The organism is Collinsella aerofaciens (assembly GCF_902501475.1).
GTDB classification, from domain to species: domain Bacteria; phylum Actinomycetota; class Coriobacteriia; order Coriobacteriales; family Coriobacteriaceae; genus Collinsella; species Collinsella aerofaciens_AL.
In genome coordinates this window covers 1-57,671 of the sequence record NZ_CABWIF010000005.1, presented here as the reverse complement: position 1 = coordinate 57,671, position 57,671 = coordinate 1, and the positions used below count along the sequence as shown (strand labels likewise).

Below are 57,671 nucleotides of genomic sequence, written 5' to 3'. Positions count from 1 at the left end.
CTTGGCGATCGACATCTCGATGTTGTCGATAAAGGTGCGGAAGAACGGCCACTCCTGGTAGGCAGCCTTAAGCTGGTCCAGATCGCCAAACTGCTCGCAGGCGGTGCCCAGGCCGTACCAAGCGGCCAGATTGATGCGCGCCTGGCTCCAGCTGAAGATCCACGGAATGGTACGCAGGTCGTCGAGCGACTTGGCGCCCAGGCCGCGCTTGGCGGGACGCGAGCCGATCGGCAGCAAGCCGACCTCGGTCAGCGGCGTCACGGTCGAGAACCACGGTGTAAAGTCCTCGGTGTTCAGCAGGTCCAGATAGCGCTCGTGGCTTGCGGCGTTGAGCTTCTCGGCCATATCCCAGAACTTCTGCGTGGTCTCGGTGTTGGTCTTCTCGACACTCGGGGCCGACTGCAAAAGCGTTGCAGCGGCAACGGACTCAACATGGCGCTGAGCCAGCGTGCGGTTGCCGTAACGGGCAAAGATGACCTCGCCCTGCTCGGTGAGCTTAAAGAAGCAGTTGACCGAACCCTTGGGCTGCGCCAGCACGGCCTTGTTGGCCGGGCCGCCGCCACGGCCCACGGCACCGCCGCGACCGTGCATGAGCACCAGATCGATATCGTTCTTCTCGGCCCACTTGGCAATGCGCTCCTGTGCGGAGTGCAGCGCGAGCATGGCCGTGGTAGGACCGGCGTCCTTGGAGGAGTCGGAGTAGCCCAGCATGACCTCCATGCGACGGTTGGTCTGGGCAAGGCGCTTTTGCACCACGGGCAGCGTGAGCATCTGGTCGAGCACGTCAACGCAGCCCTCGAGGTCCTCGAGCTGCTCGAACAGCGGGATCACGTCGAGCTCGGGGACATCCTCCTCGTGTGCAAAGGACAGGTGGGCAAGCTCAAAGACGTCGGCCACATGCTGGGCGCTCTTGGTGAACGAGATGATGTAGCGGTGCGCCATCTTCTTGCCGTAGCGCTTTTGGATGGAACCGATGGCGCGGAAGGTATCGATGACCTCGCGCGTCATGGGCTGCAGGTCGCCATGGATACCGTTCTCGTGGATATCCTTGAGGGCGCGGGCATGCACCACGGAGTGCTGACGGAACTCCATCTCGACCATATGGAAGCCGAAGGACTCGACCTGCCAGATGATGGTTTGGACCGGGCCGTAGGCAGCACGGACGGCACCGCAGGCAGCCAGCGAACGCTGGACGACGCGCAAGTCCTCCAGGAACTCATCGGCGCTGTGGTACATGGTGTCGGTGATACGACGGACGGTGGCGTTCAGGCGGTCGGCCATGACGAGCATGACGGCGCGATGCGGCTCGTGCTCGGAGATCAGCTCGGCGCGGGCCGTGTACCGAGGGCTCATCTCGACCTGATGGTTCCACAGGTTAATGAGCTCGGCCGACGGCTTGCTGTAGGTAGCCTCGAGCGTGAGGTTGCGGCCGATGTGGCGGCACTTGTCCTCGAGCTTGAGCACCATGTGCGTAAAGTACTTGGCGGCGACCTCACGGCTCACCTTGGCGGTGACGTTGGGGTTACCGTCGCGGTCGGAACCGATCCAGCTGCCGGGATGGAAGAACGCCGGGCACAGCGGCGGCACAGTACCGGCCTTGTCGCCCAGCACCCAATCGTCAAAACGACGATAGATAACGGGGATAACGTCGAACAGCGTGTTATCGAAGATGTCGATGATGGTATCGGCTTCCTCGACCGGCGTGGGCTTCTTGAGCGCGATGGGGCTCGTACGCACCAGGGCGTCGATCTCCTGCAGCATATGGCGCTCGTTCTCCACCAGGTCGGAGCCGCCCAGACGCGGACGCTCCTCCAGCAGGTTGGAGATACGGCGGATCTTGCCCTCGACGGCCTTACGACGGGCCTCGGTGGGATGTGCGGTAAAGACAGGGTGGAACTCGAGCTTGTCGAGCAGCTCGTTGGCACCCTCGACACCCAGCTCATTCACCAGCTGGTGATAGGCAACGGTAAGCTCGTTGGCAGGATCGACCTCGGTATCGGTCGACGCACCGGCCTCGCGCTCGCGCAGCTGCGCCACACGGTAGTTCTCCTCCGACAAGTTTGCCAGATGGAAAAAGCTCGTAAAGGCGCGGACAATGACCTGCTGCTTATCGAGCGGCAGGCTGTCGATCAAATCGACGACCTCACGAAATGCCACGGCAGTGGGCTCGTCGGCGGTGGGCACGCCCTGCTCGTCAACGGCTTCGTCGGCAGCGCAGGTACCGGGGTTGCCGGCATTGACCACAATCTCGGCTGTCAAAATCTTGTCGAACAGGTCCGCGATCTCGGGATCATACTCGCTAAGCACACGGCGCTCCAGGCGCAAGAACAGCGCCAGATTGTCGCGCAGCTCCTCGGGGATCTCGATCTCGGCGAGACGCTCCCTGGACTCGGCATTCGAGCCGATTCGGTTAACGAGGCGGTTGACCACGGCAGCGACGCGCGCCGCGGCTTCGGGTACAGACTGGTTGCTTAGGTTCTCAGCCACGTTTCCTCCCATTCCTCCTTCTATGCACGTAACATGCGGTATTCATTATAGGCGCTTGAGAAATACTTTCGACACTGATTGCGCTTTACCACACAAAAGTATTTTCTGCATTGCAAAGGTTTTTGCCCTAAATGGTCGTATTTCTCGGTGGGCGGCATACGTAAACGGGGGCATTCCGCATAAAAGCGAAACACCCCCGTAACAATCGCCCGCAATGAGCTGAACTTTTTAGTGAGTCCACAGCTCAAAAATCATGCGCTACAGGCGCTCGCGAACCGCCTCGACCACGTTGGCCAGATCGACGAGGACCTCGTCATGGCTCTGCATGTCGCGTACCTTGACCTTGCCGGCGGCGAGCTCGTCGCCGCCCAGGACTAGGATGAGCTTAGCGCCCACCTTGTCGGCCTGCTTAAACTGAGCCTTGAGCGAACGACCCTGGTAGTCGGCCTCGGTCACGATACCTGCAGCGCGAAGCTCCTGCGTAATGGCAAAAACGTTCTGGCGCAACTCCTTGCCGGCGTTGGCGACGTAGACACACGGGGTCTCATCGGCGCCCAGGTCACTGCCAAAAGCCTGCAGGGCCAGCAGGGCGCGCTCAAAGCCGACAGCAAAGCCGACGCCGGCCGTAGGCTTGCCACCCTCGAGCTCGACCAGGCCGTCGTAGCGACCGCCGCCACCGATGGAGCCGACACCGGCGCCGGGGGCCTCGACCTCAAAAACGGTGCGGGTGTAGTAGTCCAGGCCGCGCACCAAGGTGGGATCCTCGACATACTCGATGCCGGCGGCATCCAGATAACGCTTGACCTGCTCGTAGTGCTCGCGGCACTCGTCGCACAGGTTGTCGCCCATCAGCGGGGCCTCGGCCATGATCTCGCGGCAGTGGTCGTTCTTGCAGTCGAAGGCGCGCAGCGGGTTAAGTTCGGCGCGCTCGCGGCACTCGTCGCACATCTCGTCGGCGTGATCGAGAATGAACTGCTTGACCTGCTCGCGATAGGCCGGACGGCACTGGGCATCGCCCATCGAGTTAATGAGCAGACGAAGCTTGGAAAGATCGAAGCCCAGGCGCTTGTAGAACTCCATGAGCATAATGATGCACTCGGCGTCTGCCGCCGGATCGGGAGCACCGAGCCACTCGATGCCCACCTGGTGGAACTGACGCAGACGACCCTTCTGGGGACGCTCGCCGCGGAACATGGCCTCGGCGTAGTAAGCCTTAAACGGCGTGGAGCCCTGGGGCACCAGATTGTTCTCGACGACGGCGCGCACCACGCCGGCCGTGCCCTCGGGGCGAAGTGCCAGGCGCTGCTTGGGCTTGAGTTTGGTGTCGGTGCCCTCGGTAAAGACGCGCTCCAGGTTGGCACCGCTGAACACGCGGAACATTTCCTTGCGCACGACGTCGGTCGACTGGCCGATACCGTGGACAAACACGTCCACCTGCTCGATTGCGGGCGTCTCGATGGGTTTAAAACCAAACGGCTCGAACACGCCGGCCGCAATCTGCTGCATCTTTTGCCAGGCGCGCATCTCGGCGCCGATAAGGTCGCGGGTTCCCTCCGCCTTCTGTGCCTGCATGGGCAAACACCTTTCTTTTGTATCGCGTCATAGGTAACGGTCATTATACGGCACAAACACAAACAGCGGCGGCGCGTCTGACCGAACGAGGGTATGGGGACTCGTTCGGCCAGACGCGCCGCCGCTGTTTGTGATCCCTTTTCCTCCGTCCCCTTCGGATCACGTGATCCCTTGGGGACGGAGGAATAGGGATCATTTCGTAGGCCCGTGGCCGCCTTGGAAACCGAATGATGGTACGAGCATCCATTCGGCTTCCAAGGCGGCCACGGACAGAACGGGACGAACAGAAAAGAGCGACGGACGCCTACTCCCCCGCCACGCTCGCGCGCAGCTTGGCGGCGATGGGCTCGGATACCAGCAGGAACACGAGCATGACCACGGAGCACGCCAAGCACACGATCCAGGTGCTCGCAAAGGAGCCCGTGGCATCGAACAGCACGCCCGAGACGATGGCGCCCACGGTGCCCAAGATTGCCTTGAAAGACAAGGGCATAGGCCTTACGGCCATGCCCGCAGGCTTGAAAGGCAAGGTTGGATGCTACCGGTGGTCGGCGATATAGCCCAAAGCGACGGCGGTATAAGCCGCAGCACCGAGCGGCAGCTCGGCATCGTTAAAACGTGCCTTGGGATGGTGCTGGGCAAAGTGTTCGTCCGTGTCGGTTACGGCCGCGCCCACGGTAAAGTACGCACTCGGAATCTCGCTCGAGATAAGCGCGAAGTCCTCACTCGCCATGGTATGGAAAAGCGGCAAGAAAGCCGACTTGGGCAGCACTGCGCCCACGTAGCCAAGCGACGCCTGAGTCATATCGCTGTCGAGTGCAAGCGGCGGAACATCCGAAAGCGTCTCGATGGTCGCCGGCGTACGATATGTTGTGGCAACGCCGTTAACGACCTCCGCGATGCGGGTCTTGAGGTGCTCCATGAGCTCAACATCGAAGCCGCGCAGCGTTCCCTCGAGCACGCAGGTGTCGGGGATGACGTTGGCCGCCAAGCCGCCAGCAAACTTACCAACGGTAAGTGCGACTTCCTTGGCCGCCGGCACCTCGCGGGCGATAAGCTCCTGGAGCGCCAGGTGCACATGGACGCCGGCCGCGATGGGGTCGATGCAGATCTCGGGGCTCGAGCCATGGCCACCCTTGCCCTGAAGCGTGATGCGAAAACCGTACACGCCCGAGAGCGCCGGGCTGCCGTAGAGCACCAGGCCAAGCGGCGACTGGCTATTGACATGCATGGCAAAAGCCGCCTGAGGACGCGGGTCCTCGAGCAAGCCGTCGGCGATGGCGGCGCGGGCACCCTCAAAGGTTTCCTCGCCCGGCTGGAACAGCAACTTAACCGTGGCGTTGGCGTCGACAAGCTCGGACTCGCGGGCCTTGAGCAGGCGCGCCGCACCAAGCAGCGCCGTCGCGTGCATATCGTGTCCGCATGCGTGCATGCAGCCGTTCGTAGAGGCGAAAGGCTCGCCTGACTCTTCGGCAACGGGCAGGGCATCCATGTCGCCACGCAGCATAACGACCGTACCGGCCTGTTCGTCCGTGCAGACGCCATTGCCCTGGGCCGCGGCGGCACCGGCGCCGACAAGGCCCACAACACAGGAACCATCGACGAGCGTGGCAAATGGGATATCCATCTCGGTCAGGCGCGCTTGAATATACGCAGAGGTCTGCGGGAGGCTATTACCCAGCTCGGGCATCTGGTGTAGATCGTGTCGCCACGCAGCGAGCTCGTCTGCAAAAGCCTGAGCTTCTGCAACAAGACCGTCACCGATAGCGGCCTGCGCCGCCGCGGTGGCCTTGGGCGCTGATTGCGGTTGAAGATCGGACAGTGCTGGTGCCATAGATGCCCCCCAGTAACGTTTTTGCAGCAAGCACTTTGATAGCGTAAAGTGCAAGGTATTACTTTAAGGGTGACGCATAAAAAATGCCGCCCCAGGAGGGCGGCGCAACAAGTTGTTTACAATTGCGGGCGCGGCTTTTTGCGCAAAAAATCGAAGTGAGTCTCGCTCAAGATAATCGACAGGAAGATAAGCACGAAGCCGGCGAGCAGGCGCGAGGTGAGCGCCTCCCCCATCAGCAGCACCGAGAACAGCACGCCCGAAGGCGACTCCATCGAAAGGAGCAGTGAGCCCGTCGAGGCCGAGACATGCGCCAGGCCGACGTTTTGGATGAGCAGAGCCGCGCATGTGCAACCAACCGAGAGAAACGCCATCGCGCTGATAAAGCTCGGCGTCCACACGGACAGAGGCGCTTGGGTCTCGAATAGCAGCGACGTTGCCAGGCTCAGCACGCCGTTGCCCACAAACATCCAAAACGTGATGACGTTGATGTCCATTTTGCGACCGTACTTGGCAGTCACCGCCATCTGGATGGCGAAAAAGACCGCACCCGCCAGCGTAATGACATCACCGATGTTGAATTCAACGCTATCGAGCGCCACCAAGCCAATGCCCGCCAAGCACAGCAGCGCCGCGCCCAGGTTATAGCGGGTGAGTTTTTCGCCGCTCAGAAAATAGCTCGCGAACGGCACAACGATGCAATACGTGCCCGTCAAAAAAGCATTCTTGCCCGCCGTGGTGTGCGCCAGACCGACTGTCTGCAGGGCGTAGGCGGCCCACATAAGTGCGCCCATGCCAAGTCCGACGATAAGGTTGCGGGCGTTGAGGTGCGCGATGATGCGCTTGTGGAAGATGAAAAACATGACCAACGCCGCAGGCAGAAAGCGCACGTAGAGCAGTTCGAACACCGGAATGGTGTCGAGCGCGTCCTTCATGGTCGTAAAGGAGTAGCCCCAGACGACTGCCACCGAAAGCAGCAGGACTTTCCAGAACAGCGGCGAGCGAGCGCCGGCGCCGCGGGAGGTGCCGCCCGCGCCCAGGTCCTCGCGAGCAACAGGGCTATCGGGCATCATTTCGATATTGTCAGTGGCATGCTGGGCCATAGGGCATCCTCGCGCTCAATCTGGGCGTGGTGTCCGCACGCGCATGGCTGCGTGCCGCCTCATGGTCAAATAAAAGCAGGGCGCACCGGACCCCCGGCACGCCCCGCTACTGTAGCAACAACCAAGCAGCCCACGCAATCCAGCCCACTAAAGCGTTTTGTTCCGCCGTTCTACCGAACGGCGGACCGGCCGACGCTGCGCGAGCCGCATTCACGCCAATCTGACGTTCAATTTCAAGGGCGCGACCAGAAGGTCAGCGCCCTTTCATTTCACGTCACCTTGGCGCAAATGCGGCTCGCTCGCTGGCATTAGTGCTACATCAGCGTTAACGTTGCCGCACTAAATTAGCTTTGTCGATTCCAGCTTTTCGATGACCCAGTCGTTGGCTTTGATGACTGGGCGGCGGAAGACGACGCCCAGGGCCAGCGACGGAATCAGATAGCTCGCCAGAATGCCCAGCTCAACCCAGTACTCCATATGGTAGGCGCCAGCCATGGCGGCATGCATGGCGTTAATGCCATGGGTAAACGGCAGGAACGGATAGATCGCCTGGAACACAGGGCCGGTCATCTCGATGGGGAACGTACCGCCCGAACCGCCGACCTGCATGACCAGCAGCACAACGGCCAAAGCCTTGCCGATATCGCCAAACGAAACCGTAAGCGTGTAGACGATATTGGAGAACACGAGACTCGCGACCCAGCCCGCCAGCACAAACTGCAGCGGGTTGTCGCACTGAATGCCAAAGAACAGGATGTCGCCCGCGCACACGAGCGTTGCCTGCAGCAGGGCCAGACCGCCAAAGAACAGGTAGCGGCCCAGGTAGATCTCGTGCAAGCGCACGGGGATTAACTCATTGATGAGTTCGTCGTCAACCGACACCTTCATCATGGCCGCCAGCACGATCGAGCCGACCCAGAGCGACAGAATCGTGTAGAACGGCGCCATGGCCGAGCCGTAGTTGCGGATCGGATAGACCGGCTTGCGATCGAGCGCGACGGGACCGGAAAGCGACACGGCCAAACCCTCGGGATCATTGCCAATCATCGTCTTGATCGTGGCCAGATCGTCCGACATAAGGGCGCCGTCGAGCTCATCCTTAAAGGCACTGATCTTATCGGACGCTTCACCCAGCTGATCGGAAGCCTTGTTGACCAGCTTTGCAGCCTTGGAGAGGCCCTTTGCCAGCGAACCGGATGCGTCGGTCAGGCCGTCTACGGCGCTATCCAGATCGCCCGAGATGCCATCCAGCGAGTCCAGGATGCCTGAAACCGTCTTCTTGAGCTCCTTTGCCTTGACCGAGAACGTGGAGTCGTAGTCGGACTTGGCGCCCGAAATGCCCGCCTTGGCATCGGCGATGGCCTGGTCGACTTCGGCACGCAAGTTGTTGACCTCGGCCATGCTATCGGAGAGAGACTTCGCGGTAGCCGCCAGATCCTTGGCATTGTTGCGGTACTCAACGGCGATTCTGCCCAGCGACGTCGCGGCGGACTTGAGGCCGTCCTTCAAATTCTCATCGCTCACCTGGTCGGCAAGGCTGCGGAGCTGATCGGCCATCGCATCGATATCCTTGGCGCGCGCATTGAGGGCCGCAGCGGCATCGTTGAGTTGGGACACCGTAAGGTCGACATGCTGGTTTGCGGTGTCGAACGCCTTCGCGAGCTCGGCAGACACATTGTCGAACGAACCCGCACTTCCATCGATTGCGGCATCGATGGCATCGTTTGCCGCCTTAAGCGCTTCTTTGGAATCATCGATGCCGCTTTTGGCATGTTCCATGAGCTGCTTTGTCGACTCATCGACGGCACCGGTCTGCTTGAGCATGCCGCTCGCCGACGTCAGCGAATCGGACGTGGAGCTCAAAATGCCCGCCAGCGACGAAGCATTTGCCTGAACGTCTCGCAGGTCCTCAATCGAATCGCCAAGCGTCGAGGACAGGTTGGCGATAAAGTTGCTGACCTGGTCGGTGCTCATGTAATCGAGCAGGCTGGACACCGTCTTAAGACCGATGCTCGTAATGGTCTCGGTAAAAGATTCGTTAACCTGGTTCTGAACGGCGCTCGAACCCTTCTCGGTCACGATCTGCGCGATGGCGTTGGCCTTCTGGTTCTCGTAAAACTCGATATCGGCGTGTTTCACGTCGGTCGAGAAAAGCGTCATCATGTCAGCGCTAAACGTTTTGGGGATAACGACGGCAGCATAGTACGCGCCCGACTTAACGCCCTCGATAGCCTTTTCGCGATTGTTGAGCACAACCCAATCGAAGCTCTCGTTGCCGCGTAGGGTGGCGGTCACGTTTTCGCCCACGTTAACCTCGACGGGGATCAAATCGCTCTCGTAACCCTCATCGGTGTTGACCACGGCGATCTTAAGATTGCCGGTGTTGCCGTACGGATCCCAGCTGCCGGCGATGTTAAACCACGCGTACAGACACGGTACGATAATGAGGCCCATCACGACAACCAAGCCGATCACGGAGCGAGACACGTTTTGGACATCGCGCTTAAACAGATGCAGGATGTTCTTCATTTATGCCTCACCTCCTTTGGAGTGCTTGCCAAGCGCGGTGGTATCTCCATCATTTGTGGCTGTGCTGTCGCTGCCCTGAGATTTATGGTGCGAGCCGATATGCGGCAAGCGGCCCGTGGACTGATCGCCGCCCTTGGCACCACGCTCGCTGGCGTTGAGGCCAAACATGTGGCGGGCGGCAGGAATGGCGGCCGTGTGTTCGCGCATCTCGCGACGCAGGTCCTCATCCGAAAGCGCCGAGATGCGCATCTGGGTATTGAGGCTCGCTCGGATATATTCGATATTGATAAGCCAGCCGCAGATGGCAATAACCGAGATGATCCAAATGACAAGCAGGATGATCTTGCCGTTATTGTCGATATCGAGAACCGTCGACAGGACAAAGAGCAGGACCTGAACGCCCACCACGGCGGCAAAACCGCCCTTGATGTAGTACGGGTAGCGATGTTCAAAGGCGACCGCATGATCGAGCAGTTCGCGACGGTACGAATCGGAATCGAGCATGACGCGCATGGCCGTGCGCAGCGAGTAGCGCTGGCGCGGCAGGTCGTTGGACTCGCAAATCATCATACCGGTCGTGGAGAGCTGTTTATCAAAGAGCAGGTTAAGGTTGAGCAGCAGCGGACGCAGCTGCAGGCCGATAAAGAGCGCCACGATCAAGAACACGCCCAGAATGCACAGGTTAAACAGGTAGTTGAACGAATACATGCCGCCGACCGTCTCGCGCAGCAGATTGATGCCGTAGGTAAAGGGCAGCAGCGGGTGCAGCCACTGGAAGAAGCCGGGCATCATCTCGATGGGGTACATGCCCGACGAACCCGGGATCTGCACGATGACGAGAATGACGCCGATAGCCTTGCCGATATGCTTAAACGTGGTGGACAGCGCATAGATGATATTGACGTAGGTGAACGAAATGGCGATGCCGCCCAGCACGAACAGCAGCGGGCTGACGCACTGCACGCCAATCACCAGATCGCCTACCGTAACGATGATGGCCTGCAACGCGCCCAGGATCACCATGAGCAACCAGCGGCCAAAGTAGCCTTGGCGCGCCGTAAAGCTGCCAACACCTTCACGGTCGACCTCGAGCTTGTAAATGGCGATGAGCACATAGCCGCCCACCCAAAGCGCCAGATTGGTGTAGAAGGGAGCGATGCCCGAGCCAAAGCTCTTGACCGGATAGATCGACTTGGACGTCAGCTCGACCGGAGAGGCCATGAAATCTGCCACGTCATTGACATCGACGCCCATCAGATCGGCCAGCTCGCCCATGGACTCGGAGGTCTGCAGCGCCGCGATGTCATTGGCGGCGGTTGCAAACTTGTCCTGGACCTTGGCAAGCGAGGAATCGGTCTGGGACAGCGTGGTCTTGGCCTGGCCGAGCGTAGCGCTAAGCTGCGCCAACGTGCCGCGCGCATTTGCAAGTGTAGGTGTCATACCCGAGACGATACCGGTCAGGTCGCCCGAAACGGCAGCAAAAGAGTCGAGCGCGCTCGAGGCCTTCGGCAGCGCGTTTTGGCCCAAGTCCGTCTGGGCTTGGCCAAGGTTGGTCGCACCGGTATGAATTGCGTTATTGATAGCGTCACTGGCACCCGAAACAGCCGCTGCGTCATTCGCCATGGCGCTCGACTGCGCGGACAGACCGTCCTTGATGCTCTGAAGCTTTTCATTCTGCTCTCGAAGCAAATCGATGGTCGATACAATGCGCGCGTCAATTTCCTCGGAACCTGTCGACGTGTCATTGGCGAGAATCTCCAAGTGCCCGATAACGGCCTTATTGTGGTCGATCGTCGCTTGAAGAGACTCGAGCGAGTTGTCGATACGGGTGGTCGTAGATGTGACCGCGCCCGTCAGCTTGCCGATGGCAGCGTTCGCAGAGGCCGACGTCTTGGTGAGCGCAAGGCTGCCTTCCGAGAGCGCCTTGGAGAGCGAGGTGATGGAGTTGCCCGCCGTGGTGCGAGCTTCGCTCAGCAGGTCGTTGCCCTGGGAGATCGCCTGCGTCAGCGACGGTGCCTGGCCTTGCAAGCCGGCAAGTGCCGCATCAGCCGAGGCGATAGCGCCACTCGTCTTATCGATGGCGGCATTCATATCGCCAATCGAATCGCGCACCTCGCCCAAGGTATCGGATGCCTCGGAGACAGAACTTGCCAGCGAGTCCTGAGTCTGGGTTGCCTTGTCCCTTAAATCGACACCGGCATCCTTGGCGATACCGGCAACAGTCTTGCCTACCGTAGAGACAAATTCCGAGTTGATCTGCTCCTCGATGGTGTTTGCACCGGTATCGGTAACCTTGGGCGCAATGGCGCTCTTCTTCTCATTGACGTAGTACGTGAGCTTGGGCTGATGGTAGTTGCCGTCGAGCATCGAAACCAGGTTATCCGAGAAGTTCTTGGGAATCACGATAGCGGCATAGTACTCGCCGCTCTCGACGCCCTCCTTGGCATCGGCCGTCGAGTCGACGAACGTCCAGCCCAACTGATGATTCTCCTTGAGCTGGTCGACCACTTTGTCGCCAGCGTTGAGCTCACCCACCAAGTCGTTTTGGGTGCCTCGATCGTTGTTGGCGATAGCAATCTTGATGCCTTGGGTGTTTCCATACGGATCCCAGTTTGCCACGATGTTATACCAGGCATACAGCGAGGGAATAACGCACACGCCTAGGGTAACCACCAGGGCGACGGGGTTCACAAGCAGTCGCTTAATGTCGCGCTTAAATATCGCAAAGGACACCTTTGCATTGGATAGTTTGCTGCCGAGACTCACGCTTGGACCATCCATCCTGTCGTTAAATCGAATCGTACTATCGACAACCATTGTACGTAGGCGCTTTAGCATCTCAGAGCACAATGGTATTGAGTTTTGCGGGTAGCAATATACTACGAAGATGAGTTAACGTACAGATGTACAGTATCCTAAATTTCAGCAGGTCACAAAACCACAACCCGCACAAATTAGCAATTCAAATAGTCATCGGGGACGTTCTTAAATGACTAGTCAAACAAGAACGTCCCCAATGACTACTTAGGACCACGGCAACGTCGATGTTTTGGCAATGCCAGCGAGCGGGCGCCAGAGCGAACAAATTGGCATGAAAAGAGGACGGCATAGACCTTCTGGTCATGCCGTCCTCTTTGAATGACAAGTTGTCGCTCTGGCGCCCGCGCAGCGTCGACTGGTCCGCCGTTCGTTAGAACGGCGGAACTGAGGGCAGCGTCGAGCCGCTACGCGGTTCGTAGAACCGCGTAACTACCTAACTACATCAAGTTGCAAACAGATGCCGCGAAGGCAACGGGGTCCTCGGGGAGGATGCCCTCGACCAGCAGAGCCTGGTCATAGAGCAGACCGGAGTATTGCTTGATCTTGTCGGTGTCGCCTGCCTTCTGAGCAGCGACGAGCTTGGCAAAGACCGGGTGCTTGGCGTTGAGCTCGAGCACGCGCTGACTCTTGGGCATGCCGTCGGGCGCGCCCTCGGGTCCCTTCTGGAGCACCTTCTCCATCTCGAGCGAAAGTGGGCCCTCGGTGGTGATGCAAGCGGGGGCATCGGTCAGGCGCGCGGAGACGGCAACTTTCTCGACCTTGTCACCGAGCGCCTCCTTCATAGCGCTGAAGAGGTCCTCGTTTTCCTTGGTGGCGTCCTCGGCCTCCTTTTTCTCGTCCTCGGTCGCCAGGTCAAGATCACCGGTCGCGACGTTCTTGAGCTCCAGATGACGATCCTCGACCTCGGGCTCGGCACCGTCGGCCACAGCCTTCTCGGCAGCCTCGCGGGCAGCATCGTCCTCGTAGATCTTGGGCATATCGGCGGCAACGTACTCACGCATAGCCTGGAACGTGAACTCATCCACATCCTGCGTCAGCAGCAGCACGTCATAGCCGCGGTCGAGCACGCCCTTTACCACGGGCATCTTGGCCAAGCGCTCGCGCGAGTCGCCGGCGGCGTAGTAGATGGCCTTCTGATCCTCGGGCATGCCCTTGGCATACTCGGCCAGGGTAATCATCTTCTGTTCCTTGGCAGACCAGAACAGCAACAGGTCGGCGAGCTCATCGGCCTTCATGCCATAGCTCGAGTAGATGCCGTACTTAAGACCGCGGCCAAAGTTCTCAAAGAACTTCTCGTAGGCCTCGCGGTCGTTGTCACGCATATCCTCAAGGTCGGCGGTAATCTTCTTCTCCACGCGCTTGGCGATGGCCTTGAGCTGACGGTTCTGCTGCAGCGTCTCACGCGAGATGTTGAGCGACACGTCGGCGGAATCCACGACGCCGCGGACAAAGTTGTAGTAGTCGGGCAGCAGGTCGTCGCACTTCTCCATGATCAGGACATTGGAGCTGTAGAGCGCCAGACCCTTCTCGTAATCCTTGCTGTACAGATCGAACGGCGCGCGGCCCGGCACAAACAGCAGGGCGTCATACTCGAGCGTGCCCTCGGCATGGAAGCTGATGGTGCGCGCAGGATCGTCAAAGTCGTGGAACGTGGACTTGTAGAACTCGTCGTAGTCCTTCTGCTCGACATCGGAGCTGCGCTTCTTCCAGATCGGTGTCATGGAATTGACGGTCTCGAGCTCCTGGTAGTCCTCGTACTCGGGCTTGTAATCGTCGCCGGCGTCCTCGGGCTTGGGTTTCTGGCGGCTCTTGGACACCATCATCTGAATCGGGTAGCGCACATAGTTGCTGTACTGCTGAATCAGGCTCTTGAGACCCCACTCGGTCAGGAAGCGATCGTAGGTCTCGGCCTCGCCGTCGGCATCGAGCTTCTCGTTCTCGCGCAGCGTCAGGATGACATCGGTACCGTGCTCGGCGCGCTCGCCGTCCTCGATGGTGTAGCCCTCAAGACCGTCGGATTCCCACACATGGGCGACATCCTCGCCGTAGGCGCGGCTGACGACCTTCACATGGCTGGCGACCATAAAAGCCGAGTAGAAGCCCACGCCAAACTGACCGATGATGTCGACATCGGAGCCCTGCTGCTCGGCGTTCTCGGTCTTAAACTCCTCGGAGCCGGAATGGGCGATGGTGCCCAGATTGCGCTCCAGCTCCTCGGCGGTCATGCCAATGCCGTTATCCGAGATGGTAATGGTGCGGGCGTCTTTATCAAAGGAGACGCGAATGGCCAGGTCGCCCTGGTCGATCTTGACGCTCGGGTCCTGCAGGCTCTTAAAGTTGAGCTTGTCGACGGCGTCGCTCGCGTTAGAGATAAGCTCGCGCAGGAAGATTTCTTTATTGGTGTAGATGGAGTTGATCATGAGGTCGAGCAGTTTTTTGCTCTCGGTCTTAAATTGACGCATGTGCAGTCCTTTCGCGCTACCCCTGTCCGCAAAAACGGCCCGGTCGCCCGAGCCGCATCGCAGACCTGCTATGTTCAGACTTAGATTTTATAACCCATTAACGCGCATATATACATACGGAATCGAAAAACTGTATGTCCGAGCGCTCCAATGCGTCAATTGCCAAGGAGTGTCCCCAACTGCCGGCAGAAAAGGAACGTCCCTATCTGCCATCTACGCGCTTGGCCATCCAGACATGGGGCTGGCCCTCGTCTTCGTAATCTACCGGGGCAATTTGCGTGTAGCCCGCCTTTACATAGAGCGGCAGCACGTATTCCTGCGCATGCAGCTTAATAAGCTTGGCGCCGGCATCACGCGCGGCGGCATCACTGGCCTCGACAATCTTGCTCGCCAAACCGCGACGGCGCATGCTCGGCAGCACAGCCACGCGCCCCATAATGTAGGTCTCCCCCGCCGCAACGCCTTCGTCCATGTCGCATGCCGGCAACACCGGGGCCTCTGCGTCAGCCACGCGCTCAAGCTCTTCGGGAAACACGCGCGAGCAACCGGCAAGCTCGCCGTCTACATAGAGCGTCACATGAATGCAGTTCGGATCCTCGTCGATAGCGTCGAACTCATTCTCGTAGCCCTGCTCGTCCATAAAAACGACGCGGCGCACCAACGCCGCGTCATCAAAGCATCCCGTCTTAAGTTGGATATCCATGGCTGCCCTTTCATTCAATGCGAACGTTAGGGACAGATATTAGCGAAAATGAGCTCCGCGCACGCTAAACTTCGCACGAGCCTTCGCCAAGCAGTCGTAATGACCCACGTTATGGGCATCGCTCGCGATGAAGCTGTACAGGTTCTGATCGAACAGGCGCTGTGCCGGCTTTTTCTCGCGACCAAAGCGACCGCCGGCAATAAAGTCCGCCGAAGCCTGCAGCTTGCAGCCCATATCGACCAGGCGCTCCGCCACGCTTACATCCTTTTGAACCGCACGATAGCGCTCAGGATGAGCGATGATCACCTGGTAGCCACGGCACTGCAAATCGTAAATCGTGTTCTCGTACTCTCTAAACGCATACGCATCGGCATGCGTCGAAAGCTCGAGCAGAAACTCGTTGGTTCCATCGAAATGCAAGTGCTCCGCGGCATCGATACCAAGCTCAACGAGCTTTCGATGGTTGACCTCGAAGCCCATCTGGAGCGGAAAACCGTCAGCGTTATCACGCAGCAGCTCAAAGGCATCCCACATCTTGTCGTAATCAAAATAGGGATCACGGCAGTGAGGAGTGCAAACGATCCTGGTTACACCGGCCCGCTTGGCAGCCTCGAGCATCGCCAAGCTCTCATCGAGATCGGCGGCGCCGTCGTCTACACCCGGCAAGATATGGCAATGAATGTCACGCATAGGTCAGCCTTAATCAACTAAACGTTTGCTCGGTTGGTGAAGATGCCCTTTTTGGAAGTCCCCTGATCGTCGGAGCCCTTCTTCACCTTCTTACCGTCCTTGGTGTAGTAGGAGTAGTAGTACTCGCTGGTCTCGGTCTCGCAGTAGTTCATGACGGTACCGATGAGCTTGACCTTTTCGGACTTCTTAAGCTGGCCGATAGCGTTGAGTGCCTCCTCGCGCTTGGTGAAGTCCTCGCGCACCACGAACAGCGTACCGTCGGTCAGGCTGGCAATCTCGGCAGCATCGATGAAGGTGCCGACCGGGGGAGCATCGAAGATGACGTACTGGAACTTGGCGGACAGTGCCTTTACCAACTTGGCAAAGCGGTGAGAGACGATGATGTCGGCAGGATTGGGAATATGCGGCTCGGCATCGAGGAAGTAGAAGTTCTTCTGACCCGTCTCGACAATTGCCTGGTCAATGGAGATCTGCTCGGAAAGGACCGCATAGAGTCCGCCGCGCGAACGAACGCCGAGCATATCGGAAAGAGACCTGCGGCGCATATCGGAAAGAGACCTGCGGCGCATATCGGCCTCGACCAGGAGCACGGACTTGCCGCTCGTGGCGATTGCCTGAGCAAGGTTAATGGAAACCGTAGACTTGCCCTCGTTGGGAATCGAGGACGTGACGGTAATGGTACGAATGGGGTCGTCCACGCTCGCAAAGCGGATGTTGGCCAGAAGGGTCTTGGCGGCATTCTGTACAACGAGCTTATCGGTGTTCTTTGCCTTAGCCATGCCTATTTACCACCTTTCATAGCCGGAATTCGGCCAACAACGGGAATGCCCAGGAGCTCTTCTGCCTCTTCGGCACCGCGGATGCGGGTATTGAGCATGTCTGCCAAAACGACATAGGCAACTGCGATAAAGATACCGGCGAGGAACGCGACAGCAACGTACAGCGTGCGCTTGGGGCCGCTGGGGACTTCGGGAGTCTTAGCCTCGTCGATAACGTTGATGCTCTGGGCAGCGCCGACGTTCTGAGCGACCGTGCTCACCGAGCTGGCCATGGCCTTTGCGACCTTAGCCGTCTCCTTGGCATCGGTGCCGGTAACCGAAAGCGTAATGACACGCGTGGTGGTCTCGGAGGAAACAGACACCTTGTAGTCATCCAGATCGGTGAGGCCCAGTTCCTTGGCGGCGCCGCTCTTAACGCTATCGCTATCCAGCAGCGTGGCGATATCGTTGGAAAGCATCTGGCTCGCCGAGAGATCGTTGTAGCTCATCTGACCGCTATCGTCGGTCTTGGCGAGAATGTACATGCTCGTCGTCGCGGTATAGGTGTTGTCCATCGCAACGAAGGACACGATGCCCATGGCGATCGCGCAGACCACCGGAAGGGTGATGACCAGCTTGAGGTGCTTCTTCAGCAGCTGGAACAGTTCGAGAAGGGTCATGCAGCTTGCCTTTCATTTCCCCAGTTCGGATTGACAAAACTGTCCGTATGTTATCGCATCTTTTTACCGAGACCAAACTCTATACATAAGAAACAGGCTCTCCTGTAAAAATGTCGGAAGCAATCGTAAAATTGCACAACAACGCCGCACCCGAAAGTCAAATGCGGCGTCTACATCAATATCTATGTTGTATCGCTATGCGAATGGCTCGTCCTGCTGTATGGGAAACGTCACCGTAATGGTGGTTCCCACGCCCAACTCGCTCGACAGATCGAGCATGGCGTGATGATACAGGGCCGCATGCTTGACAATGGCAAGCCCCAGACCGGTTCCGCCGCGCGCCTTGGACCTACTCTTGTCCACGCGATAGAACCGCTCAAATACCTTGCCCTGTTCTTCAGGCGCGATACCGATTCCCGTGTCGGCGACCGCGAGGAACGGATGGCCTTCGTCGTTGGTGCCGCACTGCAGCGTAACCGTACCGCCGGGTCGATTGTAGCGGATGGCGTTGCTTGCCAGATTATAGATGAGCTCGTCAATCAAGCGCGACACGCCCTCGATGACCACAGGCTTGGTCTCATGACTTATCGTCACATTCGCCTGACGGGCGACCTGTTCAAGACGTTGCTCAACCGCGTAGATGGCACGCGAGAGCTCAATAGGCTCCGTGGACCCAATGGGCACCGCCTCGCCCTCAGTTGCACGCTCGGCCTCGTCCAAGTTAGACAGCGTAAGGATGTCGTTGACAAGCGCCGCCAAACGGCCCGCCTCACGATAGATGCGACCGCCAAAGTTGCGCAGGTCGTCCTCGCCCTCGACCATGCCGTTTGCAATGAGCTCGGCATAGCCCGAAATCGCCGTAAGCGGCGTCTTGAGCTCATGGGTGATATTCGCCGTGAACTCGCGGCGCATACGGTCGTTGTCCGCCAGCACCGCCATTTGGCGCTTGAGTTCCTGGCGCTGCGACTCGATACGCTCAAGCATGGGGACCATCTCGGCATAGGCGTGCTCATAGCTACGGCGTGGGTGGTCCAAATCCACCTCTTGCAACGGCGCGATGATGGCACGGGACTCGCGGCGCGCCATAAAAAACGAGAGTACTGCGCCCGCTGCTGCGATAAGCAGCATCGGCGCCACCATCGACAGCAAAATCGCCGCAACGCCAGGCTGGGCCTGCGCCAAGCGGACAACCTGGCCGTTATCAAGGGCGACGGCGCGATACAGCATAATCTCGTCGAGCGTAGAGCTTGCGCGCTCCGCGGAACCCGAACCATTCTCAAAGGCCTCGATGACCTCGGGGCGATCGCAGTGGTTGGGCAGTGTGGAAGGCGACGCCTCGTTGTCGTAGGCAACCGATCCATCCTTGTTAATCAGCGTGATGCGCAAGTCCTCGCGATCGAGGCTACGCAAGAACGGGATGGGCTCCTGCTGCTCGTCGAGGGCGGCAGCAATGAGCTCGGTTTCCTGCGCCAGGTTGGCACTCGTGGCATCCGCCAAGGTGTTTTGCACAAAGAACGCACCCAGCACCGTAAACGCCACGATAACCGCCATGGCGCAGACAAAGATCGTCACAAAAACGCGGTGGGACAGCGTATGTTTTCCCTGGGGGGCGAAGACCACGGGTTACTCCTCCGATGCGGTGGCCGCGGTGTCGTCACCTTCGGCACCATCACCGGCAGAAGGCTCGGCCAAGCGGTAGCCCACGCCGCGCACGGTCTCGATGGCGCTGGCATGCTCGCCCAGTTTTTGGCGAAGCGTCTGCACGTGCACGTCAACGGTGCGCGAACCGCCGTCGAAGTCCCAGCCCCACACGCTCTGCAGCAACGACTCGCGGGTAAAGACCACGCCGGGCTTGCGCATGAGGTACTCGAGCAGGTCGAACTCGCGCAGGGTGAGCTTAAGCGACTCGCCGGCAACGGTCACCTCGCGATGGCTGGGCGAGAGCACGATGTCGCCCACGCTGAGCACATCGCTCGCCTGCTTGACCATGCCGCCGCGACGCAGCAGTGCGCGGCAGCGGCTCGCAAGCTCCATGAGCGAGAAGGGTTTAGTCAGGTAATCGTCGGCACCGCCATCGAGCGCCATCACCTTGTCGAGCTCGGTGTCCTTGGCGGTAAGCATCATGATGGGCACCGTCGCCGTCAGGCGGTCGGCGCGCAGGCGGCGCATAATCGCCAAACCATCGGTATCGGGCAGCATGATATCGAGCAGCACAGCATCGGGCACCCGTCGCGCCACGGCGGCCTTAAACTCGCCGTCGCACGAAAAGCCCTCGGCCTCGATTCCCTGCTTGCGCAGCGCATAGACCGTCAGATCCCTGATGTTGTCATCGTCCTCGACGTAATAGATCATGTTGAACCCCTTTGCGGCCGACATGACCGCATCTTAATCCTAAAGGCGCCTGTACTAGATGGTATCAGCCAAAACGGCCCGTCAAATAATCCGCCGTGCGCGGATCGATCGGGTTTTTGAAGAGCTGGGCAGTGGGCGCATGCTCCACCAGCTCGCCCAGCAAAAAGAACGCGACCGAGTCGGAGATGCGCGCAGCCTGCTGCATGTTGTGCGTAACGACCACCAGCGTGCAGGTCTCCCTGAGCTCGCAGGCCAGCTGCTCCACCACCAGCGTCGATACGGGATCGAGCGCCGAGGTCGGTTCGTCCATCAGCAGAATGTCGGGCTGCACGGCAAGTGCGCGGGCGATGCACAGGCGCTGCTGTTGTCCACCCGAAAGACCCAGGCCCGACTCTTTGAGCTTGTCCTTGACCTCGTCCCACAGGGCAGCACGACGCAGGGCGTCTTCGACCAGCTCGTCGAGCACGGCGCGATCGCGCACACCCATACCGCGCGGCCCATAGGCGACGTTGTCGTAGATGCTCATGGGAAACGGGTTGGGGCGCTGAAACACCATGCCCACGCGCTGGCGCAAACGGCAGATGTCGTAATCGCCCAGGATATCTTGACCATCAAGCGCAATCTTGCCCTCGATGCGGCAATCCTTGATGCCGTCGTTCATGCGGTTAAAGCAGCGCAGCAACGTGGACTTGCCGCAGCCCGAAGGCCCGATAAACGAGGTGATCTGCTTGTCGCGGATCTTGATATTCACGTCCTTGAGCGCATGATGGTCGCCATAGAACAGGTCGAGGCCCTCGACGTCGATGCGCGTCGGCGAGGCGGCAAAATCCTCTGCCGTGGGGCGAGTCGCATCCCCAACCTCGCGCTCGTGCGCGGCCTCGGCCTGCGCTTTCATGAGTTCTTCAAGCTCCGTGGGCTCCACAGCCGCAGCAGCCGTCATACCGCATACCTCCACATCAATATCAATTCAGCAGTATCGATAGTAGAAATCGCGGCTCATATGCACGTGAGCGCATTGTCAAGTGTTTGTAAGGGCACGCTGGCTATGCGGCGGGCAGCTCGATGGTGAATATCGTGTGTTCGGGCGTCGATTCACATGCAACGGTACCGCCGTGTGCCGCGATGATCTCCTTGGCGATGGCAAGCCCCAGTCCAGCGCCGCCGCGATTGGTCGCACGCGCCACATCCAGGCGATAGAACTTCTCAAAGATCACCTTGAGCCTTGCTTCAGGGATGGGATCGCCCTGATTGATAAAGCGCACGCGCACGCCGCCATCGTCTTGGCGTCTGGCCTCGATCGTGATGGTCGAGCCCTCATAGCTATAGGCAATAGCGTTTTTCATGATGTTGTTGAACACGCGAGCCATTTTGTCGCCATCCACGAGCACCGTCAGGTCCTCGCGAATATCAACTTGGGCTTCCTTATGCTGCTCGTTGAGGATGGGATAGAACTCGTCAGCCACCTGAGCCAGCAGCAACCCCAGATCAACATAGCCGCGCGTGAGCACGATATCGTGGAAGTCAAAGCGCGTGATATCGAAGAACTCTTCGATGAGCGCATCGAGCCGGTGCGCCTTGTCGAGCGCCACGCCCGTAAAGTACGCACGTTGCTCAACCGGCAGCTCAGGAGCCTCTTGCAGCAGCGAAAGATAGCCCACTACGCTCGCAAGCGGGGTGCGTAGGTCATGTGCCAAGTACGTAACCAGATCGTCCTTGCGATGCGACTCGTCACGCAGAGCTTGCTGCACCTTGCGATCACGGTCACGCACGCGGTTAAGGGCGCCCTCGACCTCCAAGAAGTCGCCGTCGATGTTGTCCCAGGTGTCGGGGTGATCGATCAGGCGATCTTGAATACGAGCGGCCAGCACACAATCGGCATGCTGCTCGCCCTGTTCGTAGCCCTGGTAGTACAGGGCACGGCCGCACAAGAACAGCACGCACGCGGCAAGCGCCAGCACAAAGCCAAGCATGTTGAATACAAAGCCGGCATCGAACAGCACCGGCCCTTCAATGCCGCCGAGCGCCATGGCGCCAATCGCCAACGTCATGGCCCACGCGGCGCCGCCAATCACCACGCAGCGGCGCACGATCTCAAATCGATCGATCAGCAAAAAGCCAACAAGCAGCACCGCCAAGATTCCGACGATGTTGTCGATGCCAATCAGCAGCAGGCTCAGCAAAAAGAGCAGCACCGTTGCAAGCGCACGGTTGTCGACGACCGACCTCACGTAATCAAAGAGCCGATCGGGTACCTCGAATGCCTGCCTATCGTCTTTTGTCATATCAAGATCCTCACAAGCGAAAAGCGTTATTCGATGATGTAGCCGACGCCCCAGACGTTTTTGATAAAGCGCGGCTTTTGTGCGTCGTCGCCAATCTTTTCGCGCAAGTGGCGAATGTGCACCATCACCGTATTGTTGGAGCCGGGCATAAAGTCCTCGTTCCATACCGCGCGGAACAGGTCCTCCACGCCCACCACGCTGCCGCGATGCTCGACCAGATACAGCAAGATTGAATACTCGGTGGGTGTGAGGCGTACCGGTGCACCGTCCACCGTTACGGAACGAGCATCGCGGTTGATCTCCAAGCCGTCGAGCTGGAGGGTCGGCGACTCGGCCGCCTGTGCGCGGCTACCGTAGCTGGTGTAGCGGCGAAGCTGAGCGTGCACGCGCGCGATGAGCTCCAGAGGACGAAACGGCTTAACCACGTAATCGTCCGCGCCAAGCGAAAGGCCCTCGATCTTGTCTTGCTGGGCATCGCGCGCCGTCAGCATGATCACAGGATAGGTATGGCTGGAACGGATCGTACGCAGCAGCTCAAACCCATCGATATCGGGCAGCATGACATCCAGCAGCGCCAGATCGAACTCCTGCTCCAAGATTGCCTTGGCAGCATCGGCCCCGCTATAGGCAATCTGGACATCAAAGCCCTCTTTTGTAAGGTAGATACCAACCAAGTCGGCGATGGCCTTTTCGTCATCAACTACCAAAATGCGCTCGTTCATGCGTGCTCCTCTCGCGCTCCATTATGCCCGAGGGGGCGCCCGTCACACACAACAAGCGTGGGTGATTAAGTCGGCCTTAAGCACCCTTGTGCCCGTTCGGGCGCGGATGTGGGCCACGCACGCACGCGATGATCGCCGACGCCGGCAAACGATATACTCTTGTTCCAGAAGAGACCATCCCGTCGAAAGCGAAATCCGTGAAGTCCCTCACCTCTTTTGCAAAGCGCTCAGCCCAGCTTGCCGCCGGCTTTGTCTGCGCTATCGCCCTTGCCGCTGGCGTGCCCACCGTCGCCGGCGCCCAAGTGCTTACGACCGACAATGTTTGCGGCAAAACCGCCGATGCGCGCGGCATCACGGCCGAAAACCTGCCCGATATCGATGCGACCAATGCCCTCGTCATGGGCAAAGACGGCACCGTCTACTATGGGCGCGGCGCCGATGAGCAGGTCAAAATCGCCTCGATCACCAAGGTCATGACCGCAATCCTAACCGTCGAGAATTGCAAAATGGACGAGAGGGTCACGGTGAGCAACGCCGCAGCCACCGTGGGTAATTCGACCGCCGGCTTGCTCGAAGGCGACGAGCTTACCGTTGAGCAGGCACTGCGTGGCCTGATGATTCCCTCGGGCAACGACGCCGCCATCGTGCTCGCCGAATATGTGGGCAAGAAGATCGACCCTAAGACCAAAGACGCCGAGGCCACATTTGTGAAGGCCATGAACGAGCGCGCTAAGAAGCTCGGCTGCACCGGCACGGTCTTTGAGAACCCACACGGTCTGGACTTTGATGAGTGGGCTGGCGATATGCACTCAACCGCACACGACGTAGCGCTGATGATGCAGGAGGCCATGAAAAACGACACGATCCGCGAGGTCGTAGCGAGCGAGGATTCCTGGATCGAGGTCACGGGCGCCGACGGCGCCGACCATTCGCATTCCATGGACACGCATAACTATTTGCTGGGCCAAGATGGCAACATCGGCGGCAAGACCGGCACCACCGACGACGCGGGCTATTGCTTTACGAGCGCCTACAACCGCGACGGCGACGAGATCTACACCGTCGTTTTGAACTCCACCACCACCGACCAGCGCTTTACCGATACCGCAACCCTTGCCAATTGGTACTACGGCCACAAGGTCACGGTCGTGATCGCCAACACGCAGGAAAAGACCGCCAACGGCAACCCGCTCATGGCACGCATTAGCCAGACAGATTGGACGGACAAGACGATCGACGCCACGCTCGCCGACCCCACGGCGCAAGCGACCGTGTTTTCCCTTGCTGGCGAGGTGACCGAAAAGGTTAGCTACGACGATCTTTCGGGCACGGTGCATGTGGGCGACAAGGTGGGCAGCGTTACGCTCAAGCAGGACGGCACCAAGATCGCCGTCATGGACCTAGTTGCCGACGAGGAAGGTGCAGGGCCGAATCCCATTGAATGGCTGCTCGTGAAGCTCGATCGCTTGGGCCGCCGCATCGACAACCGCCCGCTCACAGCCGAGAGCGAGACCGTAGCCAAGGCGCCCGAGATGTAAGATCGAAGAACAATACACTCGCTGAAAGGAGGTGTCCGAAAGGATGCCTCCTTTTTTTGAGGGTTCGAATCCCCAGCGCCCTTTCTCGATAATAAAAAAGGGCCCCCGATGGGACCCTTCTTTAAAGTTAAACTGGCGGAGAGCTGGGGATTCGAACCCCAGATGCCCTTTTGGGGCATACTCGCTTAGCAGGCGAGCACCTTCGGCCTCTCGGTCAGCTCTCCGTAACAGCCGTTCTATAGTAACCAAACAGCCAAGGATGGGCAAGAGGAAATTTTCTAATTGCTTAGCATCCTTTCCTCCTTGGAGGCTTCGCCTACCCCAGCGAGCGGTTGAGGGAGCCGAGCTCGTCGTTGCCCATGGTGCGCCACATTTGGAAGATGCAACCGCGTGCCAGGAAAAAGAAGCCGTTGTCGACCAGTTGCACAGCGGCATCTGCCAGCTGATTCGTCACGGCGGACACTGGCGGCAGCTCGAGTCCAGCCTTGCGGATGGTCTCGACCGCCTCCTCGAACGTCGGAGGCTCGCTGACGCCCATCTCATTCATAAGGCCCTGCATTTCTTCCAGCGCGCTACTGCCCGACTCCTCGCCGCGCGGCACCAGACGGTAACAAGCCAGCGCCAGGTCGAGCTGATCGCAATTCCAATAGGCAAACGCCAAGCGATAGAACAGGTAGCCGATTGCAGAACGATCGCTGGCAATACGTAGGCCGTGGCGCGCCACCTCGATAATCTCGTCAAAGCGCTCCAGACGCGCAAGCACGTTGATGAGCGCAAAGTGCGATTGCATGGACGAGCGTGCCAGATCGTAAAGATGGCGCACCTCGGGCAGTGCTCGTTCAAAGTCCTCTTGCTCGGCGTAAAAGCTGCAGATCTCGTGCTGGGCAAAGTACAGCGCATCGGGCGCACGAAGGATTCGCACAGAGCGGTCTTCTTCCAACACCGGTAGCACCATGCGTACCAGCTGGTTATCGCAAAACTGCGTTTGAACCGGACCTGTCGCCAAAAGCTCGGCGACGGCGCACTTAGCCTCCAACTCCTCGACAAGACGGGAAAAGCCTTCAAAGGCACCTGTACGGTCGACTTTTGCCTGCTCGCGCAATTCAACAACACGGGCCACGTATGGGTCGTCGTCCTCTTCCATGACCTCCAACTCATCAGCCGTATCGGCAAGCAGCAGATCGCGCAGCGCCGGCGGCAGCGTGCGATGGTCATCACGCGGACGAGCATGAACCTCCGCAGGCTCAATCGTCTCCGGAGCGGTTGACTCATACGCCTCAAGCACACGCTTGCACGGTATATCGTCCATGTCCATGCTCTCAAGATCCTTGGCGACAGGCACGCAATCGGCCAGATAGGCCGCGCGCCCAAAGAAATACGTTGCGACAACGCGCTCGCCCTGCTCACTGTCGGGAGCAGCAATCTGCACATAGCAGCGCGTGATGCAGGTGCCCGCGGCAAAACACGCTGCCGCAAGCGTAAGTGCCACGCGCGCATCGTGCTCCGCGGCCCAGATCGCGCGCACGTCCTCGTCCAGCTCGCGCCAGGCGTCATCCTGAGCGTCGTATTCACGTTGTGGCATGGCATCCACGACAGACCGCCCAAACCGAACGAGCATAATCCCCTCGGCAACGTTTGCCCGATAGGTATAGTCGAGCCGTGTGACCACGTTGAGCGCCTCAACGATTCGCGCAAAACGGGTGCGCACGTCCCACTCGCCGCCCGGCTGGCAAGCCACCGTACCCGGTTTGCCCCACGGGTTATCGCTCGAGGCCGTATCGAACAGTCGGGGAACATCGTTGGTCGTCTTGGCGATATGCCACGAATCAAAGAGCGCGCAGCCCTCAAGGCTCGGCGAGGATGCCGCAGGGGCCAATCCAGCCCCGATGCGCTCAAGGATGCCGGAGAGGCGGTTGAGACGGCACTCGATGGCGAGCAGCGTGTCAATCTCGTCCTGGTCTAGCAGACTACGATCAAAATTGAGATAGAACAGCTTTGAGCGATCGATGCGAGCCAGGCTCATCTCGGACTTGGCGGCGATGGTGCGCAGGCGGGGCAAGTCAATTTCGCTCATAAGGGCGGCGGCATAACGCTCGATACCACTCGGATTCTCGGCATGGTCAACGCGGTAAAGCAGCGTCTCGATAGCATCGGGGAGCGGTGCCGTGTTAAAGCCCAAAAACACCTCGACCGGCTCGGGCAGCTTTACGAGCTTTATTTTGTCGACAACGTTTTGCATGTCCGCATCGAGACCGTCGACGCCCGCCGTGTTCGCAATAGCGCTTTCGGAGTTGGCAAATATCACGTAGCGCAGGAACATCGACGCCATGAACTCGCCGTAAGGAAGGGAGCGGGCCGAATTCCATGTCTCGTGATCGGACTGCTCGCGCATGGGGCCTTCGGGAGAGCCGACGGTTCGCGCCCGGGAGCGCATCGTCCCATCGGTACCCCTGACTGCAATCTCACCGATGTTGGAATCGGACTCGTCAAGAATCAGCTGCATGTCGGGATCGTCGGGCAGCGATACTTCGTTAACGGGACGGTCCACCTTATAGACCTCACCCGAAACGCTCACGTAGCCCAAAAGCGACACATGGCTTTTGCCGACGAATTCGACGACATAGCATGATTCATGCGGGTCCTCGCCAAAGAGCTTCCAAACCACGCCATACGAGCGTCCCGCAGGCTGCTCGGGCATGGCCGGAAAGCGCTTTTTGGGATCAAGAAACCGGAGCTTGTATGTCGGACGCTCTGCCACGAAATATCACCCTGATCGGTCGTCTAGAGAAGGAGCGGTCGCGGATGGGCCGCGACACCTACTCGAAATCTTACACGAGTCGACAGGAAATAGTCCGCTTTACGCCCGCGCCTCGACCGAGGTTCGAATCCATGCAGTGTTTACGTAAAAGAAAAGCCCCCGTTGCCGGGAGCTTTAATCTCAAATGGTGCGGCGTATAGGATTCCGCGCATCCGCTTCGCGGATCCGCACCGGCTTCGCCCGCCTGCCGGCGGACTCGCCCGCGGGCTAAAAACGCTCCGCGTTTTCTTTACGCCCGCGCCTCGACCGAGGTTCGAATCCATGCATTGCTTACGTAAAAGAAAAGCCCCCGTTGCCGGGAGCTTTAATCTCAAATGGTGCGGCGTATAGGATTCCGCGCATCCGCTTCGCGGATCCGCACCGGCTTCGCCCGCCTGCCGGCGCGCTCGCCCGCGGGCTAAAAACGCTCCGCGTTTTCTTTACGCCCGCGCCTCGACCGAGGTTCGAATCCATGCATTGCTTACGTAAAAGAAAAGCCCCCGTTGCCGGGAGCTTTAATCTCAAATGGTGCGGCGTATAGGATTCGAACCTATGACGTTCTGATTCGTAGTCAGACCCTCTATCCAGCTGAGGTAACGCCGCGACTTGTTGATTATTATGCACATGGACTGAATAAAGGTCAAGCGTTTTTCAAAAAAGTTATTGAATTTGATTTTTACTCATTTAGACCACTTGATGCGATCTTCGACGCATCGCGATATAAGAAAAGCTCCCGTTGCCGAGAGCTTTAAAATCAATTGGTGCGGCGTATAGGATTCGAACCTATGACGTTCTGATTCGTAGTCAGACCCTCTATCCAGCTGAGGTAACGCCGCAGCGCAAGACATATAAAACCACTTTAGCTTATTGGAGTCAAGCACAATCTCAAACTTTTTTGTGGAACGCAGTTTTGTCACGCTGCTCCGCATATACCGCCGTTCCCCGTACGATCGATTGGCTTTTCGATCACGTCGAACTTAGCATCAAGTTCCCTCAGGAGCGATCTCACCCGCTGGGCACAATCATAATCGGCAAACGAGATGCTCAGCATGCGCGCGACCTGGTTGGAAGTCCCAACTCCATAGAAGTGCTCCAGCGCCACAAGTCCCTCGTGCGTCACAAAGGTCTCGACCACATGCGGCGACTCCTCAAAGCACCATTGTGTCAACGGACCCTCACTCGTCTGCCGAACCACCAGGCCGCCCATGCCAGACGGCTCGCACGTTACAAGCAGGTACTCCCCGCCCTCGTCGCTCTCAAACAAAACCACCCGATCATCAAACAGCTCCATCGCGTCCCCTTTCTCTCGCTCTTATTTAGCAAAAGCATAGCAGGTAGATGGCTGTATACAGAACAGTTGTTCGTGTGTTTTCTATTGAGCTGTCCGCACGGCATGGTATGGACCTGCGTACGAAATAGGGCGCCCCCGAAGGAGCGCCCTTGCATATCCCCTATGCAGCCAAGTTACGCGACCGGCTCAATCTTCTCGAGGCCGCCCATGTAAGGACGCAGAACCTCGGGAATCGTGATGGTGCCGTCGGCGTTCTGGTAGTTCTCCAGAATGGCGGCCATGGTGCGGCCGGCCGGCAGGCCGGAACCGTTAAGAGTGTGCAGGTAACGCGAACCCTTGAAGTTCTCGGGGTCGCGATACTTGATGTTGGCGCGGCGAGCCTGGAAGTCACCGCAGTTGGAGCAGGAGCTGATCTCCTTGTAGGCGTTGTAGCTCGGCAGCCAGACCTCGACGTCGTAGGTCTGACGGGCAGAGAAGCCCAAGTCGCCGGTGCACAGGCTAATCACGCGATACGGAAGGCCCAGCTGCTGCAGCAGGTACTCGGCCTCGGCGGTCATGCTCTCGAGCTCCTCGTCGGACTCCTCCGGCTTAGCGAACTTGACCATCTCGACCTTGTCGAACTCGTGCTGACGGATGATGCCGCGGGTGTCGCGACCGGCGGAACCGGCCTCCTCGCGGAAGCAGGGGGTGAAGGCGGTGTAGCGGCGCGGCAGGGTGTCGGCGTCAAGGACTTCGCCGGCGTGCAGGTTGGTGAGCACGACCTCGGCGGTGGGGATCAGGAAGTTGTCGCCCGAGACGTGATAGGCGTCGTCCTCGAACTTGGGCAGCTGGCCCGTGCCGAACATGGTCTGACGCTTGACGACGATGGGCGGCCACCACTCCTTAAAGCCACGGCTGGTATGCGTATCGAGGAAGAAGTTGATGAGGGCGCGCTCAAGACGGGCGCCGGCGCCACCGAGAACGGTGAAGCGGCTGCCGGAGAGCTTGTTGCCGCGCTCGAAGTCGAGGATGTCCAGATCGGTGCCCAGATCCCAGTGCGGCTTAAAGTCGAAGTCGAACTCGCGCGGGGTGCCCCAACGACGGCGCTCGATGTTCTCGTCCTCGTCCTTACCGTACGGGGTGGCATCGCACGGAATGTTGGGCAGGTGAGCCATGAAGTCGTACTGCTCCTGCTCAAGAGCAGTGCGGCGCTCGGCCAGACCGTCAATCTTCTCGTTGACGGCGCGCACGGCCTCCTTGGCGGCCTCGGCCTCGTCCTTCTTGCCCTCCTTCATCAGAGCGCCGATCTTCTTGGACTCGGCATTACGCGTGGCCTGGAGCTCCTCGACCTCGGTGATGACGGCACGGCGCTCGTCGTCGAGCTCAAAGAACTTCTCGCGATCCCAAGACGTCTGGCGATTTGCCATGGCGGTATCGATGGCATCGGGATTCTCGCGAACAAACTTGATATCAAGCATTAGATCCTCCGGCGATATACATTCCATTTAGGTTGCAACCTTGTACATGTATGGGCAAGTATATACTTATGAGCGTTTACGACCCAACTCAACTACGCAAGAAGGCACCCAATGGACGCAGTTTTTTCCTTTTTGTTTGGCACCCGCACCGGTTTTGCCATCCTTTTCGCCGGCGGCATCCTGTTATTTGCGATTCTTGCCTTTGTAATGGAGAAGCGTACCCATAAGATGTACGTCGACCGCGGACCCAAGTCCGAGGATGAGGAAGACAGCTTCTGGGACTAACCTGCCAAAAAGGGACAGGTTTATTTTGGTCGGTTTTATCTGAGCAAACGCAAGCGCCCCGCAACTGAAATTGAGCCAGTTGCGGGGCGCTTTTCGCACATGCGACAAAACCGCAGGAAAAACCTGCCAAAATAAACCTGTCCCTAAATGGCAGGTTTTACTGGAGAGTTGCGTCAATTGCCTTGACCAGGGCGCTGCGCATGCCGGCGTCCTCGAGTGCAACGACGCCTTTGATGGTGGCACCACCGGGCGAGCATACGGCATCCTTCATCGCCGCAGGATGCTGGCCAGTTGCAAGCTGCAGCTTTGCCGTACCCAGTACCATCTGGCTCACAATGCGATAGGCATCAGCACGCGGGATACCGTGCTTGACCGCCGCATCGCCCAAGGCCTCGATTGCCATGGCGACAAATGCCGGAGCGCAACCACCCACCGTGCCGCCCACAAACAGCAGGCTCGTATCGAGCTCGACCACCGCACCGAGCTTGCCAAGCAGATCAAGCACCACTGCGCTCTGCTCATCACTAAGCGTGGAAGCCTTCTCGCAAGCGATGACGCCCTCGCCCACCGAAACCGGCGTGTTGGGCACCGTCGAGATGTGCGCGACACCCGGCAGGAACTGCTCCCACTTGGCGCTATCCCAAGTCCAGGCGACCGAAAGGACAACTTTGTCGGCTAGAGCGTCCTTGAGCGGAGCGAAGACCTTCTCGATCATGTACGGCTTGACCGCAGCAACCACGATATCGGATGCGGTGACAACCTCTGCCGCATCACGACAGGCAACCATCCCACGTGCCTCACAACGCTCAACCAAGGCGTCGTAGTGGCCCGCGCAGGCACACATATCGCTCGCAGCCACACCGGCGACGATCCAGCCATCGGCCATAGCGCTCGCCATATTGCCAAAACCGACAAATCCAATCTTCATATCTCATAGTCCTCTCAGACACGCTCTTCAAAACGAAGGCTATTGTCCCACGGCATTGTTTCGTATTGCCGACCTATTTGTGATACGGCTCGCCACGGCTGATCTTGCAGGCGCGGTAAATTTGCTCCAGCAGCACCACGCGCGCCAAGTTATGCGGCAAGGTAATGCGTCCAAAGCTGAGCATCTCGTCGGCTCGTGCGCGCACGTCATCGCTCACGCCGTCCGATCCGCCAATCACAAAGGCGATGTCGCTGTTACCACGCAGCATAAGATCATCGAGCCGCGCCGAGAGTTCCTCGCTCGAGCGCTCTTTGCCCTCAATGGCCAGCAAGATCACATGCGCTCGAGGCGGCAGGGTTGCAAGAATCGCCGCCCCCTCCTTGTCGCGCGCGGCATCCACGCCGCCCGCCTTAGCCGGGTCGATATCGGCCACCTCGCGGATATCCACCTTGGCATAGGCACCTAGGCGCTTGGTGTACTCGGCGCACGCGTCCTTCCAAAAGCGCTCCTTGAGCTTACCGACGCAAACGACGGTGTATTTCACGCGCGTCTACTCCTTCGAATCGTTTTGAACTTTGCCGGCGGTCAGCATCTGCTCGAGCATCGAGGCCGACTGCGAGAAATCGCTCGGCAGCACGACCGTCGAGGTTTTACCCGTGCGAGCGAACTCTGTCATCATCTCGGACCACTGCGTAAACATGAACAGCTGGTTGGCCTCGTCGTTGCCGACGCCCGTCTCCTGGATAATCTCGAGCGAATCCTTGATGCCCAGCGCGATGGCCTTGCGCTGGTTGGCGATGCCCTCGCCCGCCTTTTCCATCGCCTCGGCCTCAGCGGTCGCCTCGGTGACACGTTTGATGCGGTCAGCCTCGGCGAGCTCCTGCGCAGCAGCGCGCTTGCGCTGGGCAGCGTTGATGTCGTTCATGGAGTTCTCGACCTCGGTCGGCAGCGCGATCTTGGTAATGAGTGTCGACACGAGAGTGAAGCCGTAGGCGGCCATCTGCTCGGATACGGTGGCGTTGACGTCCTTGGCGATGTCATCCTTCTTGGCAAAGACCTCATCGAGCGTGTAGACGGGAATGGAAGAGCGTAGGGCATCGGTGATAAAATCGCGCATCTGGTCGACGGGCTCCTGCAGCATGTAGTAGCTCTTGTAGATGCCCGAATCCGCCGGGCCAGCACCCATGTCATAGCTCACGTGATATTGAGCCGAGACCTCGAGGCCGATGGTCACGTTGTCCTGGGTTTTAACGTCGATGCCAAATCCGTTTTTCATGGTGCGCAGACTCACCGTGGCGGCTTTGCGGTCAATCACGGGTACCTTCATGTGGAAGCCCGCGTTGACGATGCGGTTGAACTTGCCCAGGCGCTCGATGATCACGGCGTGCTGCTGCTCAACGACATAGCAGGCGTTGGGGAGCAGCAGCAACAGGATGATGATGGGAAGCAGAAGACTCGTAAGGGCGGCAATGATTCCGGACAACAGCATGGTCTCTCCTCTGATAGGCACACGTTGGCATTAGGATACCCGTCCAAGGAGATCGTGCATAACAAAAAAGCTCCCATTGCTGGGAGCTCTTTCATTCAATGGTGCGGGCGAAAGGACGTCCGCGTATCCGCTTCGCGGATCCGCACCGGCTTCGGCCGCCTGCCGGCGTCCTCGCCAGCTCGCTAAAAACGCTCCGCGTTTTCTTTACGCTCGCTCCTTCGCAGGTTCAAGTCCCTGCGATGGGCCCATAACAAAAAAGCTCCCATTACTGGGAGCTCTTCCATTTAATGGTGCGGGCGAAAGGACTTGAACCTTCATGGGGTTGCCCCCATACGGACCTGAACCGTACGCGTCTGCCAATTCCGCCACGCCCGCGTGCAGGAATTAGAATAACGGAGCGTCACCGCGAACGCAAGAACTATTTTTGAAAAAGTTTGCAGGCATTTTCCCAGGCGGCCTGCGCGATTGTTTCGGCGTCCTCACCTGTGCGATCGACACGGTCGTTAACCAGCGCGTTTGCCGTAATGGAGATCATTGCGGGCTCACATTCAAGACCGCGGATGGGCTCCGGAGCCATATACGGGCAATCCGTCTCGAACAAAATTCGATCGAGTGGGGTTGCCGCAAATGCCTCGCGCACGTCGTCGTTGCGCTTAAAGGTGGCCGCGCCACCATAGGCGATATAGCAGCCCAGCTCCACAAAGCGCTCCATCGTGGCGCGGTCCTCGCCAAAGCAGTGCAGCACACAACCGGCCTGGGGCACGCCCACCTCACGAAGCACGTTGTAGGCGTCCACGTGCGAGGTACGCTCATAGTCCGTGTCCTCGTGGCGCAGATGCAGCTCCACCGGCACGTTACGGCACACGGCAAGCTCGAGTTGGCGCGCCATGCAGTCAATCTGCACGTTATGGGGTGCCGGCGCGATATCGTCGTCATAGTCCATGTGGTAGTCCAGGCCGATTTCGCCAATACCGGCGCATAAGGGGTCATCGAGTGCGGCAACGACCTGTGCGTGAACGTCGTCGGTATAGTCCGGCGCGCCATACGGATGCACGCCGGCAAGATACTTGATCTGCGGAATATCCCGCATCGGCAGAATTTCGCGCACGAGCCAGTCGCTATAGTCCGCCACGCTGCGTTTGTCAGCGATGGGATCGAACATCGTCACCAACAGGTCGACGCCCGCGGCTTTGGCGCGCACGAGCGTCTCGGGCACTTCTTTGCCCCAAAACGAAAGCAGATGCGCATGCGTGTCGGCAAGCGGTGCCAAGGGCACGGGGCAGGCAACCGTCTTCTTTTTCTTGGTAAACGTCACGCGTGCGGCATTAGGCATCATGGATTAGCTCCTGGGCCAGGCGGACAAAGTCGGCAACATCAAGCGTCTCGGCGCGCGTGGTGGGTGCGATACCGCAAGCCTCAAAAGCGGCATCGAGCACGTCCTTGGCAAAGCCGTTGGCGCTCATAGAATTGCGGATGGTCTTGCGACGCTGAGCAAATGCAGCATCAATCACGCGGGCCACAAATTCGCGATCGAGTCCTTCGGGCACCACGCCGTCAACACGGTCGATACGCACGACGGCCGAGTCCACGTGCGGCGCCGGCATAAAGCAGCGCGGCGGCACTTCAAAGCGACCCGTCACCTGCGCATACAGGCCGAGCTTTGCCGTGTAGCCGCCATAGGTCTTGTTGCCCGGCGTTGCGCCAATACGATCGGCAACTTCCTTTTGCACCATGACGACGGCACGCTTGAGCGCCGGCATCGTCTGGAAAAATTGCAAAATGATCGTCGCCGCCACGTTATAGGGCAAGTTCGCGACAAATACCGTGGGATCGCCGCCGGCGGCCTGCTCAATCTGCTCCGGACCCACCTTGAGTGCATCGCCCATGATAAAGCGGAAGTTGGCGTAGTCGGCGGCGTGAGCATCGAGCACCGGCTCGAGCTCGGGATCCGCCTCGATCGACGTGACGCACGCCACTTCCTGCAGCAATGCTAGTGTCAACGTACCGCAACCCGGACCCACCTCGAGCACGCGCTCGTCACCCGTAAGCTCAGAAAGCTCGCAAATGCGCTCGATCACATGGTTGTCGATTAGAAAGTTCTGGCCCAGGCGATGCTTGGTCGCAAGGCCAAACTCCTCCAGCAGCTCCCTGGTGGCCGTGGGGTTTGCCAAAGGCGAAGTTGTCATGGTTGCCTCCTTAGCATGATGGCGGCGTCTTGAAACAAAAGGGCATGGACCGTGGCGGCCATGCCCTTACAGCTAAACAGCAAATTGCCGATATGGCGCGCGGCGTCTTAGCCCAGACGCGGGAACAGCGGATCGCCCTTCTCAACGGGCTGACCACCGGCAAGCAGGCCCCAAGCGCAAATGCCCTTGAGGTCGTCGCTCGCGGCCTCGTCCTCACAGGACAGACGGCGCAGGGCTTCGGCAGAAGTCTGGGGCATGAGCGGCATCAGCAGGTGGGCGGCGATGCGGATGGCCTCGAGCAGGTTGTAGATCACAAATGCCAGCTCGTCGGCCTTGGCCTCGTCCTTGGCAAGCGCCCAAGGCTCGGAGTCCTCGATGTAGTGGTTAGCGGCGTGGATGAGCTCCATGACCTCGTCCTTGGCTCCGCCGTAATCGAGCACGTCCATCTTGGCCATGTAGCGCTCGACCAGACCATCGGCGATCTTTGCCAGCGGGTTGTCGAACGCACCGAACGATGCGGGCTTGGCGGGCGCGCAGCCGTCAAAGTACTTGCCGCTCATGTTGAGCGAACGCGAGATCAGATTGCCCCAGCTGTTGGCCAGGTCGGCGTTGTAGACCTGCTCCATGCGATCGAAGCTGATGGCGCCGTCGGTGCCGGGAACGACGTCGGTCATGAAGTAGTAGCGATAGCCCTCGACGCCCAGCATGTCGATAACGTCCTGCGGAGCGATGGCGTTGCCGCGGCTCTTGGACATCTTCTCGGCCTTGCCAGTCTCGGCATTGCGCACGGTCAGGAAGCCGTGGGCAAAGACGTGCTCGGGCAGGGCCTCGCCGATGGCCATGAGCATGGCGGGCCAAATGACGCAGTGGAAGCGGATGATGTCCTTACCCACGATGTGGAACTGCGCAGGCCAGCGATAGGCCAGCTCGGCACGTGCCTCGTCGGTGTCGACACCGTAGCCGACGGCCGTCATGTAGTTGAGCAGCGCATCGAACCACACGTACGTCACGTGGCCCTCGTCAAACGGGACCTGAATGCCCCAGTCAAAGCTCGTACGGCTCACGGAAAGGTCATTAAGGCCGCCCTCGACAAAGCTGCGAACCTCGTTCATACGGAACGCAGGCTCGACAAAGTCGGGGTGCTCGTCATAGAGCTTGAGCAGCTTGTCCTGGAAGGAGGAAAGCTTAAAGAAGTAGGACTCCTCCTGCACGCGCTCGAGCGGACGGTGGCAGTCGGGGCACAGGTGCTGGCCGACGCTGCCGTACTCCTCATCGCCCTTCTGGACCTGCGTATCGGTGAAGTAGGTCTCGTCAGGCACGCAATACCAACCGTCGTAGCTGCCCTTATACAGGTAGCCAGACTCCTTCATGCGCTCCCACAGGTACTGCACGGCATGATGCTGGCGCGGCTCAGTGGTGCGGATGAAGTCGTCGTTGGAGATCTCGAGCTTGCTCCAAAGCTCCTTGAAGTGCGGAGCCTGGCTATCGGTCCACTCCTGCGGCGTCATGTTGTGCTTGGCTGCGGCCTCGGCGACCTTCTCGCCGTGCTCGTCCATGCCGGTCAGGAACTTGACGTTATAGCCGGCGGAACGGCGATAGCGAGCCTGAACGTCGGCGATGATGGTGGAATAAGCCGTGCCTAGGTGCGGATCGGCGTTGACGTAGTAGATGGGCGTCGTGATAAAGAACGAAGGCTTGCTTTGATCCATGGGGTTTGTCCTCCAGAAAAACGTTGCATACAGAGGATGATTCTAGCGCAAGGGCTGGATATCCTCCATCTATTGCATATCGAGCACCATGGCATAGACATCGCGCTTGCGGCGCGAATACTTCTGAGACAGGCGCTTGGCCACCGCAGAGGCGGGCTCCCCCTCCTCGAGCGCGGCGCGGATATCCTCGCGCAGGGCCTCGTCGGGATCCGCTGCCGCGGCGCCAACCGGCACGATACCGGCCTCCTCATCCTCGCTCGGCGGCGCGATGACCAGCGCAATCTCGCCCTTTACCTCGCCGCGAGCACGCAGCTCCTCGACAAGCTGGACAGCGGGCGCGCGCAAGACCTCCTCGTGCAACTTGGTGAGCTCGCGGCAGACGGCAACCTCACGCTGGGGAAAAACCTCGGCCGCGGCTTCGAGTGTCGCCACGATGCGATGTGGAGACTCGTAGAAGATGAGCGCGCCGGGCACCACGGCAAGGCGCTGCAAACGGCGCACGCGGTCACCGTGCTTTCGGCCCAAAAAGCCCTCGAAGAAAAAATGCTCGCAGGAAATGCCGGACGAAACAAGCGCCGTGACGCAAGCAGAGGGCCCGGGAATAACTTCGACGGGCACATCGGCCTCACGCGCCGCCTCGACCAGCGCCTGGCCGGGATCGGACACGCTCGGCATGCCGGCGTCCGAGGCAAAGGCGAGGGTCTCCCCCGCCAGCAGACGGTCGACCAGGCCGGCGGCGCGGCTGGCGATCACATTCTCGTCGCAACGGACAAGCGGTTTGGAAATACCCAGGTGCATCAGCAGCTTTGACGTCACACGCGTGTCTTCGCAGCAGATGGCATCGGCAGCGGCAAAGGCCTCGCCAACGCGCGGGGACAGATCACCCAAGTTGCCGATGGGCGTGCCGACCACATAGAGTTTGCCCGTATGGGCGCTGTTTTGCGTCATATCAACCTATTCAATCATGCCACGCTCGAGCGTACCGAGCGCCGCGCGGGCGTCCCATGCTGCAATGCGCTTCTCGGTCTTCCACGTTTGGAAGAACCAACCGGCAGCCGGCGCAAACGAAGCCAGCTGGTTGGCGATAAACACGCGCTCGTAGGCATTGCGGCCCTCGGGCGTAACCGACGAGTTGGCAAAGATCGCCGCGCCCGACCATTCGCCCACCAGCACGGGGAACCCAGTCGAAATCGCCTCTTTAAGCTCGCGCTTGTTGCGCGAAATCGCCGTCGTCAGCCCACGGGGGCTCGTAATGTCGAGCGCATGTTCGTCGCGGTAATGGTACAGGTGAAGGTCCATGTAGACGTTCTTGTACTTAGCGCCGCGCATAAAATGCTTCCACTCGCTGGGATGCCCCGACGACGAGAAGACGACGATCTTATCCTCGGGCATATACGAACGGACGAGCTCGTAGGCATCGCGATAGAAATTGCGCAGGTAGTGAGCAGGAATGCCATCCGTCATGGTGAAGAGGCTCTTGCGGACACTCATCTGCGGCGTGTCAAGCAGCTCAATACCCAGCAAGCTCTCAGCCTCGCCGTAGCGATCGGCCAAGCGCTCGAGCACGTCGAGTGCGACATGACGGCCGTTAGTGGACGAATGCCACTCGGCGACAGCCTCCGGCGTGGTGGGCGAATCGTTGGAATCGCCCTGGCCACCGGGCACAGTTGCTAGATCAAGCAGCACGCGGATGTCGTACTTGGCAGCCCACCCAATTGCACGGTCGATGTAGTCGACAACCGAGATGTAGGACGCATCGGACTCCTGTGAGCCAAAGGCATACCAAGGCACCGGCAGGCGCACGGCGTTGAGACCGATCTGCGCCATACGGCGAAAATCATCCTCGCTCATAAACGTCTCGTAATGACGACGCATGCGCTCGTTATAGGCAGCGGTGCCCATTGCCTCCTGCAGCTCGGCTGCGTTGGATGCACCGGTCGCCGCGTACAGCGACGGGGTCACCCAAGGCTCGGGAATAAACCAGCCAGAGAGATTAACGCCGAGTATCCTCTCCATCACTGCCCCCTTCGGATCGTGCAGGCCGAGCCTGCATCGTATTGCATAGGAAAAGTATCGTTTTGAGTATACCCGCGCGTGCGGACAGACGACCGAACGGTCTGTAAAGTGGCGCAAAAGCGAGAGGAATGTCTGAGCGGGCGGGCCCGAGATGTGCACGCACGTCGGAAGTAAGCGCCGGAAAGCGCATCCCGTTTTTCGCAAAAGACTGGGATGCATTTTCCGTTCGAGGCCTCAATCGGAAAATGCATCCCGTTCTGAGCGCGAGATCTGGGACGCAGTTTCCGCCAAAGGCCGCAAAAGGAAAGCACGTCCCATTCTGACGCCGGATTCCGGGTCGCGCTTTCCCAAGCGACATCAAAGCGGAAAACGCATCCCACTCTGAAGCCAAATTCCGGGACGCAATTTCCGCAGAGCCCTCGATAAAAGAAAAGGACCCCTTTGCAGAGGTCCTAGTCAATTCAAGGTGGCGGGGAAGGGAATCGCGTCCGCGCGCTGCGCGGACGGACCGCTGCGGCGCTTACGCGCCTTGCGAGCTGCGCTGGCAAACGCTTACGCGTTTACTCAGCTCCGCGCCCTCACGGGGTTCGATTCCATGTGGGGGCTGCATAAAAGAAAAGGACCCCTTTACAGAGGTCCTAGTCAATTCAAGGTGGCGGGGAAGGGAATCGAACCCCTGACACGAGGATTTTCAGTCCTCTGCTCTACCAACTGAGCTACCCAGCCATTTGAGGTGTGCCTTGTTTCAAGGCTTGATTAGTATAACCAAGGACGCGTTCCGGTCAACCGAGAATTTTAAAAAAGTTTTTGAGCACAGCCTCGGTTCTATAAATCGGCACGTCAGAGGCATCAGCCGGCAGCAAGAAGTTTTTCACTCAGAGCCGCACGGGCAAACTCACTTGGCGTCATCCCCTCGGCAGCCGCCCGTCGACGAATGGCCTCCTTCATTCCCAGAGGAATCTTGACCGACAGCGTTGCCGTCCCCTCACCTGAGAGCGGGGGCCGTCCACGCACGATCCCACCAACGGTGTGTTCGCCATCCGGAAACTCTCCGCGCTCGTACGACTCGCACCACGCGTCAATCATTTCATCCGTTACAACCTGACCATTAGCGGCCGTATACGTCTTGCCCATCATCAACCCCTCTGCCGAGCTCGCTCGATCTCTTGCCAGAATTTCTTCTGAACCGGAGACAGGGCATGAATAATGAGCCATCCACGAATTAGTTCGACCGCAACAAGCTCCACACTTCGACCATCTGGAAGCCATCCAATGGCAAGCCATCTCGGCGGCTCGTCCTCCGACTCGCGGCGAATGCACTCAGTAACCGCGAACCAGGCACCAAGCACCTGCTTTTCCGTCAAGTGTTTTTTGGCGTTCGGATGGATCTCAACATCCATGCATCTTCTCCTCCATCTTACCAAATTTCGTATGACGAAAGTCCGCCGTCGCCAATCTCTTACGCCGGCACTTGTTGGAGGGCGGGAGGTGTAGCGAGGATTGAAGGGCGTTCCAATACCGCCCAGGCGCCGGGGCAGGAGCACATGCGCCAAGGACGAACGTTTTCGTAGCGCGCGAGGATATTGCCATCGTGATCAATGAAGGCGATGTCGATGGGATAGGCCATAAAACACGTATGGACCGAAGAGCAGCGTGGAAACGCCATGACGAGCGGCAGGCCGTTGGCGGCAACCGGACGCCGTCCCAGCATGCCGCGCAGGCGCACGACAAACGACTCCGCCACCGCAAACTCGGCCGGCGTCCAACCCAGCCTGTTGAGTGCCCGCGCGTAGGCGATGTAGGACGAGACCGCGGTCACATGACCACCCCCGGACGCCATGGATCGACCGTCACCGCACGCTCGTGCGACAACGTTGTCGGCGCCCCCAGCGAAACGCCAGCGATGCTGAGAGAAGTCGGCCACGGCTCATAGTGCATGGTGCAGGTGTAGGTCCTAAACGTACCGGATAGGGAGAGCAGGCCACCATCCGATGCCTCCGCGCCTTGCTCGCTCGACACTTCGATCTGCAAGTCATAGTCTTCCATGGCATTCAGAATTTGAGTCTGAACCGTCGCCGAGGCATCGGCAGAGTTTTCGTCGCCCTCCCCCTCCGACGCCACGGCGTGCGCCAACACGATGTCGGGCACCACGCGGTCGAAGCGCGCGACAGCGCTGGCAAAGATCATGACGTTGTACACGATGAGTGCCAGCACCAGTAAAACGGGCGTAACCACTGCCATCTCCACCGTCGCTTGGGCGCGCTCCTCGCGCAGACGTATGCGGATACTCATTACGACCCACCGCCCAGAGCGCCAACCAGCGTGGCGACATCGACGGTGAGTGGAATGGAGCCGCCGCCGGGCATAGGAATCTCCGCAAGCGTGAACACCGTACCGCTAATGGTGCGTTCGACTTGATATTCCAATGCCTCGCAAAGCGCCTTGGGATCGGTCACGCCCAACGGAATACCTCGCAGCTTGTCTTGCGCTTGAGAGAAACCAGCAATGTCAGACCCCGGACTCTTAATGACGTTGGCGGAATCGGTCAGCACTGGCTTTCGCAGGCGCAAGTCGCACGGCTCCAGACCCAACGCCGCCACGGACGCCGAAACGGTATCGCCGAGCCACGATGCGATGGAGCCCAACGCGCCGCTGCCCCCTCCTAGGCCTTTAATCATCTCGTCCATAAGTTCGTCGGCCGAACCTTGGATGTCTCCGTATCCCACAAGCAGCCGTCCCCAGACATCCATGACGCCATCGAGTACGCCGACAACGCCGCCCGAGCGTTCCTTCAATGTCGAGAAAAATCGCGTAAGCACGTTGTTTTGCGCCGTCGCCTCATCGGGCGCCAGCACCGCGGCAGAGATAGCACCGCGATCGCCAAGCCTGACTGCCGTGTTAAACGAAGAGTTGAGCTCATCGGGGCTCGAGATGGCACCCGAAACCGCAAAGGCGACCACGCCGTTGCGGCCAGGTGGGGCGATACGCGGGCGCTCGCCGGAAAGCTCCTTGATGGCCTGGTCAAACGCATTGCCCGCACGGTCGGCCTCATCCTCGGTCTGACGCTCAAGTTCGAGTTCTTTGTTGCGGCATTTAACGTAGTCTTCCAGGGCGTCTTTGAACTTGTCAAAGTGGTATTCGAAGCCCCTTTCGACAGAAGTCGTTGCAATCGCAACGTACCCTAAAGACGACACACCGAAATGGCATTCGCTACACGTTTCGTGACCGTCAAAATCTGCGACGGATGCCAGCCCGCCCGGCTTTCCTTTTTTGTAATTTGGACAGTCAGTCCCATAATGCAAATAGGTAACTTTATCTACTTCACTCGCGGGCCAACGTGCATCGGTATAGAGTTCAGTCGTCCGCGCCTCATCTGGATTTCGCGGAAGGAAAGGGATGTGGGCGGAAACTTTGCCGTCCTTTTCAGTTATATATGCCCGCTCGACTTCTTCGCTCGCATAAGCGAAGAACACCTTTCGTGCAGCAGAATCTGCCTGTTTTTCCGGACCCTCGCCAAGCGGTTTCTCATTTGCCAGGCGCTGGCGATAGTAGGCCTTCGCACGATCGAACGCCACTTGCGGTTCCCACGTAACGCTCGAAGCGTAATGCGGATTTTGAGCACCAGAAAGATCCGTTAGACTTTTCGCACGCTCCCACATGCAAGAACAGCTGCTAACCGAGCCCTTGTCCGACCCACCACAATCCGCCAGCCAAGCGCGCTCTTTAGCCTTCGCCGTGTCCTCAGAAGCCTTCCGCAGCTCCTCGGCCGCACGCTCTAAATCATCTGATGTGCCTTTAATGGTATCGGTCGAAATCTCTGACCCTTTGAGCGCAGCGAAGTCCGACTCGGATGTCCTGGGCACGGCAAGCGCCGTACCGGTATAGGTCACACTATCGGTATCCTGCGCCGACACCGCCTGCGTGGCACGCGCGGCGATCAGATACGGCAGAGCCGTCTCGATTTTCTGTAAGCCTTCCGATGCGCTTTTGGCAAACTTGTTGCGCGTTTTAATGATCTCAATCCCGGTGTCGACCATATTGCCGGCAACTGGTTCGGCACCCGGGATGAGGATGGCGACCAGGCCCGTCCCGATCGTGGCAAACCCCGCCAGGCCCAAGCTCAAGATGCTCGCATCAACCACCGTGGCAGCCGTGTGATAGGACGACACTACGTTGGCACCCGCCAGCGCGCCGCTATCGGCCGCCACCTGAGTATCCCCGGCACGCGACATGCTCCATATCGCCGCGGTCGACGAAAACAACAACGTGAGCACCACTAGGATGACCACGGCAGAAGAAAGCGTGGTATAGGCGCCGTCTTCGATAAACAGATCAACACCGGCGCGGCCCATAAAGCCGCCTCGCTTGCGATGGCAGCTCGGACGGCGCGTCAAAACGCATCTAGACCAGAAACGCTTAATCCCATGCAGCAATCCACGAATCATAATCTCCCTCCAGCCATTCTGGACGTGATTGATACGAGACATCGACCTTGAGCTCAACGTAGCCACCCTCGGCGGTACCACCCATAGCCTGCGCAAACGCACCGATCACAGGCAACGGCTTGACCTCGCCGGAAACGGACACGGACGAGACGCCACCCGCATCGGCCCGGCTAAGCTCGATATCCCACGACAACGGCCCGCCGGCATGAAAGATCGAAACGTTGGGCACTGCGGCAAGCCGGCGGCGGGTGAACTCCTTAAGATCGTCGTCCTCCGCCGTCGTCGTGGTCATGAGCCGCGCGGTCTCGGCGGCGGCAGACTCCATGACCGCGCGCGTATAAAGCAGGCACACCGGTTGCAGTGCGAGAAGGATGAGCGTCAGAAACGTCGGCAGCAAAAAAGCGGCCTCGACCGTAGACTGCGCCCGGTCCTCGCGCGCGATATCAATACAACGCGATGTCCTTAGCGCCCGCAGCGGCGTCGATAACCGACGTCGAGGCAACGCCATGGGATGCCGCCCGCTCAACCAGCGCCGCCAAGCGTCCATCGGTGCCAGCACGCCAAAGTCCCACAATCGCCAGCACGATCGATAACAGCGCCACCGTGACGATGGCGTATTCGACCGTCGCCTGGGCAGATTCCTCACGCAGAACGCCATGCATTTCACGATCCCTCCTTTGAGCTTATTGTTTGCGGGACCAGGCGCACGGCGCGCAGACGACACGAAGCATCGTCAGTATCCGCGGCAACCGTCACCATATCGACCCAGCCGCGTCCATCGCGCACGATGGCGCCCCATACGTTGCCCTTAATATCGAGATAGCCGCTCAGGGCGAGCTGGGCCGTTGGCACCTCGCGGTAGGCGCGCAACATATCCGCCGCTGCCTCGGTCATCGGTCGGTCCTCAGACCATGCAAGCCGGACCGTAATCGCGTTGTCCTCAGGCGAATCCGTCGCAGTGCCAGACCGCTTGTCGAGCGTCCGCAGAAAGGTTTGCGCCGTGACATCGACATCCGAATCGTCCGCATCTCGCATCTCATCTTTTTGGGACGCCACCGCCGAATCTGAGCCCGAATCGAAGGCGGCCCCAGGACGCTGCTGCCGCGCGGCGTTAAGCCCCCAAAGCACCGCCGCTATCGCCACGGTCAGGCAAGCAAACACCAGCAGCACCCCGATGGGGCGCTCGCCCTCTACAGGCTGTTGATGCCCTCGCTGATAGCGTTCCATAGATCCTGGACCTTGCCTTTAAATGCAACGATGGCAATAATCGCGATCACCACAAGCACGCCCACCAAAATGGCGTACTCGGTGGTACCCTGCGCGCTCTCCTCCCGCAACAGCTCCTTGGCATGCTGGCGAGCGCGGATCGCCCGGCAAAAAGCCCAGTTCCAAGCCTTGTCAGCAACTTCGACCATCGTGTTCATGTATTCCTCCCTACATCATCCCGCCTGCTCCCAGCAGCGGGCCCAATATGGACAGAAGCAACGCCGGCAAGATGAGCGTGCCGGTGGGAATCAGCAGCTTGACGGGCGCACGCTCAATCTCGCGCTCGACCGCGGCGCGATGAGCCGCACGGATCTCGCGACTTTGAGCGGCCAGCGTCTCGGCAAGTGGAGCACCCAGGGCGAGCGCCTGTCCCACCGTAATGGCAAAGGTCTCGAGCGCTCGCACGTCCAGGTCGTGCGCGGCGGCCAACAACTCGTCCTCACGCGTACCCACGCCCACCTGCCACGCCATGCAGGCCCGCTCAAGGCGAAGAGCCAACACTGACCGGCGGTTGGCGCAGAAAATCTCAAGCGCCGCATCAAACGAAAGGCCGGCCGAAAGACCCAAGCGCACAACATCGATCATCTCAGACACTTCGCCGAGCGACACTCGCGCCGGGCCGCCCGCTCCAACCGCGCCCTTCACTCGTGCGGTCAGGGCATCGACCACCGAGCGACCCGCGGCAGCGACCAGCACCGCCTCGCGCTTGCAGGCCCCTGCGATCTTGCGTGCATCCGCCCGATCCAAACCCGTCGCGACAAATACACTCAGGGCGCACAGGCAAGCCGCAACTGCAACCGGGGCGCTCATAGCTCCACCCGCATAATGCGCCTGATAACCACCAGGGCAACGGCGTTGAGGGCAAGACCCAGCACCACAGCGCCCGCACCGGCAGGCGTCACAAGACCGCGACGAAAATCGGCCGAAAGCAGCGCCAACACCGCGCACATGCCCGCCGGCATCGCCGCGACCATATGCGCCGACATGCGAGCCTGCGATGTCTTGACATCCAGGCGGCGCTTGAGCTCAATGCGCTCCCCCACCATGCTCGACGCCTCGGACAGTAAGTCGGCAAGCGGAGCGCCGGTGCGCTGTGACACCTTAAGCGCCAAGGTCACAAGCGAAAGACCGGGGGCGTCGATGCGCACGAGCAAGTCATCGAGCGCGTCGGTCGCCGAGATGCCGCAATCGATCGCCGCCGCCACCCGCAAAAACTCGGTATGCACCGGTTCTTGCGCATGAGCGCCCACAAAGCGCATGCCCTGGGCCAGCGAATGTCCCGAGGCAAGCGACATGGAAAGTGCGGTAAACGCCTCGGGCATGGCCTCTTCTGCATCGTGTTGCTCGCGCCGGCTCTCAAAGCCATCCCGAGCGGCGCCAACGGCAATCGGAGCAACAAGTCCCAAGGCAAATCCGAGGGGCGATAACGACACCATCGTTAGTAAAATGCAGCAGACACCGCTCGAGAGCAGCAGAAACGCCAAACGCCCCGAAGCATCTTCGATCACGAGGCCAAGGCGATGCGCCGGAGCCAGCGATGCCCACGAACGGGCGATCTTTTTCAGCAGATCGTTTTCCACCAGCTCACGCGGCAGTTTCTCTGCCACCGTCTCGAGCGCCTGACGCGCCAGCTCCGCCGGCGGCACCTGCGGCACACGAGGTTCCGCCCCGCACGCCGTCGCGACAGAAAACCCTGCCAAACCCCCTACGACGAGGGGCACAGCGACCTCCATTCGTCCACCTCCTCTTGTGTGAGCGTCCCCGACCGCAGGCCTTCTGCGATAAACGGCGGCTCGCGGTCAAGCGTCCAGGTGCGCTCGGCGGCATCGAAAGTCACATAGCGCTCGAGCTCTACGCCGCCCGACGCGGCGCGACGCACCCCCGAATACGAGGAGACGAAACGTCTGCCATCGGCGTGGCGCTCGGACATCACGATGCCGTCGAGCGCCATGGCAATCTGCTCCTCGATGAGCTCGCTCGGCAGATCGATGCCATAACGTGCAAGCAACGTCAGACGCACCACGGTCTCCTGTTCTGAGCCCGCATGAAGTGTGGTGAGCGACCCGTCGTGGCCCGTGTTCATGGCCTGCAACATGTCGCAGCACTCGGCACCGCGCACCTCGCCCACCACGATGCGGTCGGGGCGCATGCGCAGGGCATTGGTCACCAGGTCGCGGATCGTCACCGCGCCCTCGCCCTCAATTGAAGCCTCGCGCGCCTCTAGAGGCACCACGTGTGGATGATGCGCAAACTTGAGCTCGGCAGAGTCCTCGATCGTCACGATGCGCTCGCCGGTGGAAATCTCGCATGACAACGCGTTGAGCAGGGTGGTCTTACCAGATCCCGTGCCTCCCGCAACCGCCAGGTCCTGTCTCAGCGACACCGCGCATGACAGCAGCTGCGCATACCAAAGCGGCAGCGACCCCAGCCCCACAAGCTCGTCCAGCGAGCAGATGCGATCCGAGAACTTTCGGATGGTGAGAATCGGTCCGTCAATCGCCACAGGCGGAATCACCGCGTTGACGCGATAGCCCGTTTTGAGGCGGGCGTTGACGATGGGGCTGCGCTCGTCGATACGGCGGCCAAGTGGCGAGATGATGCGGTCGATAAGCACACGGATCTGCTCATCATCCTCAAACGCATGCTCGATGGGGTGCAAGACGCCGCCGCGTTCAAAGAAAGCCGAGCGGCAGCCGTTAATCATGATCTCGGTAACGGTGTCGTCCTCGATGAGCGGCTGCAACGGCCCCAAGCCCACCACGTCATCCAAAATCTCGTCGATGATGGTCTCGCGCTCGGGCGTCGCGAGATCGGTCGGCTCCTCAACATTGAGCGCCGCCTCCACCGCGGGACGCAATTCCGAGCGGGCAAGTACCGGGTCGACATAGGCGCTGATACGCGCCACTTCGTCGTAACCCATGCGGTCCATCACGGCGCGCTTGGTGCGTCGTTTCACCGCGCGGCGACGCCCCGCATCTGCCGGCGCTGCCGCCGCTGCAGCGCCGGCAGCCTTAATCCTCGTTTGCAGGCTCATCGCTGATCACCCTCGCGCGACCAGGGAAGGCGGATACGCGGGCGTTCGGTACGCGTCGCACGGTCGGCGACCATATCGCTCCAAGGGCCGACGGCGCATCCCAGTTCCACGAGCATCTCGCGCGTGGCCTCGCGCACGCTGGTCGCGAAAGCGCTCGTCTGACCCACTGCCTCGTCAGCGCGCCCAAACGCCATGAGCGCGGCGAGATCCTGCCCGCCATCGGCAATACGAATCTTGGAGCTCAACGCACAGGCAATCTCAAAGCGCATGGCGACGTCCTCGTCTGCCCCGCGCGCACCGAACCGGTTGAACACGGCGCTCATGCGCGTGCGCGGCACACCTACTCGACTTGCCAGTTCAATGACGCGCGACGCCGATGTCGCGGACGACACCGCAGCATCGCCAACGACCAGGCAACGGTCGCTCGCCGCCACCGCAGCCGCCACGGCGTCGCCCCAAAAGACCGAGGTATCGATAAAGACCACGTCGGATTCGCGACGCAGAACATCAAGCAGTAGCTCCACCGGACGTGCCATGAGCTCGGCTTGCTCGGGCGCCGCGACGGGACCCCAGAGCGTAACGCCCGGCGCCACGCGCATCGATGCGGCTACGATATCCGGCTCGGTGAGCGCGCCCGCCGCCGACGGCTCGATAAGTGCCGCCATATCGCGCGGAGCATCGACGCCTAACAAGTCGTAAAGGTTTCCAAACATCAGGTCCAGGTCGAGCACGGCGGCACGCAAGCCCAACAGCGACGATGTGTGTGCCATGGTGGCAACGATCGTCGACTTGCCGCAACCGCCCGAACCCGAAATGGCGCAGATGACCGGAGCTCGACGCTGCGGAGCGGCAGCGTCTGCCGGCGGCATCGGAGGCGGCGGAGCGGGCGTCGGTGACAGCGTCCCCGTCTCCTCCGCCGCAACCACACGCTGTGTCCAAGCCGGCATGGCAGCTTGTTCGGTCTGCGAGGCAGGCTCGTTCTGTGCAATCTGCTCATGCTGCATCAGCGACAACTCGCCGCACCCGGCAAAGCCCTCAACTTCGTCGAGTTCATCCACCAGATTCACGCCGTGCACGTATCCCATATCTACAGCCGGGGAATCGCTAGCATGCTGCGCCGGCCCTCCAGCGCCATCGTATGCAAGGGGGTTCCGGGGGCGCCGACCATGCTCGGCTTCCGCTTTTCCATAATCATCAACACGCGGGCCTCTTGTAGCGCGAGGCGCCCCGGGTTCCCTATCAACAAAAGCATCGGGCTCAATCGTCATGCGCCGATCGGAATCAACCGCTCCCTCGCCCGCGCGCCCGTTGCCGCATATACTGTGCGCAGCGATGACCTCGGTCGCCCCTGCGCGAAACAGCCCCTCGATATCCGACGGATCGAGTGCTTCTATCAACACGACCACGCGACTCACGCGGCCTTCGGCCGTCAGGCGCGCAACAGTCTTGCGCACGTCTTCGGTATCGAACAGAGACGCCGCGATGATGGCAGCTCCGCGGCGCGACGGAAACGCCCGCGCCATGGAAACCAGCCCGTCCAGGTCACCCACGCGAAGCACCTGTGCACCCGTATCACGGCCCTCGACTTCCCGCTGCAACAGCCCGTAATCGCCGCACGCGCAGCACGCAAGCCAGATCGCCTTCATCACTCGTCGCCTCCGCTCTTTTTGCCGCGCGCCGTGGCGGGAATCGTCAAGCTGACCGTTCCCTTGCCCGAGGCTCCCAGCAGTTCCTTGACGTCTTCGGGGTCAGCCGCCAGCGTCACCCATTCGATCTTGCCCTCGCGCGTGGCACCGGAATCCTCACTGGTATCGATCACGTACGCACCGCACAGCCGATCGGTTACGCCGTCTTTTTGCACATATACATCCACGTAGCTGCCCACGCCCGTAGCACCGCCGACCGAGTGCTCGGCATCGACCGCCACCGAAACGGCGACCTTGCCCTTAGGCACCTCGAGCTTGTGACTCTCGGCCTTGGTGTAGACATTGCAGATCACGGCGTTTTTGGGAATACGCGAAGTCGTCACGTCGCCGCGCACCTGGCGCAGCTCGGTCGCCGCGTCACGCGGCAACAGGCTCGTCAGCCATTCCTGGGTTATGACATTGGTCTCATCGAGGGTCTCGCCCACATCGATATCGCGCGCCGCGACGCATACCTCGACGCGATCGCCACCGTACTTGGCCAAGGTCTCAGCCTGAACCTGTTCGGCTTGCGAGCGAATCGACGAGCCGTAAACCATGCAGAGCAGAGCAGCGAGCACGCCCGCGACCAGACTGATGGCGATGCGCTTGCTCTTGTTCACGGCCGCTCCTCTCATGGCAGTGCCGGGCGAATGCCCGTACCACCATTGTCTGGGCGGTCAGAGTACAAAGCGGCGCAATCGCGATCTTGGTTTTCGATGTCAAACCAATCGCTGACCAAAAGCTGACCAGCCCGTCAAGCTCGTGGCAAGGTTTTGGTCAGCACGTCAGCAAACTGCATGCTTCGAGGCTTTCCCGCAGCAAAAAAGCCGTCTCCCGAACAGTTGGGAGACGGCTGTCATAGGAAAAATCAATTACAGATGGACATCGGGATCGAGCATTTGGGCGCTCACGCGCATGGATGACGCCAGGTTTTGGAACGTTTCCAGACGCAGGCTGTCGATCTGCCCGGCGTCCTCGGCCTCGCGAACGGCGCAACCCGGCTCATGGGTATGCGTGCAATCGCCAAATCGGCACGCGCGCGATGCCTCGACAATCTCGGGGAAGGCGCGCGCCAGACCCCGCTCGTGACCCACGAGCGGTAGGCTGCGCAGGCCCGGGGCATCGGCGATCACGCCGGCGTCGCCCGGCAGTGCCACCATCACGCGCGCAACGGTAGTGTGACGGCCCTGGTCGTCGCGTTCGCGCACACCGCCAGTCGCCAACGTATCGTGGCCCAGCAGCGCATTGAGCAGCGTCGACTTGCCGGCACCCGACTCGCCCAGAATCATGGCGCAGCTCCCGGCAGGCACGCAGGAACGAACCTCGTCCAGGCCGCGCCCCTCGGCAGAGGACGTCACGATCACGCGCACGTCCGGACCCACCAGGCGGCGCACGCGGTCCAGATCGCGCTCGAGCTCCTCGGCATCGCAGCGGTCAGCTTTGGTAAGCACCACCACCGGTTCGGCATCGCAGTCGAGCGCCAACACCAGCGAGCGCGCCACGCGGTCGAGCAGCACCTCACCGGCACCGAGCGCCTGCACGATTAGCACGCTATCCACGTTGGAGCAGAGCACCTGGCGCTCTCCACGGGCACGGCCGCGCCAACGCTCAAAGCTCGTACGGCGCGGCAGAACGCACTCAATCACGCCCATATCGTGCCCGGGAGCGCGGCGCACCGCCACACGGTCGCCCACGGCGGGCAGCAGCACCTCGTCCTCGCCGCGCGACTTGGCAAACCCCACGGCATGCTCGGCACGAAAGGTATCGTCGGCAGTCGCCACCAGCGGAAACCCGCGATCCAAGCGCACAACGGCGCCAAGCTGCATCTGCTCGGGCTCCTCGGCATGTGCGCAAAAGTCGTCAAATGCCGCCTGCTGAGCTTCATCGACCGGCAGGTCATCGAACGCCGGAACATCCTGCAGCGCGTCGAGTCCCGGCACGTTTGCCAGCAGCTCCTCGGCAGATGCGGAGGCCTCGGTCGCAAGCTTCCGACGACGATCGCGCTTAGCCCGCGCCCCCGTCGTCTTTTTCTTCGCTTTAGCCTTAGCCTTGCCCACAAGCGCCTCCCAGCACCATAAATCACAACTGAGCAGGTATTTTAAATCAAAAAGAGCTGGCCGGGCAAAGCCCTAAATCAAAAAGAGCCGGTCGAGCAAACGCTCGATCGGCTCACAAACTTTCTGTCAGCCCTTTATCATCCGCGCGGGAGAAAAGCCAGCAAGGATACCGCAGGGCCCGCCCCGGAAGCCCTTTCTCCCGAACGATCCCGCAGCGCGAAGCGCGAGGACCAGTGAGGGAGAAAGGGCGTGGAGCGGGCCCGGACGAGAACGTTACTCCTTCTCCACAGCGCGCATGATCGCCTTGTAGATCTCCATCAGCGGGATGATCAGGAAGGCCAGGCCCAGCGCGGCAAGAACGCCCTTGAGCTCAAGCGTCACGGGGCCAAAGAACATCTCGGCAAGCGTCGGCTGCACGGTTACGATCACCGTCAGCACCAGCGCCAGCGCGGCCGAAGCCCACAGCCACTTGTTCTGCTTCTTCATGCTAAACAGCGACGCACGACGGCTGCGCATATTGAAGCAGTGGAAGATCTCGACCATGTTGAGCGTGATGAACGCCATCATCACGCCTTCCTCGTCGGCATTGCCGGCGATCATATCGGCGATGTGGATGTAGCCCATGTCAAAGTACACGCCCACAAAGAAGCTCGCCAGCACCAGCACGGTGATGATCAGGCCCTGGACCACGCAGTCCAGGCCCATGTGACCGGCAAAGACGCCGTCCTTGGCATTGCGCGGCTTGCGCTTCATGATGTCGCCCTCGGCGTCCTCCATGCCCAGCGCAAGCGCGGGGAAGCAGTCGGTGACCAGGTTAACCCACAGCAGCTGCACCGGCTGGAAGATGGTAAAGCCGATGAGCGTGGCGATGAACACCGAGAAGACCTCGGCAAGGTTAGCCGAAAGCAGGAACTGGATGACCTTGCGGATGTTGTCGTAGATGCGACGGCCCTCTTCGCAGGCACCGATGATGGTGGCGAAATTGTCGTCGGCGAGCACCATGTCGGCGACGTTCTTGGTGACGTCGGTGCCAGTGATGCCCATACCCACGCCGATGTCGGCGCGCTTGATGGACGGGGCGTCGTTGACGCCGTCGCCCGTCATGGCGACGATCTGGTCGCGCGACTTCCAAGCCTCGACGATGCGGGTCTTGTGCTCGGGCTGGACGCGGGCGTACACGCCGTAATCCTCGATGTGTGCATCGAGTTCCTCGTCGCTCATGCGGTCGAGGTCGGCACCGGTGATAGCCTGGCTGCGGTCGGCGACGATGCCCAGCTGCTTGGCGATGGCCACGGCGGTGTCGATGTGGTCGCCCGTGATCATGACGGTGCGGATACCGGCATCGTGGGCCTCGCGGATGGCGTCGGCAACCTCGGGACGGACCGGGTCAATCATGCCGGACAGGCCGCAGAAGACCAGGTCGTGCTCGAGCGCGGCGGGGGCGCAGTCGGCCGGGACCTCGGTGTAGGTGCGGCTTGCCAGCGCCAGCACGCGCAGAGCCTCGTCGGCCATGGCCTTGTTGGCGGCCACGAGCTCGGCGCGACGCTCTTCGGTCAGGGGGACAACCTTATCGCCCTCGTAGATATGGGTGCACAGGCCGATCACCACGTCGGGCGCGCCCTTGGTGTACTGCTCATACTCGCCGTCCAGGGTCTCGACGACCACGGACATCATCTTGCGGCCCGAGTCGAACGGGGCCTCGCCCACGCGCGGGTGCTCGGCAGTCAGGCCAGTGAGGCCCGCCTTGCCGGCGTCGTTGACGAGCGCGCACTCAGTCGGCTCGCCCACGGCCTCGCCCAGCTCCTCGTCCCACTGGGCATCGGAGCACAGAGCCATGCCGGCCAGGAACTTCTCCTTAGGCGCGGCGAGCTCGTGCTTGACGACGGTCATCTTGTTTTGGGTAAGGGTACCGGTCTTGTCGGAGCAGATGGTCTGCGTGCAGCCGAGAGTCTCGACGGCAGAGAGCTTGCGGATGATTGCCTGGCGCTTGGCCATCTTGGTCACGCCAAGCGACAGCACGATGGTCACGACGGCGACCAGGCCCTCGGGGATGGCAGCGACGGCGAGCGAGACGGCAACCATAAAGGTATCGAGCAGGGCGGTCGGGTCGGTAAGAACGTTGCCCACGCCGTGGCGGATGATATCAACGCCAAAGATGACGACGCAGATGACGATAACCATGATGGTGAGGATGCGGCTGAGCTCGGCAAGCTTCACCTGCAGCGGCGTGAGCTCTTCCTTGGCCTCGGCCAGGGCGCCGGCGATCTTGCCCATCTCGGTATCCATGCCGGTACCGACTACGACGGCGCGGCCACGGCCGTACACCACGGTGGAGCCCATGTAGCACATGTTCTTGCGGTCGCCGAGCGGCACGTCGTCGGTGCCGGCGGCGAGCTCGATCACGTTGGCATGCTTCTCGACGGGTACGGACTCGCCGGTAAGGGCGGCCTCCTCGATCTTCATCGTGGCGCTCTCGAGCACGCGGCAGTCGGCCGGGACGGAGTCGCCCGCCTCGAGCATGATCACATCGCCGGGCACGAGCTCGGCGCTCGGCAGGTGCACGAGCTTGCCGTCGCGCAGAACCTTGGACTGCGCGGCGCTCATCTCCTGCAGGGCCTCGAGAGCCTCCTCGCTTTTAGCCTCCTGGACCACGCCCAGCACCGAGTTGACGATAACGACGAACATGATGATGGCGACATCGGCAAAGTCCGCCTCGCCCTTGACCATGCCCGTGAGCGCGCTGATGACGGCGGCAACGATCAGCATGATGACCATGGGGTCGGCCATCTGCTCAAAGAAGCGCTTCCACAACGGCGTCTTCTCGGCTTCCTCGAGCTTGTTAGGGCCTGTCTTGGCGAGGCGCGACGACGCCTCGTCGTTGCTCAGGCCGAGGTTCTCATCGACACCTTGGTCGCTGAGTACCTCCGCCGCGGCGGACAGGTATTCCTTTTGCATATAGAGTCCCCTCCTGGGATTCGGGCCACTCAGCAGATTGATGCCCGATCATAATTCCCAGGAGAAGGGCAAGGGCTCATCAAGGCTGCCGTGCTGAGCGGCAGTTGATAGTGGAGCTATGGTACCCCAAAGCGGCGCGTCTAGCCAAAACATTCCAATTGGAAACACGGCTCGAGTGCAACGATGCAGACCGTGTGATGCTCAACATTGATAAAACGTTTTTTCTTCGGCGCATCGTCAAACTGAAATATCGCCCAGATAGCAGCGGTCAGAACGGTTGATAAAGTTTTTTCATATACCGTTTTTACCGCAAAAAATGAACTTCTAATTCGGCATACGGTCGATTTTTTGGGGTATTCGGTCGGCATTTCGTTATAATCATCTCAGTTTTATTTCTTATGGTTTATCTATCAGCGCAAGACGATGTCAGATGGAGGTCTGAATGTACAAGCGCACCAAGATTGTATGCACCATGGGTCCCGCCTGCGATAGCGACGAGACCATCCGCGAGATGATCAAGGCGGGCATGAACGTCGCCCGTTTTAACTTCTCGCACGGCTCCTACGACGAGCACCACGGTCGCATCGAGCGCGTCCGCCGTATTTCCAAGGAGCTCGGCATGCCCGTCGGCATCCTGCTCGACACCAAGGGCCCCGAGGTCCGCACCGGCCTTTTGGTCGATGGCAAGAAGGTTGCCGTCAAGACCGGCGACAAGATCGTCGTCACCGCTCAGCCCACGTCCGAGGATTTCCACGGCACCGCTGAGCACATCTCCCTCGACTACCTGGCTCTGCCCTCCGAGGTCGAGAAGGGCTCCCTCATCCTGATCGATGACGGCCTGGTTGCCCTCGAGGTCGAGTCCGTCGACGGCCAGGACATGACCTGCGTCGTTAAGAACGACGGCCTGATCGGCGAGCGCAAGGGCGTCAACATGCCCAACGTCAACATCTCTCTGCCCGCCATCACCGAGCGCGATCGTCAGGACATCCTCTTTGGCCTGACCGAGAACATCGACTACATCGCCGCTTCCTTCATCCGTGACGGCGAGTCCGTCCGCGGCATCCGCAAGCTTTGCCGCGAGAACGGTGGCGAGCACGTGACGATCTTCCCGAAGATCGAGTGCGCCCTGGGCGTCGAGAACTTCGACGAGATTCTCGAGGCTTCCGACGGCATCATGGTCGCCCGTGGCGACCTGGGCATCGAGATCAAGCCCGAGCTCGTTCCGCACATCCAGAAGGAAATCATCGCTAAGTGCAACGCAGCCTACAAGCCCGTTATCACCGCTACGCAGATGCTCGACTCCATGCAGCAGAACCCGCGCCCGACGCGCGCCGAGGTTGCCGACGTTGCTAACGCCATTTACGACGGCACCGACGCCGTTATGCTCTCTGGCGAGTCCGCTGCCGGTAAGTACCCGGTCGAGGCCGTTAAGATGCAGGCCAGCATTGCTCTCGAGACCGAGAAGTACCTCCCGGCTCACGCTCCGCTCGAGGTTCCGGCTGACGCTCACGGCACCCGCGTCGTCAACAACGTTGTGGGTATGTCCGCTGTGAACATGGCCACCACCGTTGGCGCCAAGTGCATCACCGTGCCGACGACCACCGGTCGTACCGCTCGCCTGATTTCGCACTTCCGTCCCAACATGCCGATCTGCGCGTTCTCCCGCCACGAGTGGGCCGTCCAGCAGATGATCATGTACTGGGGCGTTATCCCGCATCAGGCCGAGATTACCCAGGGCACCGTCAACGGCACGATCGTCAAGGCGATCGAGACCGCTAAGGAGCTCGGCTACGTCGAGGCCGGCGATCTGACCGTCGCTACCGCCGGCGATCCCCGCATGAGCGTCCAGCTCGAGGACAAGGTCTCCTCGACCAACGTCGCATACGTCGCTCAGGTGCGCTAAAACGCACTTGCAAGCATACTTGCATTGCAAAGGGCCCGGAAGGCTTCGCCTTCCGGGCCCTTTTTCTGTGCCAATGCCGCCGCACGGCAAAACACGCACTCATTTCTTTACCAAAAGCGCGAAATCCACCCTTCGAGGCCCAAAAAATAAAGCCCCAAGCGCTAAAAGTGTTCGCCCGGTGGCAAACCCACACCTCACACAGGGCTGATAAATCGTTTTAGCAAGAACCAAATCGACCTGGTTTTCGGAAGTATGCGGCAAATTCTGGAACCTCCGAGCACACCCTGTTTTTTTCGCAACAAAATGCCTGATAAACTAGCCTCAAAAGCCAGGTCCGCTCATAGGGTTCAGATTTTGCCGCATACTTCCGGATTGACGCTGGCATCACTCGCTTCAAAGAGATGATTTCGGCCAGGAGGGCATTATGGACCTGACGCTTTGTGGGCAATCCGCCTTTAACTACTACCGCATCCCGCCGCAGGTATTAGGCCTTTACCCCGCCATTAGCCTTGGCAATATGGATCGCAGATGTTGTGGCCTCGGAAGTCATGCAGTTGTAAAAGACCTGCTTCACGCACCACTTCACAGGCTTGTATTCACTCGGGCACAATCCGGGTCGCGAAGCCTGTTTAAATCGCACCTCCTGACCCAAGAACCACCTCCGGGGTCGTTTAGGCAGACTGAACATGGGTTTGATGTCACGTCACCGGAGTTCACGCTGCTCAGCCTTGCCACGCAGGTCTCACGCAACCAGTTACTCATGGCGTGCTACGAGATGTGCGGCTCCTTTGCAGTGTTTAAGCCCTGCGAGCGAACGCAACAACAACTCGATGAAGCTATTTCGCTTAAGTTCATTCCACCCAACTGCGGCTGGGAGCGAGTTAACGACACCAAGGGCAATGACACCAACTTGTGGAAGCGCACGCCGCTTCTTACCACAACGGATATCGCCGCGTTCGCCAAGCAAGCCGCAGGCCTGCGCGGCGTCAAACAACTGCGCTGGGCGGCCGTGCACATGACGGGGCAGGCCGCCTCACCCTTCGAAGTACAGACCTCCATGCTTATCTCGCTCCCCCGCGACGAGGGCGGCCAGGGCATCGAGATCGCCAACAACGCGCGCATCCCGCTCAGTGAAGCCGCACGTTCGCTGTATGACAAAACCTGCTGCTACGCCGATATCCTCATCGAAAGCGCCACCGACAGCATGGGCGTCATCTTGGAATGCCAAGGCCGCTCCGCCCATGACAGCGAAGCCGCAAGCCTCTCCGATGCCGAGCGCGCCACCGCACTCACAAGCATGGGCTACGACGTCATCCAAATTACCTATGACCAGATCAAGGAGAAGAAGAGCTTCGACCACATAGCTGAGCTCATCCATAAAAAGGCGGGGCTCCCCTACATCCCAAAGACCAGTCAGGAACGCACCACCGAAGAAGCCCTGCGACGGGAGCTGTTGGTCAATTGGGATGAGCTGTTCACCGTCAAGCCGGCCGGCTAGCAGCTAGCGATCAGGGGGGTGTTCCTATAGTTTTGTCAACTGGGCAATGCCGTTTTCGAGATTGAATCGCGACATGCTAACGCCAGGCCTTTCGGCCGATGGGCTCCAATCTGTTCGGAGCGCTTTTACTAGGCGGCGTAG

General features: G+C 60.0%; 48 protein-coding genes and 5 tRNA genes (1 of these 53 running past the window's edge). 4 read left to right on the top strand and 49 right to left on the bottom strand.

All coding sequences use genetic code 11. The annotated features are described in order from the left end of the window. The 17 genes from GDJ93_RS01725 to GDJ93_RS01645 form a co-directional block, all read right to left on the bottom strand. Positions 1-2,487: the 5' portion of a phosphoenolpyruvate carboxylase gene (locus tag GDJ93_RS01725; RefSeq protein WP_370739701.1), read on the bottom strand. It extends 327 nt beyond the left edge of the window; only the first 2,487 of its 2,814 coding nucleotides appear in the window; the start codon lies at positions 2,485-2,487; its stop codon lies beyond the left edge, outside the window. Between the two features lie 258 nt (positions 2,488-2,745). After that, a complete protein-coding gene (gene hisS, locus GDJ93_RS01720) occupies positions 2,746-4,059 on the bottom strand; it encodes a histidine--tRNA ligase (protein WP_152067522.1) in 1,314 nt (437 codons plus the stop codon). 304 nt (positions 4,060-4,363) lie between these two features. Further along, positions 4,364-4,546 (bottom strand): hypothetical protein, encoded by a 183-nt coding sequence (locus tag GDJ93_RS01715; RefSeq protein WP_193221410.1) that lies wholly within the window; start codon positions 4,544-4,546, stop codon positions 4,364-4,366. A gap of 51 nt (positions 4,547-4,597) precedes the next feature. Continuing rightward, positions 4,598-5,893 carry a M20 family metallopeptidase gene (locus GDJ93_RS01710; protein WP_152067521.1) on the bottom strand — a complete coding sequence of 432 codons (1,296 nt, stop codon included), beginning with the start codon at positions 5,891-5,893 and terminating at the stop codon, positions 4,598-4,600. A 116-nt stretch (positions 5,894-6,009) separates the two neighbouring features. After that, entirely contained in the window at positions 6,010-6,993 is a 984-nt protein-coding gene (locus GDJ93_RS01705; protein WP_152067520.1) for a DMT family transporter, read from the bottom strand. Positions 6,994-7,332: 339 nt separating this feature from the next. Continuing rightward, positions 7,333-9,522 (bottom strand): YhgE/Pip domain-containing protein, encoded by a 2,190-nt coding sequence (locus tag GDJ93_RS01700; RefSeq protein ID WP_152067519.1) that lies wholly within the window; start codon positions 9,520-9,522, stop codon positions 7,333-7,335. Beyond that, positions 9,523-12,288, bottom strand: coding sequence for a YhgE/Pip domain-containing protein (locus GDJ93_RS01695; RefSeq protein WP_226812413.1), 2,766 nt, complete (start codon positions 12,286-12,288; stop codon positions 9,523-9,525). 491 nt (positions 12,289-12,779) lie between these two features. Further along, positions 12,780-14,804: a molecular chaperone HtpG gene (gene htpG / locus GDJ93_RS01690; protein WP_152067517.1), complete on the bottom strand. Its 2,025-nt coding sequence runs from the start codon at positions 14,802-14,804 to the stop codon at positions 12,780-12,782. Positions 14,805-15,006: 202 nt separating this feature from the next. After that, a complete protein-coding gene (locus tag GDJ93_RS01685) occupies positions 15,007-15,507 on the bottom strand; it encodes a GNAT family N-acetyltransferase (protein WP_152067516.1) in 501 nt (166 codons plus the stop codon). Positions 15,508-15,546: 39 nt separating this feature from the next. After that, complete coding sequence (locus tag GDJ93_RS01680) at positions 15,547-16,197, bottom strand: tyrosine-protein phosphatase (RefSeq protein ID WP_022094060.1); 651 nt, start codon at positions 16,195-16,197, stop codon at positions 15,547-15,549. Positions 16,198-16,214: 17 nt separating this feature from the next. After that, positions 16,215-16,976: a CpsD/CapB family tyrosine-protein kinase gene (locus tag GDJ93_RS01675; protein WP_152067515.1), complete on the bottom strand. Its 762-nt coding sequence runs from the start codon at positions 16,974-16,976 to the stop codon at positions 16,215-16,217. Between the two features lie 2 nt (positions 16,977-16,978). Next, positions 16,979-17,635: a YveK family protein gene (locus GDJ93_RS01670; protein WP_152067514.1), complete on the bottom strand. Its 657-nt coding sequence runs from the start codon at positions 17,633-17,635 to the stop codon at positions 16,979-16,981. Between the two features lie 195 nt (positions 17,636-17,830). Further along, complete coding sequence (locus GDJ93_RS01665; RefSeq protein ID WP_152067513.1) at positions 17,831-19,255, bottom strand: sensor histidine kinase; 1,425 nt, start codon at positions 19,253-19,255, stop codon at positions 17,831-17,833. 3 nt (positions 19,256-19,258) lie between these two features. Then, complete coding sequence (locus GDJ93_RS01660; protein ID WP_050766101.1) at positions 19,259-19,987, bottom strand: response regulator transcription factor; 729 nt, start codon at positions 19,985-19,987, stop codon at positions 19,259-19,261. Positions 19,988-20,051: 64 nt separating this feature from the next. Then, entirely contained in the window at positions 20,052-20,927 is an 876-nt protein-coding gene (gene pstB, locus GDJ93_RS01655) for a phosphate ABC transporter ATP-binding protein PstB (RefSeq protein ID WP_226812412.1), read from the bottom strand. A gap of 103 nt (positions 20,928-21,030) precedes the next feature. Next, the gene (locus GDJ93_RS01650; RefSeq protein ID WP_152067512.1) at positions 21,031-22,269 is read right to left on the bottom strand and encodes a sensor histidine kinase; all 1,239 of its coding nucleotides are present in this window, start codon (positions 22,267-22,269) and stop codon (positions 21,031-21,033) included. Positions 22,270-22,295: 26 nt separating this feature from the next. Further along, a complete protein-coding gene (locus GDJ93_RS01645; RefSeq protein ID WP_117770430.1) occupies positions 22,296-22,991 on the bottom strand; it encodes a response regulator transcription factor in 696 nt (231 codons plus the stop codon). 197 nt (positions 22,992-23,188) lie between these two features. Between GDJ93_RS01645 and GDJ93_RS01640 the strand changes: the two genes are divergently transcribed. Further along, a complete protein-coding gene (locus GDJ93_RS01640; RefSeq protein ID WP_193221409.1) occupies positions 23,189-24,529 on the top strand; it encodes a D-alanyl-D-alanine carboxypeptidase family protein in 1,341 nt (446 codons plus the stop codon). Positions 24,530-24,662: 133 nt separating this feature from the next. On the opposite strand, the gene GDJ93_RS01635 is transcribed toward GDJ93_RS01640, so the two are convergent. The 6 genes from GDJ93_RS01635 to serS form a co-directional block, all read right to left on the bottom strand. Then, positions 24,663-24,753, bottom strand: a tRNA-Ser gene (locus tag GDJ93_RS01635). Between the two features lie 92 nt (positions 24,754-24,845). Continuing rightward, positions 24,846-27,287: a tetratricopeptide repeat protein gene (locus tag GDJ93_RS01630; protein WP_152067510.1), complete on the bottom strand. Its 2,442-nt coding sequence runs from the start codon at positions 27,285-27,287 to the stop codon at positions 24,846-24,848. 565 nt (positions 27,288-27,852) lie between these two features. Further along, a tRNA-Arg gene (locus GDJ93_RS01625) sits at positions 27,853-27,929 on the bottom strand. 156 nt (positions 27,930-28,085) lie between these two features. Beyond that, positions 28,086-28,162: transfer RNA gene (locus tag GDJ93_RS01620), tRNA-Arg, on the bottom strand. Positions 28,163-28,239: 77 nt separating this feature from the next. Beyond that, on the bottom strand, positions 28,240-28,617 hold the full coding sequence (locus tag GDJ93_RS01615; protein ID WP_138113992.1) for a hypothetical protein: 378 nt from the start codon (positions 28,615-28,617) through the stop codon (positions 28,240-28,242). A 173-nt stretch (positions 28,618-28,790) separates the two neighbouring features. Continuing rightward, entirely contained in the window at positions 28,791-30,074 is a 1,284-nt protein-coding gene (gene serS / locus GDJ93_RS01610; protein ID WP_152067509.1) for a serine--tRNA ligase, read from the bottom strand. Between the two features lie 111 nt (positions 30,075-30,185). Between serS and GDJ93_RS09975 the strand changes: the two genes are divergently transcribed. Then, positions 30,186-30,359, top strand: a complete 174-nt coding sequence (locus GDJ93_RS09975; protein WP_006235069.1) for a DUF6724 family protein — start codon at positions 30,186-30,188, stop codon at positions 30,357-30,359. 157 nt (positions 30,360-30,516) lie between these two features. Here GDJ93_RS09975 and proC read toward each other — a convergent pair whose 3' ends face one another. From proC to GDJ93_RS01480, 26 genes are all read right to left on the bottom strand, one after another. Continuing rightward, complete coding sequence (gene proC, locus GDJ93_RS01605) at positions 30,517-31,287, bottom strand: pyrroline-5-carboxylate reductase (RefSeq protein WP_152067508.1); 771 nt, start codon at positions 31,285-31,287, stop codon at positions 30,517-30,519. A 73-nt stretch (positions 31,288-31,360) separates the two neighbouring features. Then, a complete protein-coding gene (rlmH, locus tag GDJ93_RS01600) occupies positions 31,361-31,831 on the bottom strand; it encodes a 23S rRNA (pseudouridine(1915)-N(3))-methyltransferase RlmH (RefSeq protein ID WP_152067507.1) in 471 nt (156 codons plus the stop codon). A 6-nt stretch (positions 31,832-31,837) separates the two neighbouring features. Then, on the bottom strand, positions 31,838-32,776 hold the full coding sequence (locus tag GDJ93_RS01595) for an SPFH domain-containing protein (RefSeq protein WP_152067506.1): 939 nt from the start codon (positions 32,774-32,776) through the stop codon (positions 31,838-31,840). Between the two features lie 288 nt (positions 32,777-33,064). After that, positions 33,065-33,151 (bottom strand) — tRNA-Leu (locus GDJ93_RS01590). Between the two features lie 43 nt (positions 33,152-33,194). Further along, positions 33,195-34,112 (bottom strand): TatD family hydrolase, encoded by a 918-nt coding sequence (locus GDJ93_RS01585; RefSeq protein WP_152067505.1) that lies wholly within the window; start codon positions 34,110-34,112, stop codon positions 33,195-33,197. Beyond that, a complete protein-coding gene (gene rsmA / locus GDJ93_RS01580; RefSeq protein WP_152067504.1) occupies positions 34,102-34,962 on the bottom strand; it encodes a 16S rRNA (adenine(1518)-N(6)/adenine(1519)-N(6))-dimethyltransferase RsmA in 861 nt (286 codons plus the stop codon). Before rsmA ends, GDJ93_RS01585 begins: the two co-directional genes overlap by 11 nt. 107 nt (positions 34,963-35,069) lie before the next feature. After that, entirely contained in the window at positions 35,070-36,671 is a 1,602-nt protein-coding gene (metG, locus tag GDJ93_RS01575) for a methionine--tRNA ligase (RefSeq protein WP_152067503.1), read from the bottom strand. Positions 36,672-36,740: 69 nt separating this feature from the next. Continuing rightward, positions 36,741-37,619: a 16S rRNA (cytidine(1402)-2'-O)-methyltransferase gene (gene rsmI, locus GDJ93_RS01570; RefSeq protein ID WP_152067502.1), complete on the bottom strand. Its 879-nt coding sequence runs from the start codon at positions 37,617-37,619 to the stop codon at positions 36,741-36,743. 6 nt (positions 37,620-37,625) lie between these two features. Further along, positions 37,626-38,687, bottom strand: coding sequence for a glycoside hydrolase family 5 protein (locus GDJ93_RS01565; RefSeq protein ID WP_152067501.1), 1,062 nt, complete (start codon positions 38,685-38,687; stop codon positions 37,626-37,628). A 653-nt stretch (positions 38,688-39,340) separates the two neighbouring features. Further along, positions 39,341-39,413 (bottom strand) — tRNA-Phe (locus GDJ93_RS01560). 123 nt (positions 39,414-39,536) lie between these two features. After that, positions 39,537-39,821 carry a ribbon-helix-helix domain-containing protein gene (locus tag GDJ93_RS01555; RefSeq protein ID WP_099432624.1) on the bottom strand — a complete coding sequence of 95 codons (285 nt, stop codon included), beginning with the start codon at positions 39,819-39,821 and terminating at the stop codon, positions 39,537-39,539. Positions 39,822-39,823: 2 nt separating this feature from the next. Next, positions 39,824-40,087, bottom strand: coding sequence for a hypothetical protein (locus tag GDJ93_RS01550; protein ID WP_152067500.1), 264 nt, complete (start codon positions 40,085-40,087; stop codon positions 39,824-39,826). A gap of 59 nt (positions 40,088-40,146) precedes the next feature. Continuing rightward, on the bottom strand, positions 40,147-40,506 hold the full coding sequence (locus tag GDJ93_RS01545) for a DUF192 domain-containing protein (protein ID WP_226812411.1): 360 nt from the start codon (positions 40,504-40,506) through the stop codon (positions 40,147-40,149). Next, on the bottom strand, positions 40,503-40,979 hold the full coding sequence (locus GDJ93_RS01540) for a hypothetical protein (RefSeq protein ID WP_152067498.1): 477 nt from the start codon (positions 40,977-40,979) through the stop codon (positions 40,503-40,505). Before GDJ93_RS01540 ends, GDJ93_RS01545 begins: the two co-directional genes overlap by 4 nt. Beyond that, complete coding sequence (locus tag GDJ93_RS01535) at positions 40,979-43,132, bottom strand: hypothetical protein (RefSeq protein WP_226812410.1); 2,154 nt, start codon at positions 43,130-43,132, stop codon at positions 40,979-40,981. The genes GDJ93_RS01540 and GDJ93_RS01535 overlap by 1 nt, the downstream gene beginning before the upstream one ends. Further along, positions 43,104-43,640 carry a TadE/TadG family type IV pilus assembly protein gene (locus GDJ93_RS01530; RefSeq protein ID WP_152067497.1) on the bottom strand — a complete coding sequence of 179 codons (537 nt, stop codon included), beginning with the start codon at positions 43,638-43,640 and terminating at the stop codon, positions 43,104-43,106. Before GDJ93_RS01530 ends, GDJ93_RS01535 begins: the two co-directional genes overlap by 29 nt. After that, a complete protein-coding gene (locus GDJ93_RS01525; RefSeq protein WP_152067496.1) occupies positions 43,576-43,794 on the bottom strand; it encodes a hypothetical protein in 219 nt (72 codons plus the stop codon). Before GDJ93_RS01525 ends, GDJ93_RS01530 begins: the two co-directional genes overlap by 65 nt. Position 43,795: 1 nt before the next feature. Continuing rightward, on the bottom strand, positions 43,796-44,359 hold the full coding sequence (locus GDJ93_RS01520) for a hypothetical protein (protein WP_152067495.1): 564 nt from the start codon (positions 44,357-44,359) through the stop codon (positions 43,796-43,798). Beyond that, a complete protein-coding gene (locus GDJ93_RS01515; protein ID WP_118288839.1) occupies positions 44,323-44,556 on the bottom strand; it encodes a Flp family type IVb pilin in 234 nt (77 codons plus the stop codon). Before GDJ93_RS01515 ends, GDJ93_RS01520 begins: the two co-directional genes overlap by 37 nt. 10 nt (positions 44,557-44,566) lie before the next feature. Next, on the bottom strand, positions 44,567-45,208 hold the full coding sequence (locus tag GDJ93_RS01510; RefSeq protein ID WP_152067494.1) for a type II secretion system F family protein: 642 nt from the start codon (positions 45,206-45,208) through the stop codon (positions 44,567-44,569). Next, on the bottom strand, positions 45,205-46,098 hold the full coding sequence (locus GDJ93_RS01505) for a type II secretion system F family protein (RefSeq protein WP_226812409.1): 894 nt from the start codon (positions 46,096-46,098) through the stop codon (positions 45,205-45,207). The genes GDJ93_RS01510 and GDJ93_RS01505 overlap by 4 nt, the downstream gene beginning before the upstream one ends. A 5-nt stretch (positions 46,099-46,103) precedes the next feature. After that, positions 46,104-47,432 (bottom strand): TadA family conjugal transfer-associated ATPase, encoded by a 1,329-nt coding sequence (locus tag GDJ93_RS01500; RefSeq protein WP_152067492.1) that lies wholly within the window; start codon positions 47,430-47,432, stop codon positions 46,104-46,106. Next, entirely contained in the window at positions 47,429-49,078 is a 1,650-nt protein-coding gene (locus GDJ93_RS01495; protein ID WP_152067491.1) for a nucleotide-binding protein, read from the bottom strand. The genes GDJ93_RS01500 and GDJ93_RS01495 overlap by 4 nt, the downstream gene beginning before the upstream one ends. Next, positions 49,078-49,737, bottom strand: coding sequence for a Flp pilus assembly protein CpaB (gene cpaB / locus GDJ93_RS01490; RefSeq protein ID WP_022094089.1), 660 nt, complete (start codon positions 49,735-49,737; stop codon positions 49,078-49,080). The genes GDJ93_RS01495 and cpaB overlap by 1 nt, the downstream gene beginning before the upstream one ends. A gap of 252 nt (positions 49,738-49,989) precedes the next feature. Continuing rightward, a complete protein-coding gene (gene rsgA, locus GDJ93_RS01485) occupies positions 49,990-50,943 on the bottom strand; it encodes a ribosome small subunit-dependent GTPase A (RefSeq protein ID WP_193221412.1) in 954 nt (317 codons plus the stop codon). Between the two features lie 504 nt (positions 50,944-51,447). Continuing rightward, complete coding sequence (locus GDJ93_RS01480) at positions 51,448-54,129, bottom strand: cation-translocating P-type ATPase (RefSeq protein WP_152067490.1); 2,682 nt, start codon at positions 54,127-54,129, stop codon at positions 51,448-51,450. Between the two features lie 442 nt (positions 54,130-54,571). Between GDJ93_RS01480 and pyk the strand changes: the two genes are divergently transcribed. Continuing rightward, positions 54,572-56,032: a pyruvate kinase gene (gene pyk, locus GDJ93_RS01475; protein WP_117770501.1), complete on the top strand. Its 1,461-nt coding sequence runs from the start codon at positions 54,572-54,574 to the stop codon at positions 56,030-56,032. Positions 56,033-56,456: 424 nt separating this feature from the next. Then, positions 56,457-57,530: a putative endonuclease domain-containing protein gene (locus tag GDJ93_RS01470; RefSeq protein WP_152067489.1), complete on the top strand. Its 1,074-nt coding sequence runs from the start codon at positions 56,457-56,459 to the stop codon at positions 57,528-57,530. Positions 57,531-57,671: the final 141 nt, after the last annotated feature.

Bases quoted from the DNA above. Each gene is read 5' to 3' on its own strand.
- GDJ93_RS01595 (WP_152067506.1), bottom strand. From the start codon at position 32,776: ATGCTGTTGTCCGGAATCATTGCCGCCCTTACGAGTCTTCTGCTTCCC.
- GDJ93_RS01535 (WP_226812410.1), bottom strand. From the start codon at position 43,132: ATGATTCGTGGATTGCTGCATGGGATTAAGCGTTTCTGGTCTAGATGC.
- GDJ93_RS01550 (WP_152067500.1), bottom strand. From the start codon at position 40,087: ATGGATGTTGAGATCCATCCGAACGCCAAAAAACACTTGACGGAAAAG.
- GDJ93_RS01710 (WP_152067521.1), bottom strand. From the start codon at position 5,893: ATGGCACCAGCACTGTCCGATCTTCAACCGCAATCAGCGCCCAAGGCC.
- GDJ93_RS01525 (WP_152067496.1), bottom strand. From the start codon at position 43,794: ATGCATGGCGTTCTGCGTGAGGAATCTGCCCAGGCGACGGTCGAATAC.
- GDJ93_RS01495 (WP_152067491.1), bottom strand. From the start codon at position 49,078: ATGAAGGCGATCTGGCTTGCGTGCTGCGCGTGCGGCGATTACGGGCTG.
- GDJ93_RS01680 (WP_022094060.1), bottom strand. From the start codon at position 16,197: ATGCGTGACATTCATTGCCATATCTTGCCGGGTGTAGACGACGGCGCC.
- rsmA (WP_152067504.1), bottom strand. From the start codon at position 34,962: ATGACAACTTCGCCTTTGGCAAACCCCACGGCCACCAGGGAGCTGCTG.
- GDJ93_RS01520 (WP_152067495.1), bottom strand. From the start codon at position 44,359: ATGGAACGCTATCAGCGAGGGCATCAACAGCCTGTAGAGGGCGAGCGC.
- GDJ93_RS09975 (WP_006235069.1), top strand. From the start codon at position 30,186: ATGGACGCAGTTTTTTCCTTTTTGTTTGGCACCCGCACCGGTTTTGCC.
- rsmI (WP_152067502.1), bottom strand. From the start codon at position 37,619: ATGACGCAAAACAGCGCCCATACGGGCAAACTCTATGTGGTCGGCACG.
- GDJ93_RS01675 (WP_152067515.1), bottom strand. From the start codon at position 16,976: ATGGCTAAGGCAAAGAACACCGATAAGCTCGTTGTACAGAATGCCGCC.
- GDJ93_RS01705 (WP_152067520.1), bottom strand. From the start codon at position 6,993: ATGGCCCAGCATGCCACTGACAATATCGAAATGATGCCCGATAGCCCT.
- pstB (WP_226812412.1), bottom strand. From the start codon at position 20,927: ATGACGGCTGCTGCGGCTGTGGAGCCCACGGAGCTTGAAGAACTCATG.
- GDJ93_RS01480 (WP_152067490.1), bottom strand. From the start codon at position 54,129: ATGCAAAAGGAATACCTGTCCGCCGCGGCGGAGGTACTCAGCGACCAA.
- hisS (WP_152067522.1), bottom strand. From the start codon at position 4,059: ATGCAGGCACAGAAGGCGGAGGGAACCCGCGACCTTATCGGCGCCGAG.
- GDJ93_RS01565 (WP_152067501.1), bottom strand. From the start codon at position 38,687: ATGGAGAGGATACTCGGCGTTAATCTCTCTGGCTGGTTTATTCCCGAG.
- GDJ93_RS01700 (WP_152067519.1), bottom strand. From the start codon at position 9,522: ATGAAGAACATCCTGCATCTGTTTAAGCGCGATGTCCAAAACGTGTCT.
- GDJ93_RS01650 (WP_152067512.1), bottom strand. From the start codon at position 22,269: ATGACAAAAGACGATAGGCAGGCATTCGAGGTACCCGATCGGCTCTTT.
- rsgA (WP_193221412.1), bottom strand. From the start codon at position 50,943: ATGCAGCTTGGCGCCGTTGTGCGCTTGGATCGCGGGTTTCCGCTGGTG.
- GDJ93_RS01500 (WP_152067492.1), bottom strand. From the start codon at position 47,432: ATGAGCCTGCAAACGAGGATTAAGGCTGCCGGCGCTGCAGCGGCGGCA.
- GDJ93_RS01685 (WP_152067516.1), bottom strand. From the start codon at position 15,507: ATGGATATCCAACTTAAGACGGGATGCTTTGATGACGCGGCGTTGGTG.
- GDJ93_RS01555 (WP_099432624.1), bottom strand. From the start codon at position 39,821: ATGGGCAAGACGTATACGGCCGCTAATGGTCAGGTTGTAACGGATGAA.
- GDJ93_RS01615 (WP_138113992.1), bottom strand. From the start codon at position 28,617: ATGGAGCTGTTTGATGATCGGGTGGTTTTGTTTGAGAGCGACGAGGGC.
- GDJ93_RS01540 (WP_152067498.1), bottom strand. From the start codon at position 40,979: ATGAGTATCCGCATACGTCTGCGCGAGGAGCGCGCCCAAGCGACGGTG.
- metG (WP_152067503.1), bottom strand. From the start codon at position 36,671: ATGGATCAAAGCAAGCCTTCGTTCTTTATCACGACGCCCATCTACTAC.
- pyk (WP_117770501.1), top strand. From the start codon at position 54,572: ATGTACAAGCGCACCAAGATTGTATGCACCATGGGTCCCGCCTGCGAT.
- GDJ93_RS01660 (WP_050766101.1), bottom strand. From the start codon at position 19,987: ATGATCTATTACGTCGAGGACGATGACAACATCAGGGATCTGACGGTC.
- GDJ93_RS01470 (WP_152067489.1), top strand. From the start codon at position 56,457: ATGGACCTGACGCTTTGTGGGCAATCCGCCTTTAACTACTACCGCATC.
- GDJ93_RS01585 (WP_152067505.1), bottom strand. From the start codon at position 34,112: ATGATGCCTAATGCCGCACGCGTGACGTTTACCAAGAAAAAGAAGACG.
- serS (WP_152067509.1), bottom strand. From the start codon at position 30,074: ATGCTTGATATCAAGTTTGTTCGCGAGAATCCCGATGCCATCGATACC.
- GDJ93_RS01515 (WP_118288839.1), bottom strand. From the start codon at position 44,556: ATGAACACGATGGTCGAAGTTGCTGACAAGGCTTGGAACTGGGCTTTT.
- proC (WP_152067508.1), bottom strand. From the start codon at position 31,287: ATGAAGATTGGATTTGTCGGTTTTGGCAATATGGCGAGCGCTATGGCC.
- GDJ93_RS01530 (WP_152067497.1), bottom strand. From the start codon at position 43,640: ATGGCGTTGCCTCGACGTCGGTTATCGACGCCGCTGCGGGCGCTAAGG.
- htpG (WP_152067517.1), bottom strand. From the start codon at position 14,804: ATGCGTCAATTTAAGACCGAGAGCAAAAAACTGCTCGACCTCATGATC.
- GDJ93_RS01670 (WP_152067514.1), bottom strand. From the start codon at position 17,635: ATGACCCTTCTCGAACTGTTCCAGCTGCTGAAGAAGCACCTCAAGCTG.
- GDJ93_RS01510 (WP_152067494.1), bottom strand. From the start codon at position 45,208: ATGAGCGCCCCGGTTGCAGTTGCGGCTTGCCTGTGCGCCCTGAGTGTA.
- GDJ93_RS01645 (WP_117770430.1), bottom strand. From the start codon at position 22,991: ATGAACGAGCGCATTTTGGTAGTTGATGACGAAAAGGCCATCGCCGAC.